General features: G+C 70.2%; 48 protein-coding genes (1 of these 48 running past the window's edge). 16 read left to right on the top strand and 32 right to left on the bottom strand.

What is annotated here, in order from left to right:
* Positions 1 to 311 precede the first annotated feature (311 nt).
* Positions 312 to 2,777 carry a GAF domain-containing protein gene (locus GRS48_RS12010; protein WP_159486852.1) on the bottom strand — a complete coding sequence of 822 codons (2,466 nt, stop codon included), beginning with the start codon at positions 2,775 to 2,777 and terminating at the stop codon, positions 312 to 314.
* Between the two features lie 141 nt (positions 2,778 to 2,918).
* Positions 2,919 to 4,445, bottom strand: coding sequence for a carboxypeptidase M32 (locus GRS48_RS12015; RefSeq protein ID WP_159486854.1), 1,527 nt, complete (start codon positions 4,443 to 4,445; stop codon positions 2,919 to 2,921).
* Between the two features lie 194 nt (positions 4,446 to 4,639).
* Here GRS48_RS12015 and GRS48_RS12020 point away from each other — a divergent pair, with 194 nt between their 5' ends.
* The gene (locus GRS48_RS12020; RefSeq protein WP_159486856.1) at positions 4,640 to 5,683 is read left to right on the top strand and encodes a low specificity L-threonine aldolase; all 1,044 of its coding nucleotides are present in this window, start codon (positions 4,640 to 4,642) and stop codon (positions 5,681 to 5,683) included.
* 241 nt (positions 5,684 to 5,924) lie between these two features.
* Here the strand turns inward: GRS48_RS12020 and GRS48_RS12025 are convergent, their stop codons facing one another.
* Positions 5,925 to 7,832 (bottom strand): ATP-binding protein, encoded by a 1,908-nt coding sequence (locus tag GRS48_RS12025; protein WP_394351208.1) that lies wholly within the window; start codon positions 7,830 to 7,832, stop codon positions 5,925 to 5,927.
* A gap of 409 nt (positions 7,833 to 8,241) precedes the next feature.
* Between GRS48_RS12025 and alaS the strand changes: the two genes are divergently transcribed.
* The 4 genes from alaS to GRS48_RS12045 all read left to right on the top strand — a co-directional run bounded on the left by alaS (position 8,242) and on the right by GRS48_RS12045 (position 14,236).
* Entirely contained in the window at positions 8,242 to 11,019 is a 2,778-nt protein-coding gene (alaS, locus tag GRS48_RS12030) for an alanine--tRNA ligase (protein WP_159486858.1), read from the top strand.
* Positions 11,020 to 11,092: 73 nt separating this feature from the next.
* On the top strand, positions 11,093 to 11,896 hold the full coding sequence (locus GRS48_RS12035; RefSeq protein WP_321168431.1) for an alpha/beta hydrolase: 804 nt from the start codon (positions 11,093 to 11,095) through the stop codon (positions 11,894 to 11,896).
* A 101-nt stretch (positions 11,897 to 11,997) separates the two neighbouring features.
* Complete coding sequence (locus GRS48_RS12040) at positions 11,998 to 12,795, top strand: type 1 glutamine amidotransferase (protein WP_159486860.1); 798 nt, start codon at positions 11,998 to 12,000, stop codon at positions 12,793 to 12,795.
* Between the two features lie 205 nt (positions 12,796 to 13,000).
* Positions 13,001 to 14,236, top strand: coding sequence for an ABC transporter substrate-binding protein (locus tag GRS48_RS12045; RefSeq protein WP_159486862.1), 1,236 nt, complete (start codon positions 13,001 to 13,003; stop codon positions 14,234 to 14,236).
* 16 nt (positions 14,237 to 14,252) lie between these two features.
* On the opposite strand, the gene GRS48_RS12050 is transcribed toward GRS48_RS12045, so the two are convergent.
* Together GRS48_RS12050 and GRS48_RS12055 are read right to left on the bottom strand one after the other, a co-directional pair.
* On the bottom strand, positions 14,253 to 14,948 hold the full coding sequence (locus tag GRS48_RS12050) for an ABC transporter ATP-binding protein (RefSeq protein ID WP_321168432.1): 696 nt from the start codon (positions 14,946 to 14,948) through the stop codon (positions 14,253 to 14,255).
* On the bottom strand, positions 14,945 to 15,787 hold the full coding sequence (locus GRS48_RS12055) for an ABC transporter ATP-binding protein (RefSeq protein ID WP_159486864.1): 843 nt from the start codon (positions 15,785 to 15,787) through the stop codon (positions 14,945 to 14,947). The genes GRS48_RS12050 and GRS48_RS12055 overlap by 4 nt, the downstream gene beginning before the upstream one ends.
* A gap of 135 nt (positions 15,788 to 15,922) precedes the next feature.
* Between GRS48_RS12055 and GRS48_RS12060 the strand changes: the two genes are divergently transcribed.
* The 3 genes from GRS48_RS12060 to GRS48_RS12070 all read left to right on the top strand — a co-directional run bounded on the left by GRS48_RS12060 (position 15,923) and on the right by GRS48_RS12070 (position 19,027).
* Positions 15,923 to 16,780, top strand: a complete 858-nt coding sequence (locus tag GRS48_RS12060) for a branched-chain amino acid ABC transporter permease (RefSeq protein ID WP_159486866.1) — start codon at positions 15,923 to 15,925, stop codon at positions 16,778 to 16,780.
* Positions 16,777 to 17,781, top strand: a complete 1,005-nt coding sequence (locus GRS48_RS12065) for a branched-chain amino acid ABC transporter permease (RefSeq protein WP_159486868.1) — start codon at positions 16,777 to 16,779, stop codon at positions 17,779 to 17,781. The genes GRS48_RS12060 and GRS48_RS12065 overlap by 4 nt, the downstream gene beginning before the upstream one ends.
* An 82-nt stretch (positions 17,782 to 17,863) precedes the next feature.
* The gene (locus GRS48_RS12070) at positions 17,864 to 19,027 is read left to right on the top strand and encodes an acyl-CoA dehydrogenase family protein (protein WP_159486870.1); all 1,164 of its coding nucleotides are present in this window, start codon (positions 17,864 to 17,866) and stop codon (positions 19,025 to 19,027) included.
* 276 nt (positions 19,028 to 19,303) lie between these two features.
* On the opposite strand, the gene citZ is transcribed toward GRS48_RS12070, so the two are convergent.
* The 9 genes from citZ to GRS48_RS12115 all read right to left on the bottom strand — a co-directional run bounded on the left by citZ (position 19,304) and on the right by GRS48_RS12115 (position 29,968).
* The gene (gene citZ, locus GRS48_RS12075) at positions 19,304 to 20,452 is read right to left on the bottom strand and encodes a citrate synthase (protein ID WP_159486872.1); all 1,149 of its coding nucleotides are present in this window, start codon (positions 20,450 to 20,452) and stop codon (positions 19,304 to 19,306) included.
* 256 nt (positions 20,453 to 20,708) lie between these two features.
* Positions 20,709 to 22,607, bottom strand: a complete 1,899-nt coding sequence (locus GRS48_RS12080) for a PINc/VapC family ATPase (protein WP_159486874.1) — start codon at positions 22,605 to 22,607, stop codon at positions 20,709 to 20,711.
* A gap of 205 nt (positions 22,608 to 22,812) precedes the next feature.
* Positions 22,813 to 23,454, bottom strand: coding sequence for a 30S ribosomal protein S3ae (locus GRS48_RS12085; protein ID WP_159486876.1), 642 nt, complete (start codon positions 23,452 to 23,454; stop codon positions 22,813 to 22,815).
* Positions 23,447 to 23,761, bottom strand: coding sequence for a KEOPS complex subunit Pcc1 (locus GRS48_RS12090; RefSeq protein WP_159486878.1), 315 nt, complete (start codon positions 23,759 to 23,761; stop codon positions 23,447 to 23,449). Before GRS48_RS12090 ends, GRS48_RS12085 begins: the two co-directional genes overlap by 8 nt.
* Positions 23,758 to 24,930, bottom strand: coding sequence for an exonuclease RecJ (locus GRS48_RS12095; RefSeq protein ID WP_321168433.1), 1,173 nt, complete (start codon positions 24,928 to 24,930; stop codon positions 23,758 to 23,760). Before GRS48_RS12095 ends, GRS48_RS12090 begins: the two co-directional genes overlap by 4 nt.
* Before the next feature lie 112 nt (positions 24,931 to 25,042).
* Positions 25,043 to 25,510, bottom strand: a complete 468-nt coding sequence (locus GRS48_RS12100) for a 30S ribosomal protein S15 (protein WP_159486880.1) — start codon at positions 25,508 to 25,510, stop codon at positions 25,043 to 25,045.
* Positions 25,511 to 25,772: 262 nt separating this feature from the next.
* Entirely contained in the window at positions 25,773 to 26,915 is a 1,143-nt protein-coding gene (gene meaB, locus GRS48_RS12105; RefSeq protein ID WP_159486882.1) for a methylmalonyl Co-A mutase-associated GTPase MeaB, read from the bottom strand.
* Entirely contained in the window at positions 26,916 to 27,335 is a 420-nt protein-coding gene (locus GRS48_RS12110; RefSeq protein ID WP_159486884.1) for a cobalamin B12-binding domain-containing protein, read from the bottom strand.
* A gap of 725 nt (positions 27,336 to 28,060) precedes the next feature.
* Positions 28,061 to 29,968 (bottom strand): S9 family peptidase, encoded by a 1,908-nt coding sequence (locus GRS48_RS12115; RefSeq protein ID WP_159486886.1) that lies wholly within the window; start codon positions 29,966 to 29,968, stop codon positions 28,061 to 28,063.
* 141 nt (positions 29,969 to 30,109) lie between these two features.
* Here GRS48_RS12115 and GRS48_RS12120 point away from each other — a divergent pair, with 141 nt between their 5' ends.
* Positions 30,110 to 31,159 carry a glycosyltransferase gene (locus GRS48_RS12120; protein ID WP_159486888.1) on the top strand — a complete coding sequence of 350 codons (1,050 nt, stop codon included), beginning with the start codon at positions 30,110 to 30,112 and terminating at the stop codon, positions 31,157 to 31,159.
* Positions 31,160 to 31,251: 92 nt separating this feature from the next.
* On the opposite strand, the gene GRS48_RS12125 is transcribed toward GRS48_RS12120, so the two are convergent.
* From GRS48_RS12125 to GRS48_RS12145, 5 genes are all read right to left on the bottom strand, one after another.
* Positions 31,252 to 31,920 carry a halocyanin domain-containing protein gene (locus tag GRS48_RS12125; RefSeq protein WP_159486890.1) on the bottom strand — a complete coding sequence of 223 codons (669 nt, stop codon included), beginning with the start codon at positions 31,918 to 31,920 and terminating at the stop codon, positions 31,252 to 31,254.
* A gap of 147 nt (positions 31,921 to 32,067) precedes the next feature.
* Positions 32,068 to 34,380, bottom strand: a complete 2,313-nt coding sequence (gene ppsA, locus GRS48_RS12130; RefSeq protein WP_159486892.1) for a phosphoenolpyruvate synthase — start codon at positions 34,378 to 34,380, stop codon at positions 32,068 to 32,070.
* A gap of 332 nt (positions 34,381 to 34,712) precedes the next feature.
* A complete protein-coding gene (locus tag GRS48_RS12135) occupies positions 34,713 to 35,342 on the bottom strand; it encodes a hypothetical protein (protein ID WP_159486894.1) in 630 nt (209 codons plus the stop codon).
* A 118-nt stretch (positions 35,343 to 35,460) separates the two neighbouring features.
* Complete coding sequence (locus GRS48_RS12140) at positions 35,461 to 36,108, bottom strand: hypothetical protein (protein ID WP_321168491.1); 648 nt, start codon at positions 36,106 to 36,108, stop codon at positions 35,461 to 35,463.
* Positions 36,109 to 36,272: 164 nt separating this feature from the next.
* A complete protein-coding gene (locus GRS48_RS12145) occupies positions 36,273 to 37,040 on the bottom strand; it encodes an AAA family ATPase (protein WP_159486896.1) in 768 nt (255 codons plus the stop codon).
* A gap of 173 nt (positions 37,041 to 37,213) precedes the next feature.
* On the opposite strand from GRS48_RS12145, the gene GRS48_RS12150 reads away from it, so the two are divergent.
* Positions 37,214 to 38,488, top strand: coding sequence for a rhodanese-like domain-containing protein (locus GRS48_RS12150; protein ID WP_159486898.1), 1,275 nt, complete (start codon positions 37,214 to 37,216; stop codon positions 38,486 to 38,488).
* A 347-nt stretch (positions 38,489 to 38,835) separates the two neighbouring features.
* A complete protein-coding gene (locus GRS48_RS12155; RefSeq protein WP_159486900.1) occupies positions 38,836 to 39,432 on the top strand; it encodes an NAD(P)/FAD-dependent oxidoreductase in 597 nt (198 codons plus the stop codon).
* A 109-nt stretch (positions 39,433 to 39,541) separates the two neighbouring features.
* Here GRS48_RS12155 and GRS48_RS12160 read toward each other — a convergent pair whose 3' ends face one another.
* The 4 genes from GRS48_RS12160 to GRS48_RS12170 form a co-directional block, all read right to left on the bottom strand.
* Complete coding sequence (locus GRS48_RS12160) at positions 39,542 to 41,284, bottom strand: cobyric acid synthase (protein ID WP_321168434.1); 1,743 nt, start codon at positions 41,282 to 41,284, stop codon at positions 39,542 to 39,544.
* Positions 41,281 to 41,565, bottom strand: a complete 285-nt coding sequence (locus GRS48_RS15130; RefSeq protein ID WP_200840277.1) for a hypothetical protein — start codon at positions 41,563 to 41,565, stop codon at positions 41,281 to 41,283. Before GRS48_RS15130 ends, GRS48_RS12160 begins: the two co-directional genes overlap by 4 nt.
* Positions 41,565 to 42,266 (bottom strand): cob(I)yrinic acid a,c-diamide adenosyltransferase, encoded by a 702-nt coding sequence (locus tag GRS48_RS12165; RefSeq protein ID WP_159486902.1) that lies wholly within the window; start codon positions 42,264 to 42,266, stop codon positions 41,565 to 41,567. Before GRS48_RS12165 ends, GRS48_RS15130 begins: the two co-directional genes overlap by 1 nt.
* A 114-nt stretch (positions 42,267 to 42,380) precedes the next feature.
* Complete coding sequence (locus tag GRS48_RS12170; RefSeq protein WP_159486904.1) at positions 42,381 to 42,653, bottom strand: hypothetical protein; 273 nt, start codon at positions 42,651 to 42,653, stop codon at positions 42,381 to 42,383.
* A 307-nt stretch (positions 42,654 to 42,960) separates the two neighbouring features.
* On the opposite strand from GRS48_RS12170, the gene GRS48_RS12175 reads away from it, so the two are divergent.
* Both GRS48_RS12175 and GRS48_RS12180 read left to right on the top strand, forming a co-directional pair.
* Entirely contained in the window at positions 42,961 to 43,707 is a 747-nt protein-coding gene (locus tag GRS48_RS12175) for an SDR family oxidoreductase (RefSeq protein ID WP_394351206.1), read from the top strand.
* A gap of 107 nt (positions 43,708 to 43,814) precedes the next feature.
* A complete protein-coding gene (locus tag GRS48_RS12180; protein WP_159486908.1) occupies positions 43,815 to 44,780 on the top strand; it encodes a malate dehydrogenase in 966 nt (321 codons plus the stop codon).
* Positions 44,781 to 44,831: 51 nt separating this feature from the next.
* On the opposite strand, the gene GRS48_RS12185 is transcribed toward GRS48_RS12180, so the two are convergent.
* Positions 44,832 to 46,004: an MFS transporter gene (locus GRS48_RS12185; RefSeq protein ID WP_159486910.1), complete on the bottom strand. Its 1,173-nt coding sequence runs from the start codon at positions 46,002 to 46,004 to the stop codon at positions 44,832 to 44,834.
* A 17-nt stretch (positions 46,005 to 46,021) separates the two neighbouring features.
* Positions 46,022 to 46,453, bottom strand: coding sequence for a universal stress protein (locus GRS48_RS12190; protein ID WP_159486912.1), 432 nt, complete (start codon positions 46,451 to 46,453; stop codon positions 46,022 to 46,024).
* Positions 46,454 to 46,731: 278 nt separating this feature from the next.
* Between GRS48_RS12190 and GRS48_RS15445 the strand changes: the two genes are divergently transcribed.
* The gene (locus GRS48_RS15445; RefSeq protein ID WP_159486914.1) at positions 46,732 to 47,541 is read left to right on the top strand and encodes a redoxin domain-containing protein; all 810 of its coding nucleotides are present in this window, start codon (positions 46,732 to 46,734) and stop codon (positions 47,539 to 47,541) included.
* A 52-nt stretch (positions 47,542 to 47,593) separates the two neighbouring features.
* Here GRS48_RS15445 and GRS48_RS12200 read toward each other — a convergent pair whose 3' ends face one another.
* From GRS48_RS12200 to GRS48_RS12210, 3 genes are all read right to left on the bottom strand, one after another.
* A complete protein-coding gene (locus GRS48_RS12200; RefSeq protein WP_159486916.1) occupies positions 47,594 to 48,481 on the bottom strand; it encodes an EamA family transporter in 888 nt (295 codons plus the stop codon).
* A 124-nt stretch (positions 48,482 to 48,605) separates the two neighbouring features.
* On the bottom strand, positions 48,606 to 49,388 hold the full coding sequence (locus tag GRS48_RS12205; protein ID WP_159486918.1) for an HpcH/HpaI aldolase/citrate lyase family protein: 783 nt from the start codon (positions 49,386 to 49,388) through the stop codon (positions 48,606 to 48,608).
* 118 nt (positions 49,389 to 49,506) lie between these two features.
* Entirely contained in the window at positions 49,507 to 49,884 is a 378-nt protein-coding gene (locus tag GRS48_RS12210) for a VOC family protein (RefSeq protein WP_159486920.1), read from the bottom strand.
* Positions 49,885 to 50,073: 189 nt separating this feature from the next.
* Here GRS48_RS12210 and GRS48_RS12215 point away from each other — a divergent pair, with 189 nt between their 5' ends.
* A complete protein-coding gene (locus GRS48_RS12215) occupies positions 50,074 to 51,537 on the top strand; it encodes an aldehyde dehydrogenase family protein (protein ID WP_159486922.1) in 1,464 nt (487 codons plus the stop codon).
* Between the two features lie 191 nt (positions 51,538 to 51,728).
* Positions 51,729 to 52,673: a dihydrodipicolinate synthase family protein gene (locus GRS48_RS12220; protein WP_159486924.1), complete on the top strand. Its 945-nt coding sequence runs from the start codon at positions 51,729 to 51,731 to the stop codon at positions 52,671 to 52,673.
* A gap of 299 nt (positions 52,674 to 52,972) precedes the next feature.
* On the opposite strand, the gene GRS48_RS12225 is transcribed toward GRS48_RS12220, so the two are convergent.
* From GRS48_RS12225 to GRS48_RS12240, 4 genes are all read right to left on the bottom strand, one after another.
* Positions 52,973 to 53,764, bottom strand: coding sequence for an IclR family transcriptional regulator (locus tag GRS48_RS12225; protein ID WP_159486926.1), 792 nt, complete (start codon positions 53,762 to 53,764; stop codon positions 52,973 to 52,975).
* A gap of 122 nt (positions 53,765 to 53,886) precedes the next feature.
* Complete coding sequence (locus GRS48_RS12230) at positions 53,887 to 55,056, bottom strand: enolase C-terminal domain-like protein (RefSeq protein WP_159486928.1); 1,170 nt, start codon at positions 55,054 to 55,056, stop codon at positions 53,887 to 53,889.
* Positions 55,057 to 55,202: 146 nt separating this feature from the next.
* On the bottom strand, positions 55,203 to 55,964 hold the full coding sequence (locus GRS48_RS12235; RefSeq protein ID WP_159486930.1) for an SDR family oxidoreductase: 762 nt from the start codon (positions 55,962 to 55,964) through the stop codon (positions 55,203 to 55,205).
* 103 nt (positions 55,965 to 56,067) lie between these two features.
* Positions 56,068 to 57,671, bottom strand: the 3' portion of a protein-coding gene (locus tag GRS48_RS12240; protein WP_159486932.1) for a thiamine pyrophosphate-binding protein. The gene runs 37 nt beyond the window's last position; 1,604 of the gene's 1,641 nt are visible here — the last part of the coding sequence; the start codon falls outside the window, past its right edge; the stop codon is at positions 56,068 to 56,070.

Here is a 57,671-nt window from a genome sequence, read left to right on the forward strand (position 1 = left end):
ACTCCCCGCCGAACTCGTTTGGTGTAGTCGTGGACATCGGTCTTCTCCCTCTATTTCGAGAGACGACCCGACACCACGTATAAACCCCCCACGTTCCACGACCCGGAGAATCGACCACATCCCCACCTGCATCATTCAGCCCTTTATCAGTAGGACGGCGTGAGAGCGGGTCTACGAGCATCGGACGTCCGGCAAGCCGGAGCGGCGAGTCGGGCGGATCGGGAAGATCTGACGAGTCGATCGGGAAAGGATCTGGCGAGTCGGGCGGGCGGCGCGGGCCGATCAAACCGGTCGGGCGGGCGGTGCGGTGTTCACGATCCGTCGGTACGAAACTCGAACCGTGTACCCCCGTCAACGCTCTCGGTCGCGGTGACGCTCCAGCCGTGTGCCTCGGCGATCCGCATCACGATCGACAGCCCGAAGCCGGTTCCGCCGCGGGTGGTCGTATAACCGAACTCGAACACCTTCGACCGCTCGGCCGAGGGGATCCCGGGTCCGTCGTCGGCGACGTAGAACCCGTCGCCGTCCGAGAGGTCTCCGACCGTGAGCGTGATGCCCTCACCGCCGTGTTCGACGGCGTTGCGGATGAGGTTCTCGAACAGCTGTCGGAGCCGGTTCGGGTCCGCGACGACCGTCCTCTCGGTCCGGATCCGGAGCTCGGCGGCCCCCGTCTCGACGGTGTCCCAACAGCGTTCGAGCAGGGCTCCGAGCGCGACCGACTCCGTCTCGGTGACCTCCTCGCCGTCGCGCGCGAGCGTCAGCAGATCGTCGATCAGCGCGCCCATCCGCCCGTGTGCCCGCGCTATCGCGTCGTGATGCTCTGCGGCCGCGGGGGACGTCTCGCGTGCGAGCTCGAGCCGTCCCTGTGCCACGGTGAGCGGGCTCCGGAGGTCGTGGCTCAACACGTCTGCGAACCGTTCCAGCCGGGCGTTCTGTGCCTCGAGCTCGTCGCGCTGGCGTCTGATCGCCGCCTTCCGGTCGTTCGCCTCGAGGACCGTCTCGACGGTGGTCGCCAGGATCCGTGCCAGCGAGACGTCCGTCTCGTCGAAGGCGTTCGGCTCCAGCTCCCCGACCGAGAGGGTCCCGTACTCGCCGAGCGGGAGGATCATCAGGCTTCGGAGGCCGGTGCCCGCGTCGATCGCGTCGACGCATTCGATGTCATCGAACACCATCACCTCGCCCGCGTCGTACGCCCGCCAGTTGAGGCTCCCGCCGTCGGGGCCGAACGCTTCGCGGTCGGGGAGCCGATCCGAGACCGCGTCGCTGTCGGCGACCGGGACGAGCCCCCCGACGTCGGCGTCGTACAGGCGCACCAGCGTGATCGAGAAGCCGAGGATGTCCTCCGCGGCCGCGACCGCACAGTCTGCGACCTCGGCTTGGGTGTCCGACGCGATCAGCTCCCGCGTCGCCTCGTGAAGTCGGCCGAGACGGCGTTCGCGCTCCTGGCGACGTTTCTCGCGTTCCACCCGGTTCAGCGCGGTCGTGAGGGTCCGGGCCAGGATCTCCGCCAGCGCGTCGTCGGTGTCGGTGAACGCGTTCGGCTCCCGCGCGGAAACGATGAACACGCCGTGATCGCCGAGCGGGTAGACGATCACGCTCCCGGCGGGCGTCGTCTCGCGGATCCGATCGTCGGCGGCGACGTCGGCCAGCCTCCCCGGCTCGCCGCGCTCGAAGACGTCCCAGACGAACCCCGCCCGCGACCCGGGCGGGGCCGATCGCTCGTACGCCGGCGGGGTGCCGAACGCCTCGTGCGCCTGATCGACCAGCAGCACAGGGGCGATCGTCTCCCCGTCATCGTCGAGGAGGTGGACCCCGCTCAGTGGGGCGCGCATGACGTCCTCGGCGGCGTCGACCGCGATCCGGACCGTCTCGGCCACGTTCGTCGTGAACGACAGATCGCGAAGGCGGTTTCGGAGCTCGCTGACCCGTCGTTCGCGCTCGATGCGGTCGGTGACGTCCCTGAACGTCGATACCACCGACTCGATGGAGCCGCCGTCGTCGGTGACGGTCCGGTGGTGCCACTCGCAAGCTATCGTCTCCCCGCCCGCGGTCACGTTGCGCTCGACGCCACACGTCGTTCCGAGACCGTCACGATCGCCGTCAGCGGCGATCGTGGCCCACGGCTCGCCCCGAAGCGCCGACTCCTCGTAGCCGAGGATCGCCTCGGCCTCCCGGTTCGCTCGGGCGACGCCGAGCGAGCCGTCCCACTCGACGGCCCCGATCGGGAGCCGATCGAAGAGCGTCTCCCGGACGTCCTCGATCGCCGTGCGCACGCGCGCGCCGAGGTCGAAGTATTCGTCTCCGAGACGGCCGTCCCCGAGGGATTCGTTTTCGAGGCACGCATCGTCCTCGCCGGTCCGCGGGACGTATTGGGCGGCGTGTCGCGTCGCCTCCCCGGCGAGCCGTTCGGACCCGGTGCGAGGGAACACGAAGAGCGGGACCTCGGGGTCCCGAGCTCGGACCAACTCGAGCAGCCTCAACGCGTCGATCTCTGGCGGGTCGTGATCGGACACGACGCAATCGATCGGCCGGGCGTCGACGATCGATATCGCCTCCTCCGTCGATCCGGCCGCGACGACGTCGACGCCAGGGTCTGAGTCGACGTCAGGATCGGAGCCGCCGTCGACGTCAGGATCGGAGCCACCGTCGGGGCCTCGGTCGACTCCCATCCTCCCCGAAGAGGAGCGACGCACCGTGTGACCTCCGATCCCGCTCGCTACCCGATCCGCGGTCGCCGGGTCGCCGTCGACGCACAGCACCCGGATCGGGCGATTCATGTAACTACCTACCACGTTCGCCCATCAAAACCGTTTGGGTCGACCGGGTAACACGGCCGGCGGCGGATCGAGGTGACACGACCTGGAGACCGTCGAAGAAAAGGGGTGACCGCGGCACCAGCTGTCGGCAACCGTACCGGCTCAGAGGTCGTACAGCTCGCCGTACTTCGCCTCGACGTAGTCGACGAACGCGTCGGCCGAGAAGTCGTCGCCGGTGGCCTGCCGCACGAGTTCGTTCGTCTCGTAGCGGGAGCCGTGCCGGTGGACGTGCTCGGCGAGCCAGTCGTGAAGGGGCTCGAAGTCGCCCTCGGCGATCGAGGACTCGAGGTCATCGATGTCGTCTTCGGCGGCGGCGTACAGCTGGGCGGCCATCACGGACCCGAGCGAGTAGGTCGGGAAGTACCCGAAGTTGCCGTGGCTCCAGTGGATGTCCTGGAGACAGCCCTCGGCGTCGGTCTCGGGGCGGATCCCCAGGTACTCCTCGTACTTGTCGTTCCACGCCTCGGGGACGTCCTCGACCGCGAGGTCGCCGCGGACGAGGTCCCGTTCGATCTCGAACCGGACGACGATGTGGAGGTGGTAGGTGAGTTCGTCGGCCTCGACGCGGATGAGGTTGTCCTCGTACACCTGGCTGGCCGCCTCGTAGGCGTCCTCGACGGTCGCGTCCGCCGTGTCGGGGAAGCGCTCCTGGAACGTCGGGAGGAACCGCTCCCAGAACGCGCGGCTCCGGCCGACGTGGTTCTCCCAGAGCCGCGACTGCGACTCGTGGACGGACAGGTCACGCGACTCCCCGAGCGGGGTGGCCCAGTGCTCCCGTGGGAGCCCGAGGTTGTACTGGGCGTGGCCGAACTCGTGGATCGTCGAGCCGATCGCGCCGAGCGGGTCGGACTCGTCGAAGCGCGTAGTCACCCGGCAGTCGAACTGGTTGCCGGAGGTGAACGGGTGCGAGGAGACGTCGAGGCGACCGCGGGAGAAGTCGTACCCGACCAGCTCGAGCGCGTCGCGCGCGAGGGCCTCCTGGTCGGCCTCCGGGAACGTTCCCTCGAAGGTGTCGACCGCGAGGTCGACGTCGGACTCGCGGATCGCGTCGATCATGGGGACGAGCGTCTCGCGGAGCTCCTCGAGTATCGCCTCGGCGCGTTCGATCGAGAGGCAGGGCTCGTAGTCCTCGAACAGCACCTCGTACGGGTCGCGGTCGGGGTCGATCCGCGCGGCGTACTCCCGTTTGAGCTCGACGTGCCGTTCGAGGTGCGGGGCGAACGACTCGAAGTCGTCGTCGGCCCTCGCCGCCTCCCACGCGGGGAGCGCCTCGGAGCTCGCCTCGGAGATCTCCTCGACGAGGTCGACGGGGACGGCGTCGGCGCGCTCGTAGTCGCGGCGGATCTCCCGAACGACGGCCGCCCGCTCGTCAGCGAGATCGGCGTCGGCGAGCTCGTCGAGCAGGTCACCGGTTTCGTCGGCGGTGAGCAGGTCGTGGCGGATCGACGAGAGCGTCGAGAGCTGTTTCGACCGGGCGGGGGTCCCGCCCTCCGGCATCATCACCTGTTGGTCCCACCCGAGCACGCCCGCGGCGCTGCCGACCGTGTTCCAGCGGCGCGCGCGGTCGAGGAGGGCCGCGTACGCTTCGGGAGCGTCCGACGCGTCGTCTTCCGTGGCTTCCGTTGCCATACGAGGACATCCATCGCCCGACTTAAGAACGGTCCGGACCCGGGCGCGGAACGAACGGGTCCCGTGCGAGGATCTCGTCCGGAGGATCCCGCCCGAGGGTCTCGTCCGGAGGATCCCGCCCGAGGGTCTCGTCCGGAGGATCCCGTACGGAGCGCGAGCTATTTCCGGTCGGACGCGGTACGGGGCCGTAACCGATGGCCGACGCCAGCGACTTCATCGACCTGCGATCCGACACCGTGACCACGCCCTCGGCGGCCATGCGCGACGCCGCCCGCGACGCCGAGGTCGGGGACGACGTGTACCGCGACGACCCGACCGTCAACGAGCTGGAGCGCCGCGCCGCCGAGGCGGTCGGCAAGGAGGCGGCCCTCTACGTCCCCTCGGGGACGATGGGGAACCAGATCGCCGTCACGGTCCACACCGAGCCCGGCGACGAGCTCCTGCTCGAACGCGAGTCCCACATCTACCGCTGGGAGCTGGCCGGCGCGGCCCGGCTCGCCGGGGTCCAGACCCGGACGGTCGACGCGGGCGACCGCTGTGTCCCCACGCCCGAGGCCGTCCGCGAGGGGCTCGTGACCGAGGACCTGCACCGACCCGGAACCGGGCTGCTCGCGCTGGAGAACACCCACAACTACCGTGGCGGCACGGCGATCCCGACCGACCGGCTCGACGCGGCCGCGGCCGCCGCCCGCGACGCCGGCGTCCTGGTCCACCTCGACGGCGCGCGCGTGTTCAACGCGAGCGTCGCGCTCGACGTCCCCGCGCCCGAACTCGTCGCCTCGGTCGACAGCGTGATGTTCTGTCTCTCGAAGGGACTCGGCGCGCCCGTGGGGTCGATGCTTGCCGGCGACGAGGCGTTCATCGAGGCGGCCCGTCGCGTGCGCAAGCTGTTCGGCGGCGGGATGCGGCAGGCCGGGATGATCGCCGCGCCGGGGCTGCTCGCGCTGGAGAACGTCGACCGGCTCGCCGACGACCACGCCAACGCCGAGCGGCTCGCCGACGGCCTCGACGCTCTCTCCGGCTTCGAGGCCCCCGAGCCGGACACGAACATCGTCGTCGTCCACACCGAGGGGGCGTCGATCCCGGCGGCCGACCTCGTGGACGCCTGCGCGGATGCCGGCGTCGGCGCGGTCGAGTTCGACACGTACACGACCCGCTTTACCACCCACCTCGACGTCGACGCCGACGACGTCGACGCCGCGCTCGACCGGATCGCCGGAGCCGTCGAGGAGCTGTAGCCGGGTACCCGAACGCCCGACGATCGTCGATCGTCGCGGCCCTCCTTATAAATCGTCTTCGCAGCATCGCTTATAAGCTACTTTCACAGCAGCACATATAAACGCCTCTCGCGAGAGTACCTTATAAGCACTCTCGCGGCGCTGTTCATGAATCATCACTTCGGCACTGTATATGAATTACTGCCCCGGAATCACTTATAAATTCGTCACCTCGGCGCCGACGACGTGGGGTCTGCCGGGGTCACCCCTCCAGTTTGAACTCGAACCGCGCGCCGCCGGCCGCGCCCGTCATCGCCCGCACGTCCCAGCCGTGGGCCTCCGCGACGTGTTTACAGATGGCGAGTCCCAGCCCGGTGCCGTCGGGGTCGGTGGTATAGCCGCTCTCGAAGAGTCGCTCGGCGTCGTCGTCGGGGAATCCTCGACCGTCATCCTCGACGTAAAACCCCCCTGCCCCGCCCGAACGGAGCTCCATGGCTCCGACCCGGACGGTGAGCCGGTCGTCGGTGCTGTCGGTCGAAGGGTCGCCCGCGGAGCCGCCCGGCGATGGAGCGTCGCCAGTGCCCCCGTGCTCCACGCTGTTCCGGAAGAGGTTCTCGAGCAGCTCGCGGACGCGGTTCGGGTCGATCTCGCACGTCCGATCCCCCTCGACGACGAGCTCCGCGTCCCCGGTGTCGACGCCGTTCCACGCCTCCTCGGCGAGCAGCGCCAGCGACCGCTGCTCGGTGTTGCCGACGACCCGTCCCTCGCGAGCTAACGAGAGCAGGTCGCTCACGAGCTCGTCCATCCGATCGAGCGCGTCGTCCACCCGATCGAGGTGGTCGACGGCGGTGTCGGCGTCGTGGACCGTGTCGGTGTCAGTGGGGGTGTCGGCAGCGGGGTCGGCGTCGGTGGGGGTATCGGCAGCCTCACGGACGAGCTGGAGGTATCCCTTCGCGACGGAGAGCGGGTTCCGGAGGTCGTGGGAGACGATCGCGGTGAACTCGTCGAGCTGTTCGTTCTGCCGCCGGAGCCGCGCCAGCCGCTCCCGTCGATCGGTCACGTCGGTGTAGATCGCGTAGCCGGACGCGTTCTCCGCGTCGAGGTGGATGGGGATGACGTGCAGGATGAAGTGCCGGTCGCCGTCGACGGTCCGCCGGGTCACCTCGCGACGGACGTTCTCCCCGTCACGGAGCTTCGCGTTCAGTTCGATGGCCCCGGCCGACGCGACCGCGTCGGCCGGGACGATGTAGTCGTCGACCGACTCGCCGATCACGGCGTCCGCGTCGTAGCCGAACGTCCCCTCGAACGCGGAGTTCACGCGCCGGACGATCGAGTCGCCGTCGACGAGGTCGCACGCGACGGCGGGGTCCGGAACGTTCTCGAACAGCGCCAGCAGCCGGTCGCGTTCGTCCCGGAGCGCCGCGTTGACCCGAAGCCGGCTGCGCGTTTCCTCGAGGTGTGACGCCAGCAGCTCCGCCAGCTCCAGGTCGCCCTCGTCGAACGCGTCGGTCCCCGTCGACACCGTCTGGAGGACCGCGTCGTCGCCGACGGCGACGGTGAGGGCCGATCCGTAGACGTCGTGGTCGGGGACCGTCTCGATGACCGGGTCGCCGGTGTCGAGCACCGTCCCCGCCACGCCCGACCCGACGCGAACGCGCTCGCGATCCCCCGGGAGCTCGTCGGTCGAGACGGCGACCGGCTCGATCCAGTCGCCCTCGAGCACTCCGACGATACAGTGGTCCACCGAGAACACCTCCTCGGCGATGGCGACGGCGGTCCGGAACGCCTCGGCCGACGACTCCGCCGTCGCGAGCCGGGTCGTCCCCGCGTGGAGCCGCTCGATGCGCGACGGGCCGTCGGCGTCGGCGTCGTGAAGCGTCCGCCGGGCCCGACGCGCGAAGAGCCACTGAAGCCGCGTGCCGACCTCCTCGGGATCGACCGCGGCCGCGTCGACGATCGGATCGACCGCGACGGGATCGGTCGGGTCGTCGACGAGCGCCACCAACGGCGCGTCGGCATGTGACCCCTTTACACGGTCGAGACCCGAGCGTCCGACGATCACGAACGCGTCGGCCGCGGCGAGCACCTCGTCGTCGACGGCCGACGGCGACGTGTGACTGACGGAACCGACCGGGAGCGGGTCCGTAAACGGAACGGGACGGCTCGACAGCACGACCACCGCCCGCTCGTCGACGAACGAATCTACCACGAATTGGTCGACGATTGGTGACAGCCATCATAACGTTACCGGCTGACTAATCAATCTCGATAACTGATCGGATGGTCGATACGATCCGGAGCTCCGGCGGCGGGTCCCGTCGATAGGGGACGACGACGGTCGCGGGGGACCGATGTCGGACGTGACGAGCGATGTCGGTCGCGGGGGGACCGATGTCGGACGTGACGAGCGATGTCGGTCGCGGGGGGACCGATGTCGGACGTGACGAGCGATGTCGGTCGCGGAGGACCCGTGTCGTCAGTTGCGGGCCGCATCCGGCGTAATAGACCGGCTTCGGCCCGCTCCCCGTGCCGAGCCGCCCCCGGAACCCTTTTAGACGAACACGGGCCAGGACATGGTAATGAGCGATCTCGAAGCGGAGTACCGCCTCGATTACTTCGAGGAGGAGGGGTTCGTCCGACGCGAGTGTTCCTCCTGCGGGGCGGCGTTCTGGACGCGCGACGTCGACCGCGAACTGTGCGGCGAGCCGCCGTGTGCGGACTACAGCTTCATCGACGACCCGGGGTTCCCGGAGCCGTACACGCTCGCGGAGATGCGGGAGGCGTTCCTCTCCTTCTTCGAGGACCACGGCCACGAGCGGATCGACCCGTACCCGGTGGCCGCGAACCGGTGGCGCGACGACGTCCTCCTGACGCAGGCGTCGATCTACGACTTCCAGCCGCTCGTCACCTCCGGGGAGACGCCGCCGCCGGCGAACCCGCTGACCATCTCCCAGCCCTGCATCCGGATGCAGGACATCGACAACGTCGGGAAGACCGGCCGGCACACGATGGCGTTCGAGATGATGGCACACCACGCGTTCAACACGCGCGAGGACGCCGAGGCGGAGTACGCCTACGAGGGCGAGGTGTACTGGAAGGACCAGACGGTCGCGTACTGCGACGAGCTGTTCGAGAGCCTCGGCGCGGACCTCGAGGAGATCACCTACATCGAGGACCCGTGGGTGGGCGGCGGCAACGCCGGCCCCGCCATCGAGGTCATCTACAAGGGCGCGGAGCTCGCCACGCTCGTCTTCATGTGCATGGAGCGGGACCCCGACGGCGAGTACGAGATGAAGGACGGGCACACGTACTCGTTCATGGACACGTACATCGTCGACACCGGCTACGGGCTGGAGCGGTGGACCTGGATGAGCCAGGGGACCGCGACGGTGTACGAGGCGATCTACCCCGACGCGATCGACTTCCTCAAGGAGAACGCGGGGATCGAACACACCGACGAGGAGCGGTCGTTGATCCACCGCGCCGCGAAGCTCTCCGGCCGGCTCGACATCGACGACGTCGACGACGTCGAGGACGCCCGCGACGACATCGCCGACAAGCTCGGCGTGGACGTCGACCGGCTCCGGGCGCTCGTCGAGCCGCTGGAGGACATCTACGCCATCGCCGACCACTCGCGGACGCTCGCGTACATGTTCGGCGACGGCATCGTCCCCTCGAACGTGGGGACCGGCTACCTCGCACGGATGGTGCTCCGGCGCACGAAGCGGCTCGTCGACACCGTCGGCGTCGACGCCCCGCTCGACGAGCTCGTCGACATGCAGGCCGAGCGGCTCGGCTACGAGAACCGCGACACGATCCGCGAGATCGTCCGCACCGAGGAGCGGAAGTACCGGAAGACGCTCGAACGCGGCTCCCGGAAGGTGGAGGCGCTCGCGGACGAGTACGCCGGGACGGACGAGCCGATCCCCACCGCGGAGCTGCTGGAGCTGTACGACTCCCACGGCATCCAGCCGGACATGGTCGTCGAGATCGCCGCCGAGCGCGGCGCGGACGTCGACGTCCCGGACGACTTCTACGCGCTCGTCGCCGACAGACACGAGGAGATCGGGGCGTCGGCCGAGGAGGAGGAACGCGACGAGCGACTGCGCGACCTCCCCGAGACGGAGAAGCTGTACTACGACGACCAGGGGCGCACGGAGTTCGAGGCGATCGTGCTCGACGTGTTCGACCGCGAGGAGGGGTACGACGTCGTGTTGGACCAGACGATGTTCTACCCGGAGGGCGGCGGCCAGCCCGCCGACCGCGGACAGATCACCGCGGGCGAAACCACCGTCGACGTGCTCGACGTCCAGGAGGTCGACGGCGTCGTCCTCCACCACGCCGACGACGACCCCGGGAAGGGCGAGTTCGTGCGGGGACAGGTCGACGGCGAGCGCCGCGACCGGCTCCGAGCACACCACACGGCGACGCACCTGATCGGCCACGCCGCCCGCGAGGTGCTCGGCGATCACGTCCGGCAGGCCGGCGCGCAGAAGGGGCTCGACTCCTCGCGGCTCGACCTCCGCCACTTCGAGCGGATCACCCGCGAACAGGTCCGGGAGATCGAACGCGTCGCGAACGAGCTCGTCCGCGACGACGTCCCGGTCAGACAGGAGTGGCCCCACCGCCACGAGGCGGAGGCCGAACACGGGTTCGACCTGTATCAAGGGGGCGTCCCGCCGGGAATGAACGTCCGGCTGATCCACGTCGGCGACGCCGACGTCCAGGCGTGTGCGGGCACTCACGTCGAGCGGACCGGCGAGATCGGCGCGATCAAGGTGTTGAAGACGGAACCGGTCCAGGACGGCGTCGAGCGCGTCGTCTTCGCCGCCGCGGGCGCGGCGATCGAGGCGACGCAACGGACGGAGGACGCCCTCTACGACGCGGCCGCCACGCTCGACGTCGACCCGCTCGACGTTCCCGAGACCGCCGAGCGGTTCTTCGAGGAGTGGAAGGGGCGCGGCAAGGAGATCGAGTCGCTGAAGGAGGCGCTCGCCGAGGCGCGCGCCTCCGGCGGGGCCGACGCCGAGGAGGTCGACCTCGACGGGACGACGGCGGTGATCCAGCGGCTCGACGGCGACGCCGACGAGCTGCGGGCGACCGCCAACGCGCACGTCGAGGACGGCAAGGTCGCGGTGATCGGGAGCGGCGCGGGCGGCTCGGCCAGCTTCGTCGTCGGCGTCCCGGACGGCGTCGAGATCAACGCGGGGGCGGTCGTCGGCGACCTGGCCGGTCGCGTCGGCGGCGGCGGCGGCGGCCCGCCGGACTTCGCACAGGGCGGCGGCCCGGACGTCGACGCGCTCGACGACGCGTTGGCGGCCGCCCCCGACGTGCTCCGGACCCTGCAGGAGGCCTGACGCCGGGGACGCTTGCGGCGATCGGGACGGGACGACCCGAACGCGTATCACGTCGCCGGCCGAACCCGTCGACGTGGCATACGCGACCAACGGCGACGTTGCTATCCGATACGAGGTCGAGGGCGGCAGCGGCGGGGCCGCCGGGGAAGCGATCGTCCTCTGTGGCGACGTCGGGCTGGGCGCGTGGCAGTTCGGCTGGCAACACGGCGCGCTGGCCGGCCCACGACCGGTCATCACTCCCGAGCTCCGAGGGATCGGGCGGTCCGACGCGCCGCCGGGACCGTACACCGTCGAGGAACTCGCGGACGACCTGGACGCCGTCCTCCGGGCGGAAGGCGTCCGGTCGGCCCACGTCGTCGGGTACGGCCTGGGCGGGATGGTCGCGCTCGCGTACGGGGAGCGGTCCGGACGCCCGGACAGCCTCGCGGTCGTCGGGACCCCGGCGAGCGGCGACGACTACGCCGCCGAACGGGTGTGGGCGGACCCGAACGACGCGGACGCGGTCCGGGCGTCGACCGCCGGGCTCCTCTCCCCGGAGTTCGTACGCGAGCGCCCCGACGTCGTCGACCGGATCGTCGACTGGCGGGTCGCGGAGGACGCGACGCCGGCGACGTTCGCGGCCCAGCGGGACGCCGTCTACGGGTTCGATCGCGCCGACCGCCTCTACGAGCTGACCACGCCGACGCTGGTCGTTCACGGCCGGGCGGACGCCGTCTGTCCCGTTACCGCGGGCGAGTCGCTCGCGGCGGGGCTCCCGCGCGGGGAGTTCCACGCCGTCGAGGGGGCCAGCCACCTCGTCGGCGTCGAGGCGTCGGCCGCGATCAACGACGCGCTCGCGGGGTGGCTGGCCGAACACGGCGACGACCCGTTCGCGTGAGCCGCCACCGACGTACGCCGCCGCATCGAGACGCTCCCAGACAGCGGACAGGATCCGCGGGGGCACAACGGTTTTGAACACGCCGCGCGTTGGACGCGGTAATGACACGGCTTCGGTTCGCACTCTTGAACGCCGCCCACGAGGGCGCGGGCACTCGACGGAACTTCCGCCGGGAGCTCGACGCCGACTTGGCGGAGTTCGACGCCACGGACGGACAGCTCCCCGACCACACCGATTTCGACGGAGTCGTGATCACCGGCTCGCGGTCGTCGGTCTACTGGGACGAAGCGTGGATCCCCCCGCTCGTCGACTACGTCGCCGAGGCGGCCGAGGCGGACGTCCCGGTGCTCGGCGTCTGTTACGGTCACCAGGTGCTCGCCGAGGCGCTCGGCGGCCACGTCGCCGGGATGGACGACTTCGAGATCGGGTACAACACGGTTCGACATCGAGGCGACGAGCTGTTCGCCGACGTCGACGAGGAGTTCACGGTGTTTACCACCCACGGCGACGCGGTCGTCGACCTCCCGCCGGGCGCGGAGCTCATCGCCGAGAACGAGTACGGCGTGCACGCGTTCCGGAAGGGCCACTGCTGGGGCGTCCAGTTCCATCCCGAGTACGACATCGACACCGCAAAGCGGGTCGCCGACGGGAAACGCGAGCGGCTCGACGACGCTCGCGTCGACGACGTGCTCGCCGGGATCACCCCCGAGAAGTACGACGCCGCCTGCGAGGCGAAATCGATCTTCGACAACTTCGTCGCGTACGCCAGTGACGTGCGCGCGGACCGACCGGCCGAACCCACCGCCGTGGACGAGCCCGCCGGCTCCGCCGCCGCGGACCGACCAGCCGACCCCACCGCCGCGGACGACGAGGCCGGCTCCGCCGCCGCTGACGACTGATTCGACCGAACGCCGTGCGGCCGGCGGTGGCCAGCGTCGGCGGCGGCAGCGAGCGGAAACGGGTGGCGTCGGCCGACGGTGGTCGTCGATAAGTGCGACGTGCACGACGTGTGCGCCGACGCCGCCGGCCCCGACGAGTGACCACATCTGTACACCAGTGTACCTCTTCGACAGGTACTAACCCGGGGGACACGCATCGGAGTCCATGGCTCACGACTCCGGGACCGGACGGGCGGTCGACCGACGGTCGGTCCTTCGTGCGGGCGGCGCGGCCGCGCTCGGCACCGCGCTGGCCGGCTGTATCGGTGACGACGGCGACGACGACACGCTGACCATCGGCGCGCTACAGCCGCTTTCCGGCGGATTCGCGGCGTGGGGACAGGCACACGAGGCCGGCCTCGAGTTCGCCGTCGAGGAGCTGAACGACGACGGTGGCGTGCTCGGTCGAACGGTCGAGGTCGAGACGACGGACACGGGCAGCGACGCCGGCGAGGCCGACACGGTCTTCCGACGCTTCGTCGAGCGCGACGGAGCGCTCGCGATCACGGGGCCGGTGTCCAGCGACGTCGGGTTGCGGACCCGACAGACCGCGGAGGAGCTCGAAGTCCCGCTCGTCCTCCACATGGCGGGCTCACACACCATCCTGCCGAAGGACGGCCGATACACGTTCCGAATGGGCTCCCAACCCGCGGTCACCGACGTGCTCCCCCAGATCGAGCTGATCGAAGCGCGTGGCTACGACACGGTCGGCGCGGTCATCGGCGACTACGAGTGGGGGAACACGCTGGAGGCGAGCCTCGAGGCGCTCGTTCCGGACGACGTGGAGCTGACGACCACGACCGCGCCGGTCGGGGAGGACGACTTCACGCCGTTCCTCCGCGACCTGCCGGACGACCTCGACCTGTTGGTCGCGACGGGTCATCCGCCCGGCTCCATCGCCATCCACAACCAGGCGATAGAGATCGGCCTCGACCCCGACCTGACGACCGGCGCGGGGCTCCCGCCGGGCGTCCTCAACAGCGGGCTCGGCGAGAACGCGGCGGCGGGCTTCCTCCATCTCCACGTCAGCGACCCGTACGGCGAGGCGTTCACGGACGTCGCCGAACGGTTCGCCGACGCCCGCGACGAGCGGTTCGACACCCACGAGGCGTACGGCTACGTCACCGGGAAGCTGATCGCGGCCGCCGCCGAGGCGGCCGGCGAGGCCGACCCCGTCGCCGTCGCCGACGAGATCCGTGAGATCGAGTTCGACACGGTGTTCGCGAACCCGCTCACGTACACGGAGTGGGGGGAGATCGACGGGCTGAGCCACATGCTCAGCGGCTTCGAGGCGGGCGCGCCCGACTACTACCCGGACGGCGACTGGCGGCTGACCGAGACGTTCCGGTCGTCGCCGCTCGACGGCTTCGACCCCGACGAGTACGACTTCGTCGACGACTGAGCGCTCTCGGACGCCGTTACCCGAGGTACGCGGACCTGACGCGATCGCTCGCGAGCAGCTCCTCGCCGGTTCCGCTCGCCGCGATCCGGCCGTTCTCCAGCACGTAGCCCCGGTCCGCCATCGACAGCGCCTCGTCGACGTGTTGTTCGACGAGCACGACGGTCAGCTCCTCGCTCAGGTCCGCGATCGTGTCGAACGTGCGGCGCGCGAGCTGCGGGGCGAGCCCGACGGAGAGCTCGTCGAGCGCCAGCACGGTCGGGTCGGCCATCAGCGCCCGCCCGATCGCGAGCATCTGCTGTTCCCCGCCCGAGAGCGTCCCCGCGGCCTGTGTGGCCCGCTCCTCGAGCACTGGGAACACGTCGTACACGTCGCGAAGCGTCGCCGTCGGATCGTCGGTACGCGTGTACGCACCCATCCGGAGGTTCTCCCGAACGGTCATCCCGTCGAACAGGTGCCGCTCCTCCGGCACCTGCACGAAGCCGCGGCGGACGATCTCGTCCGGTCGAAGGGCGGCAGCGTCCTCGCCGAACAGCTCGATCCGGCCGTCCGCGACGGGGACGAGCCCGGAGATCGCCCTGAGGAGCGTCGACTTTCCCGCCCCGTTCGGCCCGACGAGGGCGACGACGCCGTCGTCTGCGCGCACCTCGAGCGAGACGTCCCACAGCACCTGTAGGTCGCCGTAGGCGACGTCGACGTCAGTGACCCGTATCACCGCCCGCCTCCGCCTTCCGCCCGGATCTCGCCAGCGGGCGTCCCTTCCGGCGTCGTGGCCGCAGGGTCGGCGTTCTCGGGGAGCGGCGCGTCGGTCCCATCGTCGGCGTCCGACGCGGCGACGGTCTCCTCGCCCAGATAGGCCTCGGCGACGCGGTCGTTCTCCCGAATCTCCGCCGGCGTCCCCTCGGCGATCAGCGAGCCGTTCTCGAGAACGAGCACGCGGTCGGCACCGCGGAACAGCGCGTCGGTGACGTGTTCGATCCAGAGGACGGCGACGCCGCGATCCGCACGGATCCGGCGTATCGTGTCCGTGAGGTCGTCGATCTCGACGGGGGTGAGCCCGCTGCCGATCTCATCGAGCAGCAACACGTCGGGGTCCGTGGCGAGCGCGCGCGCCAGTTCGACCCGCTTCCGGGCCGCGATGGGGAGGTCGCTGGCGTGCCGGTCCGCGTCGCCCGCGAGCCCGACGAGGTCGAGCGCGTCTCGGGTCGCCGCCACGGCCGTCTCGCGATCGCGCCGACCGCCCCCGAACAGCGCGCCCGCGAGGACGTTCTCGTGAACCGTCGACTCGTCGAACGTCCGGACCGACTGGAACGTGCGGGCGACCCCGGCCCGGCACGCCGCGTTGGGACGGGCGCCGGTGAGGTCCACACCGCGGAGGCGAACCGTCCCCGAGTCGGGCGCTTCGACGCCGGTGACCGCGTTGAAAAGCGTCGTCTTCCCGGCCCCGTTCGGGCCGATGACGCCGACGATCTCCCCGGCGTCGACGGAGAACCCGACGTCGTCGACGGCGGTCAGGCCGCCGTACGTCCGCGTGATCCCGTCGACTTCGAGCATACGCGTACTGGCGCGTCCGATGACAAATCCCTTTCGTTGCTGTACACCTTCGCCCGCCAACGATCGAACGTGGGCATCGATGCGGTCGTATCGAAGGAGCCATACCCTTCGACCGGAAGGTCTCAACGAGAACCGATGGTGGTAGCAACCGGCCTGGAGGTCGCGATCGACGGGGTCGCCCGGGGGCTCTCGTTCGCGCTCCTCGGTGCCGCGATCACGCTCGTGTTCGGCCTCGGAAACGTGTTGAACCTCGCGCTCGGCAGCTTCGCGGTGATCGCGGTAGTGGTCGCGGTCGCGGTCGCCGGCGCGGTCGGCAGCGTCGTCGGCGGCGCGGCGGCCGGCATCGCGGCCGTCGCCCTCCTCGGGCTGGCCGTCGACCGAACGCTGCTGTCGAGCGTGTACCGCTCGGAGGGCGAAGAGCGGATCGTCCTCGGGATCTTCGTCACGCTCGGGCTCGCGATCGCGATCGACGGCGTCCTGTTCGTGTACGTCCCGCTCACGTACTCGATCGCACACGGCGTGCCCGCGCTGGAGCTGGCCGGGGTCGCCGTCCGCGGGTCGACGCTGCTCACCGTCGCCGTCGCGGCGCCCGTCCTCGCCGGGCTGTTCGGGTTCCTCGACCGGACCCGCCTCGGAACGGCGACGCGAACCGTCGTCCACGACGAGACGGGCGCGCTGTTGTGCGGGGTGAACCCCCGCCGCATCCGGACGCTCGTCTTCGTCCTGAGCGTCGTGCTCGCGGGGGTCGCGGGGCTGTTGCGGGCCGCCAGCTCCGACGTCACCGTCGCCGCCGGCTTCGAGCTCACCGTCTTCGCGATCATCGTCGCCATCGTCGGCGGCGTCCGCGACCTGCGGGGCACTGTCGTCGCCGGGCTCGGGCTCGGCGTCGTGATCACGTTCGCCAACTTCCTCGTCGGCGCGTACCTCGCGAACGTCCTGCTGTTCGGGGTCGCCGTGGCGGTGCTCGTCGCGCGCCCGGAGGAGATCTCGTGATCCCCGCCGCCGACGCGAGGCGGATCGCCGCGGTCACCGCGGCGCTCGCGCCGGTCCCGCTGTTGGTGACCGCCGGCGGCGCGACCTACCAGCTGCGGATCTTCGTCCTGTTCCTCGTGTTCGCGACGTTCACCGTCGCGCTCAACGTCGCGTTCGCCCACACCGACCAGCTGTTCCTCTTCCTCGGGGCGCTCGCCGGGGTCGGCGCGTACACGACCGCGCTGACGGCCGAGGCGGTCGGGATCACGGCGTGGGCGACGCTCCCGCTCGGGGCGGTCGCGGCCGGCGCGCTCGGGGCCGTCGTCAGCTACGTGGCGGCCAGGCGCGGGATGACGGTGATCGTCCTCGCGATACTCACCCTCTCCGTCCAGCTCGCGGCCATGGAGGCGTTCGTCGGGATGCGCGACGTCACCGGCGGGAGCACGGGGTTCCCGTTCTCGGGGCTCTCGGTCGACTTCGTTGCCGACGCCGTCGGCGTCGACCAGCGCGTCGCCTTCGCGTACGTCCTGCTCGGCCTGCTGGTCGCGTCGCTCGTCGGGTACAGCCGGCTGCGAGCCTCGCGCTGGGGCACCGCGTTCGAGGTGGTGCGACAGGACCCCGTCGCGGCGGAGGCGGCCGGTATCGACGTGGTCCGAACGAAGGTGCTGGCCGGGTTCCTCGCGGCGGCGCTCGTCGGGACGACCGGCGCGCTGTACGTCCAGGCGGACGGGTACGTGTTGCCGTCGGCGTTCGCGTTCCAAGCGATCGACGTGCTCGTGCTCGTCATGCTGGTGTTGGGTGGGTCACGGACCCTGCTGGGTCCCGTCGTCGGTGCGGGAGCGATCGTGCTGCTCGACGAGCTGTTGGGCGAGGTCGGACAGTGGCGAACGGCCGCGCTCGGCGTCCTGCTCATCGTGCTCTTCCTCTCGTTCCGACGGGGGATCGTGCCGAAGGCACGCGAAGCGTACGACTCGTACGTCGGGGATCGGGACGGAAACGACGGGACGAGCGACGCGTCGTAACGATCGCCGGGACGACTCGACGCGTGTCTCCGGTCGGAGACATCCCGAATCGTTTTTGTGACGACGACCCTCACACACGATCATGCTCGACTACGTGGGGCTCGAAGGAGACCTCGACGAAGAGGAGCGACTCATTCGCGACACCGCCCGCCGGTTCGTCGACGAGAAGGTCCGACCCGACATCGGCGACCACTTCGAGGCCGGCACGTTCCCGACGGAGCTCATTTCCGAGATGGGCGAGCTCGGGTTCTACGCGCCCAACCTCGAGGGATACGGCCTTCCCAACGTCTCCGAGACCGCGTACGGCCTGTTGATGCAGGAGTTGGAGGCGTGCGACTCCGGGCTCCGCTCGATGGCCAGCGTGCAGGGCGCGCTGGTGATGTACCCCATCCACGCGTACGGGAGCGACGAACAGAAGGAGCGCTGGCTTCCCGAGATGGGGATGGGCGAGAAGCTGGGCTGTTTCGGCCTCACCGAGCCGGAGCACGGCTCGAACCCGACCGCGATGGAGACGCGCGCGGAGCAGGACGGCGACGAGTACGTCCTCAACGGCTCGAAGACGTGGATCACGAACTCCCCAATCGCTGACGTCGCGCTCGTCTGGGCCCGGGAGACGTCCGCCGAGGGGAGCCCGGTCCGCGGCTTCCTCGTCGAGACCGACCGCGACGGCGTGACGACCAACGAGATCAAAGAGAAGCTGTCGCTTCGCGCGTCGATCACCGGCGAGATCAGTCTCCAGGACGTCCGGATCCCCGAGGAGAACGTCCTCCCCGGCGTGAGCGGCATGAAGGGGCCGCTGTCGTGTCTCACGCAGGCCCGCTACGGGATCGCGTGGGGGGCGATCGGCGCGGCACGCGACTGCTTCGAGGAGGCGCGGGCGTACGCGGGCGACCGCGACCAGTTCGGCGGCCCGATCGCGCGGTTCCAGCTCCAACAGGAGAAGCTCGCCGAGATGGCGACGCAGATCACGACGAGCCAGCTGCTCGCCTACCGGCTCGCGGAGCTGAAAGAGCGCGGCGACCTCCGTCCCCAGCACGTCTCGATGGCGAAACGCAACAACGTCCGGATGGCTCGCGACCAGTCGCGGATCGCCCGCGAGATGCTCGGCGGCAACGGGATCACGACGGACTACTCGCCGATGCGACACATGTCGAACCTCGAGACCGTCTACACCTACGAGGGCACTCACGACATCCACACCCTGATCCTCGGCGAGGACCTGACGGGAATCGCGGCCTACCAGTAAGCAATCGCACCGGGGCGGCACACGCCGACTCGGCTTTCGGATCGCCGGCGGTTTTGTTCTCGAAGCGCCGACAGCGACCCTCCGAGTAACGTCGACAGCGACCCTCCGAGTAGTGCCGACAACGCCCTCGAGTAGGGTCGACGCTGAAAAGGGAGGAGAAGGGAGAGAAACGAGGAGAAGGGAGAGAAACGAGGAGAAGGGAGAGAAACGAGGAGAAGGGAGAGAAAGGAGGGAAAGGAAGGGGCGAGGCGAACCCGCGGTGGCCGACGATGGCCGTTATCGCTCGTCGATCGGGACGAACTCGGCGTCGGTCGCGCCGGTGTAGCGGGCGCGCGGGCGGATGAGGCGGTTGTCCTCCTGGTACTCGAAGACGTGGGCGATCCAGCCGCCGGCGCGGCTCATCGCGAAGATGGGGGTGAACATGTCGAGCGGGATCCCCAAGTGGTCGTAGACGGAGCCGGAGTAGAAGTCGACGTTCGGGGCGATCCCCTTCTCGACGAGCCCCTCTTCGGTGAGGTACTCCTCGATCGCGGTGGTGTAATCGAGCCACTTCGTGTCGCCGGACGACTCCGAGAGGTCACGCAGCTTCGCCTGCAGGAGCTTCGCACGCGGGTCCTTCACCTTGTAGACTCGGTGGCCGAAGCCGGGGATCCGACGGCCCGACTCGCGGACGTCAATCACCCATTCGACGGGGTCCTTCTCGGACTCGTCGATCTCGTAGAGCACCTCCATCACGTCCTGGTTCGCACCGCCGTGGAGCGGACCGGAGAGCGCGCCGATACCGCCGATCACTCCGGAGTAGATGTCGGCCATCGTCGACCCGATCACCATCCCCGTGAACGTCGAGGCGTTGAGCCCGTGGTCGGCGTGGATCGTCAACGCCATGTCGAACGTCTCCTCGCTGACCGCGTCGGGCTCCGTGCCCGTGAGCATGTACAGGAAGTTCCCGGCGTGTGAGAGGCTCGGGTCCGGGTCGACGGGGTCTTCGCCCTGTCGCGCCCGCTCGAACGCGGCGAGGATCGTCGGGATCTTGGCGGTGATCCGGCGACCCTTACGGAGCGCGGCGTCGCGGTCCTCGGCGTCGGCGTCCGCCTCCGGCTCGTACGCCGACAGCATCGACGTCGCCGTTCGGAGCGCCGCCATCGGGCGCTCGTCGGCCTCCGCGAGCGTCGCCACCGTCTCGAGGAGGTCGTCGTCGACCTCGCGCTCGGCGACGAGCTCGTCGGTGAACGCGTCGAGTTCCGCACGCGTCGGGAGCTCGCCGTGCCACAACAGGTAGAGGACCTCCTCGTACTCCGCCTTCAACGCGAGGTCCTCGATGTCGTAGCCGCGGTATACGAGCTTCCCGACCTGCCCGTCGACGTGGCTCAACCCGGACTCCGCGACCACGACGCCTTCCAACCCCCGCTTTAGCTCGTCTGACATGGGTGAATGGTTCCCACCACCGTCCAAAAAGCGTTATCTTTCAGGAGGGACTCGTTACGTCGATCGACGAAGACGAAGGAGTCGAACGGCGTCAGATACGGCCACGAGCGCCCGCTCGTGTCTGTCGATCGCCACGACACGGGCCCGGAACGCGGTGTGAACCCGGACGAGCGGTTCGGACGAATGATCGCCCGCGCGCCCGCGCCTCGATGGAGAACGTACCGTGATGCCGACAATTTCCGGACTGCCGACCGTCTCAGCGCGCCGGGACGACCGTGATCGACTGCTTGCGGTCGATCGCGTCCTCGAGCTCCTCGGCGATCGCGGAGCCGCGTGACACCTGGACCTCGCCGCCGCGCCCGACCGTCGCGGTGAAGAGGTACTCGCCGTTGGCGCGTACTTCGACCGTCTCGCCGACGCCGTCGTCGACGCCGATGACGACGTGTCGCGAGGTGATCTCCGGCGTCACCACGGAGCCGCGGTCCTCGCCGACCTGGCTCCCGCTTCCGGAGCCGTTCGAGCCGCGTCCGCCCGAGCCGCGCCCGCCCGAGCCGCCTCCCGACCCGGGCTTCTCGTCGTGGGTCCGGACGTCGATGTCGATCCCGAGCCGGTTCTCGATGTCGGTGATCCGTCCGCCCCCCTTCCCGATGACGGAGGCGATGTCGCGCTCCTCCACGTAGACGGTCGCGTCGTTCCCGCCCTGGAGGTCGACCTCGACGTGTCCGCGCGCGACCGAACGGATCTCGCGTTCGATCTCCTGTTTGGCGATCCGGCCGACGCCGGTCTCGGCGTCCTCGTCGTCCCCCTCGCTCAACGGGACGGTGACGACCTGCCGGTTGAACGTGTAGATCTCGAACTCGGGCTCGCCCGTCGCAAAGTTCGTCACCTGAATGACCGGGCGCGCGAGGTCCTCGGCCGTGAGCCCGGCCGGGACCTTCACCTCGGTCTTCACGTCGTAGACGGTGTGGACCTCCCCGGCCTCGATGTAGACGACGGTGTCGACGATCTGGGGGATCATCCCCAACTCGACCCGCCCGACGAGCCGCTGGAGCGCGTCGATCGCGCGGGACGCGTGGACGACGCCGACCATCCCGACGCCCGCCATCCGCATGTCCGAGAACACCTCGAAGTCGTTCGTCTTGCGGACCTCGTCGTAGATGGTGTAGTCCGGCCGGACCAGAAGCAGCGCGTCGGCGGTGTTCTCCATCCGCCCGCCGAGCGCGCCGTACTGGGTGATCTCCGGGCCGACCTGCAGGTCGCGCGGCTTCTCCATCGTCTTGACCGCGTAGTCGTTGTCGTTGAGGAACTCCGCGACCGCCTGTGCAAACGTCGACTTCCCGGCCCCGGGCGACCCCGAGATGAGGACGCCGCGCTGGCGCTCGAGGAAGCGCTCGCGGAGCTCGTCGGCGAACTCGTAGTCGTCGAGGGTCGTCTTCGCGATGGGTCGAACTGCCGTGATCTCGATCCCGTCCGCGAACGGCGGACGTGCGATCGCGATCCGGTAGTTGCGGTACTGGACGATGTCCATCCCGTCGTCGGAGAGCTCGATGAACCCCTCGTTCGACTGTCTCGCGAGGTTGACGATGGCGGTCGCCCACTCGTTCATCCGCTCCTCGCTCGTCGGCTCGTCGTCGATGGTCTCGTACCGCATCTCGCCGAGCGAGCCGCGCTTCGCCTTCGGCAGGGTGTTCGACTTGAGGTGGACCGACATCGTCTCCTCGGTGAACAGGTCCACGATCGGGAGCTCGTCGACGACGCCGCGGGCGACGGGTTCGACGTACTCGACGTCCAACCCCTTCGCCCGTCCGACCTCCGCCTGCACGATGTCGCTCGTCAGCAGCGTCGCGCCGTGCTCGTCGGCGACGTCGCGGATCAGCGCGTCGACGTCGCCCTCGTCCGCGCGGTCCTTCGCGCCCGTGTCCGGGCGGACCCCGACGTACTCCAGCTCGATCGTTCCGTCGTCGGCGTACTCGGCGAGCCGCTGGAGCTCGGAGAGACCGTCCCATCCCGACTCGAGCCCCTCGTTGGCCTGCGACTCCAGCTCGCCGACCACCGCTTCGGGGACGAGCACGGTCGCCCCCCGATAGGAGCCGCCGTCGACCCGTTCGGACACGCGGCCGTCGACGACCGCACTGGTGTCCGGTACTACGTTCATACCGGATCCTGCGGGCGGGAACCGTATAAGGGTGTTCGACCGGAACGGGCCGCGGTCGGGCGTCGCGGACGTGTCGCGGGCCTGTCGCGGACGTGCCGCGTGCCTGTCGCGGACGTGTCGCGTGCCTGTCGCGGGGCTGTTACTTACCTGTCGCGGACCTGTCGCTCGGCGGTCGATAAACGAAGGATCGGTGGCGGCGTCGCGGCTACTCGTCGACCGCGACGTCGTCGGTGTCGACGTCGACGGCCGCCTCTTCCTCGGCGGCGACCTCCTCGGGCCGTGCCTCGAGGGTCAGCTTCTGGATCTCGACGCGGCGCAGCGGGTAGATCGTCTTCGCGTCGGCGTAGATGGCCGACGAGAGGTTCCCGTCGACGATCGCGTCGACGAACGCCTCGAAGGTGCGGTCCTCGGCGGCCGCGTGGACCTTGTCGATCATGACGCGGCGGATCGCCTTCTCCTGTGAGCGGTCCGCCTTCTTCGTCGTCAGCGCCACCGGCTGGACGCGGATGCGGTGGTCGTCCGTCGTCAGCACGGTGATCGACGCCTCGACCTTCGACGCGCCGCGGCGGACGAGCGAGCGCAGGTAATCGCGCGTCAGCTCGTACTTGATGAACTCGGTGTACGCCGTGTCGCTGCCGACGTTCGTGATCTTGAAGGTGAGCTTCGTGTTGTTCGCGCCGGAGTCGCCGGTGATATCGCCGAGCGTCGTCGTGATCGTGCGACCGACCACCTGGTCGGGCTCCTCGGCGAGCGTCTCGCCGAGTTCGGCGCGGTCGAACTGTTCGGGCGCTAGCACGGAGTACCAGCGCTTCTGTCCTCTCGTCTTGGATACTGATCGTTCACTCATGTGTCGTGTGTCGTGTCGGTGTCGTGTCGGTGTCTGTGTCTTCGTCGGTGTTCGATGCGTCCGTGTCGCGGTGCGCCCGCGCACGAGCGATGACGCGGTCCGCCACCCGCAGGTTCACCACGTAGTCGTCGACCGTCGACCGGAGCCCGCCCGTCGTCGGCCGCGTGACGGTACACGTGATCGTGTCCCCGTCGACGCGCGCCGCGATGGAGTCGGTGTCGTCCGGCGCGAGCGCGGCGGCCACGAGCGGCGCGTCCGCGTGTGTCGTCCGGAGCGTCGCGACACGGTCGGCCTCGGTCTCGGTCATCGCGGGAGTTCCTCCCGGAGCGCCGCGAGCGCCTCCGTCGGGTCGCCGTCGGTAACGAGCCCGCCGCGGGTCGCGTTCCCCCAGCCGTCCCCGCCGACCGCGGTCGCGGCCGCGCGGCAGGCGTCACCGAGGCCGGTCCCGCCGACGCCGTCGATCGCCGCCGCCGCGATCGCCCCCGAGGCCTCCTCGAGCGCGATCGCGACGGGCTCCGGCGACCGGAAGTCCCGGATCAGCCGGGCGGCCGTCGGGAGCGTCGTCGCAGACGCCTCGACGCGGGCGACGACGCAGCCGTCGTATCGGCCGATCGTCGCCGCGTCGAGCGCGCGGTGTGTCTCGTGTCCGTGGGTCCGCCAGACGTCGAGCGCCGCGGTCCGTGCCGGCGGGTCCGGGTCGGCCGCGAGCGCTAGGGCGACGCCGGTGCCGGGCGATTCGAGCGCGAGCGCGTCGAGGACGTCGGCGTAGCCGCCGACCGTCGCGAACGGGGCGGCGTCGCCGTCCGTCGCGTACGGCCGGAGCGCGCGTTCGACCGCCGAGGCGGCCCGCTCGCTGGCGGACTCCGCGGCGACGACGTCGACGGCCACGAGCGACGCGAGGCGTCGGTGAGCGTCGTCGTCGAGCGTCGCCGGCAGCCCGAGGTCCGCCAGCGCGGCGCGTGTCGACTCCGGGTCGCCGGAGTACGGCGCTCGGATCAGCGTCGACGCGGCGAGGCCGTCCGCGAGGTCCGCGGTCGGCACCGCGACGCCGGGCCGCCGATCGACGAGTCCCGCGCGTTCGGCCGCCTCGAGCGCGTCGCCGGAGCCGTCCGTGCCGGGCACGGATCCGGCCGCGACGACGCCCGCCAACGGGAGCACCGGGTCGGGAGCGACGCCGAGCGCCGCGGCGACCGCGAACGCGGTCGTGCTCGCCGGCCGGCCCGTCGCAGGGATCGCGTGCGGGCCGGCCGCCGACCCGACGGTGACGACGACGTCGTCGTCCGTCGCGTCGGGGACGGGGTCTCGCGAGACGCGGACCTGAAACGGTATCGCACGCTGTCGGAGCGCGCGGGCGAGCGTGCCGGCGGCCGCGAGCGCGTCGCCGTCGTCCGTCGCGACGAGCCGAACGAACGGCGCGTCGGCGAGGACGCTGGCGAGCGCGTCGGGTGCTGGCGCGGCGGCGGTGGTCTCGGTCACGGGTTGTCGTGGGTTGTCGTGGGGTGTCGGTGGGCGGTCGGTCGCGGCGGTCGGTCTCGTTGCGTAACGGTTCGCCGTGGCGATGTGGCGTCGGCGCGTGTCGCGTTACTCGTTACTCCTCGAGGAGCTCGGCCGCGTCCTCGTAGGTGTACGTGAACTCCTCGTCGAGCTGATCGCCGCGGTAGTAGTTGACGACGCGGCGGATCTTCGACTCCGTGTTCTGGAGCGCCCGCTTGTTCTGGTAGTCCTGGCCGTTCTCCTCCATGTGCTCGCGCAGGCGGACCGCGCGAGCCATCAGGTTACGGAGGTCCTCGGGCAGGTCGGTACCGGCGTCGTGCTCCTCGAGGATCTCGGTGAGCTTCTTGCCGGTGGCTAACTTCACGTCCGGGACCGGGACGCCCTTGACGCCCTCGTCGCGCAGCTTGAGGCCGATGACGCTGGGGTCGTGGCCCTGCTCCGCCAGTTCGACGACGCGGGACTCGATGTCCTCGGCGTCGACGTCGCTCCACTCCGGGTTCTCGTCCGTCGCCGGCTTGTCCGAGCCGGACGAACCGCGACGGCGCGTGTGCATTCGTGCCATTGGTTGAAATTGGAACGGCACAACCACAAGACGTGACCGGGCCTCCGCGCCGCGCGGCTGTCGAGACGCCGGTGAACGCCGGCATCGCGAGCGCGTAGCGGGAGACGTCGGCGCACTGCTACAATCCCAAGCCGTGGGCGAAACGTCCCCGGCGGGTCGGATTTGCAGCTGTGCTGTTCCCGTTCGATCGGTCACCGTCGCCCCTCTTAAGGGTGTTCTTGTGTAGCTGACGGCCCCGCCGATCACTCCTCGGCCCCGCCGATCACTCCTCCGCGGCGTCGACACACGCCGCGATCGGCGCGACGACCTCGTCGGCGACGGTGTACGGATCGGTCTCCCGCCGTCGGACGCGATCGGCGAGCGCCTCGATCCCGCCCCGGCGCTCGATCTCCGCGGCCGCGAGCGCGCCGATGTCCGACCGGACGAGCGTCCGTATCTCCTCGGCGTAGCGCCGTCGCTCGGCCTGCGCCAGCTCGCCGGAATCCCGGAGGTGGGCGGCGTGTGCGTCGAACACTGCGATCAGCTCGTCGACGCCCTCGCCGGTCGTGCCGACGGTGCGGAGGACGGGCGGGGTCCATTCGGCGGTGTCCGCGTCGTCCCCACCATCGCCACCGTGGGCCACGTTGCCCTCGTCACCGTGGGCCACGTTGCCGTCGGCGTCGTCCCCGTTCCCGTCGACGTCCGCGTGGCCGACGGCTCCGGCGCCGTGATGGGCCGTGTCGAGCCCCCGCGTCGGGCGGTCGCGGAGGTGGACCATCTCCTCCAGTTCGGCGAGGGTCCGCTCCGCGCCGTCCATGTCGGCCTTGTTGACGACGAACACGTCGCCGATCTCGAGGATCCCGGCCTTCAGCGTCTGGACGTCGTCGCCCGAGCCCGGCTGGACGAGGACGGCGACCGTGTCCGCCGCGCGAACGACGTCGACCTCGTTCTGTCCGGCCCCGACGGTCTCGATCAGCACCACGTCCTTGCCGAACGCGTCGAGCGCCTTCACGGCGTCCGCGGTCGCCGTCGACAGCCCGCCGAGCCGGCCGCGCGCGCTCATCGACCGGAAGAAGACCTCCATGTCGCCGACGTTCGACGCCATCCGGATGCGGTCGCCGAGCACCGAGCCGCCGGTGTACGGCGAGGAGGGGTCGACGGCGACGACCCCGACCGTGTCGCCGCGGTCGCGGTAGGCGGCCGCGAGCTTGTCGACGAGCGTCGACTTGCCCGCGCCGGGCGCGCCCGTCACCCCGATCACGTCGGCGTGGCCGGTGTGTTCGTGCAGCGCGGAGACGAGGTCCCGGTAGCCCGGCGACCGGTTCTCGATCCGGGTGATCGTCCGCGCGAGCGAGCGCTGGTCGCCGTCGAGGATCCCCGCCACGAGGTCGGCGTCGGCGCTGGACTCGCGCCGCTCCCCGGCCATCTACGCCCGGTCCGGGACGTTCGCCCGGACGAACTCGATCGTCTCCGACATCGGCGTGCCGGGGCCGAAAACCTCGGCGACGCCGAGCTCCTTGAGCGCGGCCGTGTCGTCGTCGGGGACGATACCGCCCACGAGGATCAGCGTGTCCTCGAACGCGCCGTACTCTTTGAGCCCCTCGATCACCTTCGGAACGAGCGTGTTGTGCGCGCCCGAGAGGATCGAGATCCCGAGCACGTCGACGTCCTCCTGGACCGCCGCCTGGACGATCTCGTCGGGCGCGCGGTGGAGCCCCGAGTAGACGACCTCGAAGCCCGCGTCACGGAACGCCCGGGCGATCACGTGTGCACCCCGATCGTGGCCGTCCAGCCCGACCTTCGCGACCAGACAGCGGATGGTCCGCCCCTCCTGTTCGGCGCTCATACGGGGACGTGGGTCGGCGCGACGTTTCATTCTACCGGCGGCCCGCGGGGCGGGACGGTGCGGCGAGCGGTGGGAAGGGCGGAATCGGCGCGATTGGTGTGATCGGTGTGGGTGGCGTCGGTGGCGTGGTTGGCGTCGGTGGCGTCGGTGGCGCGGTTAGCGTCGCCGTCGCGGGAGCCGTTTCGAGCTATCCTTATAAACAGCGGGACGGGCCCAGGTGCGCTTATAAACGACGGGACAGTGAGCCGGAGTGCCTTATAAATCCGGACGGGGGGTCGGACACGTCAGGTCGGACACGTCAGGGCGGGAATGGAGCGGCGTCGGCGTGGCGGTCGGCCGAGCGTGGACCTCACTCCTCCCCAGCCTCGGCAGGCGGGCCGCCGCCGGCTCCCGCCCGGCGGCGGCCCGCCTGCCTCCCTCGCGCGCGTTGCTCGCGCGCGCCGACGTGGGACGGCCGTGTCGGGGGAGGAGTGTCGGATGAGCGAGGACTGCGACGAGCGGCGGATGGACGACTGCGACGCTCGGTCGCAAGCATCGGCCCTTATAAACGGACCGTCCGATCCACGGACGGATTACAACCTCGGTTGTGGCGGGAGAGAGCGACTTATAAACTCGGTCGGACGCGCGGGGCGTGGTCCGCACGGCGTGATCCGTGTGACGTGGGCCGTGCGGCGTGATCCGTGCGACGTGATCCGCGCGGTGGGGTCGACCGCCGGTCCCCGTCCTCAGACGTGCTCGGCGAGGAAGTCGACGACCGACCGGTACGCCTCGATGCGGTTCTCGAGCTTCGAGAAGCCGTGGCCCTCGTCGTCGAAGACGAGCTTGCGGACTGGCACGTCCTGCTCGCGGGCCCGCTCGACGATCTGCTCGGCCTCGCTGACGGGCACGCGCGGGTCGTTCGCGCCGTGGAGCACGAACAGCGGCGCGGCGATCCGGTCGATCCGGTTGATCGGCGAGATCGACTCGAGGAACTCCCGGTCGTCCGCCAGGGAACCGTACTCGGCCTCGCGGAGCGACCGCCGCCAGTCGCCGGTGTTCTCGAGGAACGTGACGAAGTTCGCGATCCCGACGATGTCGATCCCGGCGGCGAACAGCTCCGGATACTCCGTCAGCGACGCCAACACCATGAAGCCGCCGTACGAGCCGCCCATCGCGACGAGTCGGTCCGGGTCGACCTCCGGGTGGTCGTGGAGCCACTCCGCGCCGGCGCGGACGTCGGCGACGGAGTCCATCCGCTTCTCGACGTCGTCGAGCGCGGCGTACGCCTTCCCGTACCCCGCGGAGCCGCGGACGTTGGGCTCGAAGACGGCGTAGCCGTGGTTCAACAGGTACTGTTTCACGGGGGAGAACGACGGCCGGCGCTGTGACTCGGGCCCGCCGTGAATGTCCACGATCACGGGGTAGCCGGCCGCCGGCGGCTCCGTCTCCGGCACGGAGAAGTACGCCGGGATCTCCAGGCCGTCGAACGTCGGGTAGTGGACGAGCTCGGGCTCGATGAACGTGTCCGGCGGGATCCCGGCCGTGGACGCCGCGGTCCAGCGCTCCGTCGCGCCGGTCGTCGTCTCGACGACGTGGACGTCGGCGGTCGCCGTGCTGCCCGTCGCCGTGATCGCGAACCGGTCGCCGTCGGGACCGAAGCTCACCCCGCCCGCGATCCCGTCCGGGAGGTCGGGCGCGGGCAGCGCGTCGATCCGGTCGGGCCCGACCAGCTCCCCGACGGTGATCTCCGTGTAGCCGTCGACGTTGCGCGAGTAGACCACGCGCCGGGAGTCCTCGTGAACGGCGACCCCGTCGACGTTCCACGGCCCCTCCCCGTCGGACGCCGCGTCCCGGTCGTCTCGGGCCCCTTCGTCGTCCTCGTCGCTCCCGCCGCCCCCGGGAGCCACGTCGCGTTCGCCCTCATCACCGTGAACCGTCTCGACGACGGAGAACCCGCCCGTCGAGAGGTCGAGCCGTTCGAGCCGGAGGGCGTCGCTGTCGCGGTCGGTGACGAGGTAGATCGACTCGCCGTCGGGGCCCCACTCGGGGCTCCCGTACCGGACGTCGCCGTCGTGGGGCGTGTGGTGTGTCAGCTCGCCGGTCGCCACCGAGAGCGTGTAGAGGTCGTGGTCGAACGAGGAGCCCGCCTCGTGGACGATCAGGCGGTCGTCGCTCGGTGACCACCCGGCGACGGAGAGCCACCCGTCCCCCTCGTACAGCCGCTCGGCGTCGCCGTCGGTTCCGTCGCGGTCCTGTACGTACACGTCGAAGACGGCGTTCTCGCGGCGGTTCGAGGTGAACGCGAAGCGCTCGCCGTCGCCGTCCCAGCCCCCCCACCGGTGTTTGGCGTCGGGGCGGCGCGTGAGGTCCGTGACCCGTCCGCTCCCGAAGTCGAGCCGGTACAGCTGGGCGCGCTCGTTCCCGCCGCGGTCCATCCCGAAGACCGCCTCCGCGCGCTCGGGCGAGGAGTCGACGAAGGTGACCCGCTCCTCGGAGAAGGTGTGCTGTTCGGGCCACTCGACCGGCCCCTCGAGCGACCACACCTGCGGGGTACCGGTCGTGTCCAACAGGAACGAGAGCCGCCCGTCGGGGCCGAGGTCCGCCCCGCCGGCGCTGCGAACGTTGAGGTAGCGCTCGATGTCGTACTGGTGCATACGCATAGATCCCACGCGCGACCGGAAACCGTTTCTGGTGGAATGGGTGGGTGAACGGGCGTGATGGAACCGGAACGGGCGAAACGCGCCCGCCGACCCGATGCCGTGTCTTTTTACCGACCCCACCCATCGGTTCCGCGTATGCGTGTCGCGTTCGCCTCGCTTTTCACGCCCGGCCACGGCTCCACGCCCGCCCGGGACCGAACGCGGCGTCTCGCCGCCGACCTCGCCGACCGCGGACACGACGTGACGTGGCTCTGTGCGCGCTGGTGGGGCGGCGACCACGCGACGTTCGAGGAGGACGGGATCCGCTACCGGTCGGTCGTCGTCGACCCGGTCCCCGCGGCGTTCGCCGCGAAGCTCCCGACCGCGGTCCGTCGGTGTGGCCCGGACGTCGTCCACGCCGTGAACAGCCCGCCGACCGCCGGGATCGCCGCGATAGTCGGCGGGCGGATCGCGCGTGCGCCCGTCGTCGTCGACTGGTGGCGCGACCACCCGGACGACGACCCGCGGCGGTACGGACCGCTCGCGCGGGCCGCGGACGCCGTCACGACGCCGTCGCGGACGACGAAGACGCGGGTCCGCGAACACGGTGCCGACGGCGACGCCGTCCGGGTCGTCCCGGGAAGCATCGACGCCGACCTCGTCGCGTCCGCCGGCGTCGACGACCGGTTCGACGCCGTCTACTCCCGGCGCCTCGACCGTCACGCCAACGTCGAGACGTTCCTCCTGGCGTTGGCGGAGCTCCGCGGCCGCGACTGGACCGCGGCCGTCATCGGCGACGGCCCCGAGCGCGACCGGATCGAGGCGACCGCGAGCGACCTCCGGATCGACGACCGCGTCTCGTTCCTCGGCGACCTGCCGCTCGAGGAGCGCGTCCGGATATTCAAGGGGACCCACGTCGTCGCCGCGACCGCGACGTGGGAGACGTTCGCGACGGAGCTGGCGTGGGCGCTCGCGTGCGGCTGCGTCGGGCTCGTGGAGTACCAGGCCGACTCCAGCGCCCACGAGCTGCTCGAGGGGCGCGAGCGCGGACGGCTCGTCACCAGCCCGGCGGAGCTCGCGGACGCGATCGTCGCCGTCGGCGACCTCGAGCGCCGAACGGTCGACCACGACTTCGACGCGTACGACCACGCGGCCGTGCTGGACCGGCAGCTCGACTGTTATCGCGTGGTCCGCGGCGACGAGTAGCGCTCGGGGCAGCGACCCCGACGAGTCGCCGTCGTGCGACGAGAAAACGAACGCGCCAGTGGCGCGTGCCGACCTTCAGGCCGGGGCGGACGTCACTCTTGGGTGATCGTGCCGCCGTACTTCATGAAGAGGAACGCGAGCCCGAGCGTGCTCACCATCGCGATGAACGTCGCGATCCCGAGCGCGCGAGCGCCCTGCGGGACGAACACCGCACCTGCGCCGCCGCCGCCGCCGACGTCGACCGTGGGGACGTCGTCGCCGACCGCGAGCCCGGCGTGCATCCCGACGCCGTCGTGGGGCGCACAGTGGTAGTGGGTGATCCCCTCGTCGTCCTCGCTCGTCTCGTAGACGTAGGTGAACCCCTCCTCGTCGACGACTTCGCTGTCGAGGTCGGCCGGCCCGTCGACCGTCTCGACGTTGTGGCCGCCGCCGTTCCCGGTCCACTCCCACGTGATCGTCGTGCCGGGGTCGACCCACAGCAGGGTCGGATCGTACGCGAGGCCGTCGTCGTCCGCGCCGACCATGACCGTCACCTCGTCCTGTCCACGTGCGTCCTCGTACGTCCCGAGGTTCCCTTCGGCCGCGCTCGGCCAGTCCGGGGCGACGTCCCCGCCGCCGTTTCCGTCGTCCTCCCCGTTCTCGTCGTCCTCGTCGTCCTGACCCGCCACCGTTCCCGATGCGGCCGTCGCCGCGCCCGCGGCCGCCGCAGCGCCGCCGGCGGTCCGCATGAACGTGCGCCGAGAGACGTCGTCCGTGCTCATACACGCGGGTTGGTGACCGCCTGTAGTGAATATGTTGGTTCCGCCCGCGGATCGGCCGGCGTCCGGCCGGCCGGTTCGCGGGAAAATCGGACCGCCGTGCGTTCATCGCTTACCGTTTGCCGACCCCGCGTCGATTCGAGTGGGGCGTTACCGAACTGAGTCGAGCAGCAGCCGCTGTTCGACGCGTTTGACCTCGTGTTGGACGTCCCGGACGGCGTCGATGTTCGCGGAGATCGACGACACCCCCTCCTCGACGAGGAACTCGGCCATCTCCGGCTTCGAGCCCGCCTGCCCGCAGATGCTGGTGTCGACGCCGAGCTCGCGACAGGTCGCGATCGTGTCGCCGATGAGCGTCAACACGGCGGGGTGGAGCTCGTCGAACCGGTCGGCGACGTGCTCGTTGTTCCGGTCGACCGCCAGCGTGTACTGGGTGAGGTCGTTGGTGCCGAAGGAGGCGAAGTCGATGCCGGCGGCCGCGAGCTCCTCGATCTGCAGCGCGCTCGCCGGCGTCTCGATCATGACGCCCCACGTGTGTTGCTCCGGGTCGATGCCGGCCTCGTTCATGTGCCGTTTCGCCCCCTCGACGTCGGCGGCGTCGTTGACCAGCGGGAACATCAGCTCGATGTTGTCGTAGCCCATGTCGAACAGCCGCGCGAACGCCGCGAGCTCCTGTTGGAACGCGTCCGGTTTGTCGAGGCTCCGACGGATCCCGCGCCAGCCGAGCATCGGGTTGTGCTCGACGGGCTCGTCGTCGCCGCCCTCGAGCTCGCGGAACTCGTCGGTCGGCGCGTCGATGGTCCGGACCCTGACCGGTCGGGGGTAGAACTCGTCGGCGACCCCGCGAACGCCCTCGACGAGCTCGTCCTGGTACGCGCGCGCACCGTGGTCGCGGATGTACTGCTCCGGGGTCTTCCCGAGCGTCAACACCATGTGTTCGATCCGTAACAGGCCGACGCCGTCCGCGCCCGTCGCCGCCGCGCGCTCGGCCGCCTCCGGGATCGAGACGTTCACCTTCACCTCCGTCGCCGTCATCGGCTTGACGGGGGTCTGCGGGCGCGCCGCCTCGACCGGCTCGAACTCCTCGGCCGGTTGGGCGTCCTCGTCGGCCCCGGCGCGGATCGTGCCCTTGTCGCCGTCGATGGTGATCGGCTGCCCGTTCTGGAGGTCCCGCGTCCCCGTGCCCGTCCCGACGACCGCGGGGACGCCGAGCTCGCGGGAGACGATCGCCGCGTGGCTCGTCATCCCGCCCTCGTCGGTGACGATGCCGGCGGCGCGTTTCATCGCGGGGACCATGTCGGGCATCGTCATCTCGGTGACGAGGATGTCGCCCTCCTGCACCTGGTCGAGGTGGTCGAGCTTCGTCACGATCCGGACCGCTCCGGAGACGATCCCGGGGCTCGCGCCGAGCCCGTGGACGAGGACGTCCGCCGTGGCGTCGGCGGTATCTGCGGCGTTGGCGTCGCCGTTCCCGGCGGCCCCGGCGGCCCCGGCGGCGACCCCCCCGGACGACTCCTGAATGGTGGTGATCGGCCGCGACTGGAGCATGTAGATGTCGCCCTCGTACATCGCCCACTCGACGTCCTGCGGGACCCCGTAGTGCTCCTCGACCCGCTCGCCGAGCGCGACCAACGCCTCGATCTGCTCGTCGGAGAGGACGCGCTCGGTCCGGCGGTCGTCGTCGACGTCGACCTCCACGGTCTCGCCGGTCTCCGGGTCCTTGATCATCATCACCTTCTTGTCGGCGACGGTGACGTCGTCGACGGCGCCGCGGCTCCGGTCGTACACGTAGTTGTCCGGGGAGACGGTGCCGGAGACGACCGCCTCGCCGAGCCCCCACGCGGCCTCGATGATGAGTCGCGGCTCGCCCGTCGACGGGTGGCTGGTGAACATGACACCGGAGGTGTCGGCGTCGACCATGCGCTGGACGACGACGGCGATGTCGACCTCGTCGTGGGGGAACCCCTTGCGCTGGCGGTAGTAGATGGCGCGCTGGGTGAAAAGCGAGGCCCAACACTCCTTGACCCGGCGGAGCAGGTCCGCCTCGCGGACGTTGAGGTACGTGTCCTGTTGGCCGGCGAAGGAGGCGTCGGGGAGGTCCTCGGCGGTCGCGGACGAACGGACCGCCACGAACGCCTCCGTGCCGTCCTCGCCCATCGACCGGTAGCTCTCGAGGACCTCCTCGCGGACCGACTCCGGGAAGTCGGTCCCCATGATCAGCTCCGAGGCGGCCTCCGCTCCCGCGCGGAGCGCCGCGGAGTCCTCGGGGTCGACGTCGACGACCTCGAACAGCTCGTCGTCGATCCCCGCCTCCTCGATGAACGCTCGATACGTGCCTGCGGTGACGACGAACCCGGGGGGCACCGGGAGGCCCGCGCCGATGAGCTCGCCCAGCGAGGCCGCTTTGCCGCCGACGGTGTCGATGTCGTCGGCGTCGACTTCGTCCAGCCAGAGTACTGCCATCGTGTATCCGGAAAATCCGCGAGCCAACGTATGAAGCTTCCGACCGGAACGGTGGCGAATAAAAGATAACTCGGCTTCGAGTGGTCGATCCGAACACCGCTGAAACGGCCGACCGTTCCTCGGTTGCGTGTCGAAAGAGAGGGCCGATGTCGTCGCAGGGCGACGAACCGAACGGAAAGGTTCGCAGCCGTTCGGAGGCGTCGGTGGCACCTATACTTATTCGCCGTTCGAGGTTCGGGTGTCGTAACGTGTTACAGAAGCCGTAACAGATCCGGCTATCGTCGGTGAGCACCGACGACCGAACCGCCGGCGCTGCCGGCGCTCACCGACCGTTACAGCCCTTCGAGCCGTCGACGTTCGTCCCGGAGCAGCCGCTCCCAGAGGCCGAACAGCCGGCTGTCGAGGCCGTACGCCTCGTCGACGTCCCGGGCCCACGCGTCGTCGGCGAACAGCAGCCGCTGGAACCGCGCGACCGTCGGGGAGAGCCGGTCGGCGTCGCCGGCGTAGTACGCGAGCGACTCCCGTCGCGTCCGGTCGACGAGGGCGGACGGGACCTCGATCCCGTCGGCGACCGCGGCGTGAACGAACCACTCCAGGTGAAGCAGCGCCGCCGCGGCCAGGAACCGGTCCACGAATCCGGACAGCCGTTCGAGCGCGGGTCGCCCGTCGACGACCACGTCGCGGGGGCGCGAGAACCGCGGCGCGGACACCGTGACGCCGGCGGCCCCGGCGACCGTGCGGGCCACGCGTCGCAGCCGCCACTCGCCGTACCGGACCGGTGCGAGCAGCGCGAGCTCGTACCAGAGGGGCATCCACTCGCAGTACGGCTCCGAGAACGCCCCGTCGGCGAGCAGCGTCGCCCCGACGGACCGTGCGGCCGGACGCGACAGCGACGTCGGGTCCGCGCGGAGCCGCGCCGCGATCGCCTCGCCGTCGAGGGCGTCCGCCCCGCGGAACCCCATTCCGTCCGCGACCTGCCGGGTATACCCCCGGCTCGCGGCGTACCACTCGGCGAAGTCCGCGGGGGCCGTCAGCCGGAGGAGACGAAGGACCGTGATGGGTCCGTTACGGGCTCCGTCGTCAAAACCGATCCGCTGGTTGGTCGCGCTCGCTGCCGTCCTCGAGCACGCCGTCGCCCCCGCTGTCGTTAGCGAGCACGCCGTCGCCCCCGCTGTCGTCGACGACTGCATCGTCGGCGAGCGCGTCGTCGAAGCCCCACTCGGCCGCGCGGGTGCGTGCCTCCTCGCGGGCCTGCTCGCGGATCGCCGCGATACGGTCGTCGTCCTCGAGGAACGCCGCCACCGCGTCGGCGTCGTCGCCGTCGTCCGCCGTCGCCCGGTCGTCGGGCGCGGCCTCGCGGGTCCGGTCGGCGAGCGCCGGGTCGTCCGCGAGCTCGGTGGCGACGCTGCCCGGGGTGACCCGCAGGGCGTCGGCCTCGTGGGCGGCGTCGAGCGCCGCCGCGTCGACGGCGTACAGCTCGACGCGGTGGGGGCCCGGCACCGCCAGCTCGGCGAGGGCGTCCGCGCCCCCGTTGTCGGTGACGGTGTTGTACGCCAACACGGGGACGCCGTCCGCGAACGTGATGACGCCGCGGGCCTCCGCCGAGAGCAGCAGCGTCGCCTGCGGCACGATCGTCGCGTAGCCGGTGAGCTCCCTGTCGAGCGCCGTCGACAGCGGCGTCGACGCGTCGGAGACGACCCGCGACCTGAGGAGGTCACCCCGGGGGATGTGGAGGGCCGCCTCGTCGCCATCGTTCGTGTCGTCGCCACCGCCCCACCCGTCGCCGCTCCTCGTCCCGTCACCACCGCCCCGCCCGTCGCCGCCCCTTCTCCCGTCGCCACTGGCTCTCCCGCCGTCCTCGCTCGGTCCGACGTCACTGCCCGGCCCCCGCCTCATGGCGTGTCGGGGACGACGGCGCTGGAGAACCGATCCGCGACCCGGTCGCCGTCCCCGTCGCGGACGTCCAGCCGGTCCGCGGCGCGTCGGTACGCCACGGCGGCGGGGCTCTCCGGGGCGTGTGCGAGCAGGGGCTCGCCGGCGCGCCGTGCCGCGCGGGCCGCGTCGCTGTCGGGGACCTGCGCGAGCGTCGGTCCGCCGAAGTGTCGCCCGGCCCGGTCGGCGACGTCGGCGACGTCGCCGCGGACCTTGTTGAAGAGGACGCCCGCCGTCTCGGTGCCGTACGAGCGGGCGTACTCCTGGACCTTCAGCCCGTCCGAGAGCGCGGGGATCGTCGGCTCGACGACGATCACCGTCCGGTCGGCCAACACCACCGGGAGCACCGCCGACTTCGAGCCGAGCGCGGCCGGCGAGTCCAACAGGAGCACGTCCGTGTCGCCCGCGAGGTCGGCGACGACGCCGCGGAGCCGCGCCGGGTCCGCCGCCTCGAACGCCGCCAGCGACGTGCCACAGGGAACGACCGACATCCCGAACCGCTCGTACGTCGCCTCCGCCACGTCGGTCGCGGTGCCCTCGACGAGGAGGTCGTGGAGCGTGACCGCCGCGTCGTCGAGCCCGGCGTGGAACAGCAGGTTCGCCATCCCCGTGTCGGCGTCGACGACGGTGACGTCGTGCTCGGCGGACAGCGCCATCCCGAGCGCTAGCGTGCTCGTCGTCTTGCCCGTGCCGCCCTTGCCGCTGGCGACGGCGAACGCCTCAACCATGCCCGGGAGTCGCCGCGTCGGCGACTTAAAAACTGTCCATCCGATCGCCGTGGTTGGGGTCGCGGTCGACGACGACGACCTTGTGGTCGTGGTGACCGGAGCGATCGAGGCGTGGTGCGGTGTCGTCGTCCCGGCGGGGGCACCGTTTTGTTCGGTGCCGCCGATCGATCCGTATGGTCACCGTCGTCAGCGCAGAGACGTTCCGCGACATGGTCGACGAGCGCCGCCGCGGCGAGCGGTCGTTCACCGTCGTCGACACGCGGGAGGCGGAGAGCTACGAGGGCTGGCGGGTCGCCGATGCCCTCCACTACTTCTACAAACCGTTCCACGAGTTCGACGTCGAGGCGTTCGAGCGCGAGACCGGGCTCGGCCCAGACGACGCCGTCGTCACGATGTGTGCGGTCGGGAAGGCCTCAACCGACCTCGCCGACGCGCTCGCGACCGCGGGCTACGACGACGTGACGGTCGTCGAGGACGGGATGCACGGCTGGTCCGGGGTGTACGACCGCGTCGCGGTGCCGCTCCCGGACGTCGAGGAGGGGCCGCTCGACGTCATCCAGGTCCAGCGCCGCGCGAAGGGCTGTCTCGGCTACCTGATCGTCGGCGGCGTGTCCGAGCGGGCGGGCGAGGACGGGAACGCGGACCGCCGCGCCGCCGTCGCCGTCGACGTCTCCAGACACGGCGCGGAGTGGCGGCGGGCCGCCGAGGACCTCGACGCGGCGATCGTCGGCGTCCTGGACACGCACGTCCACGCGGACCACCTCTCCGGCGGGCGGGCGCTCGCCGACGACCTCGGCGTCCCGTACTACCTCCCGGCGGCCGCGGCGGCGCGCGACGTCGCCGACGGGTTCGAGCCGATCGCGCGCAACGAGGCGCTGGACGTCGGCGGCGTCGACGTGAAGGCGCTCGCGACCCCCGGCCACACCGACGACATGGCGAGCTACCTCGTCGGCCGCTCCGCGGTCCTCACCGGCGACACCCTCTTCACCGAGGGGGTCGGCCGGACCGAACTCCAGTTCGCGGCGGACGACGCCGACACGGAGGCGGCCGACGCCGACGCGGAGGCGGCGGCAGCGGCCGCCGGAGCCGGGAAGCTGTACGACTCGCTGCACGCCACGCTGCTGGCGGAGCCCGACGACGTCGTCGTGCTGCCCGGCCACTTCACCGTCGAAAGCGACGGGACGACCGGCGGGGCCGTCCCCGGGGAGCCGGTGGTGACGACCGTCGGCGACGCGCGGGTCGGGATCGACGTGCTCGGGCTCGACCGCGAGGCGTTCGTCGACCGGATCACCGCGACGCTGCCGGAGAAGCCGCCGAACTACGCCGCGATCATCGCCGCGAACCGCGGCGTCGACGCCCCCGAGGACGAGACGGCCGCGATCGAACTCGAGCTCGGCCCGAACCGCTGTGCCGCCGAGGCCCCGCCGGAATCGAACGCCGACGACTGACGCGGGGGGACTCATACGGACGGTCGGGTACCTTTAAACCAAAAACGGGTTTTAAACGGCGTTCGGTCGTCCGGCGCGCGCGAGGAACGCGCGCGAGGGAGACCGGGGAGCCGCCGAGCCGTTTCCGGCGGCTCCCCGGTCGAGGCTGGGGAGGTCCGAGGCTGTGGTGCCGTATGCGGCTCCGACTCCGTCCGTGACGGTTCTCGCGCGCCCGCCGTCGCACGGCGGCGGCCGCCGTCGGCCCGGCACCGATCGGCGCGTGCGGCCCCGTGTCAAACCACGATCGTCACGGGGTGACGTGCCCGTTACTCGGGGATACTTATCGCTGGCGACCGATCGATCGAACGATGAGTGACACTCACGCGGACGTGATCGTCGTCGGCGGTGGCCCCGCCGGCCTGAGCGCTGCCCTCTTCGCACGAAAGAACGGCCTCGACACCCTCCTCTTCGATACGGATTCGACGTGGATGCACAAGGCCCACCTGTTCAACTACCTGGGCATCGGCTCCGTCGACGGCTCGGCGTTCATGGAGACGGCGCGAGCGCAGGTCGACAGCTTCGGCGTCGAACGCCGACAGGGCGAGGCGGTCGAGGACGTCTCGACGGCCGACGACGGCTTCGTCGTCGAGACGGCCGAGGACGAGTACACCGGGTCGTACGTCGTGCTCGCGACCGGCGCGAAGCGCGACCTCGCGGAGTCGCTCGGCTGTGCGTTCGACGACGACGTCGTCGACGTCGGCGTCACGATGGAGACGAGCGTTCCGAACGCGTACGCCACGGGCGCGATGGTCCGCGTCGAGGAGTGGCAGGCGGTCATCGCGGCCGGCGACGGCGCGGCCGCCGCGCTGAACGTGCTGTCGAAAGAGAAGGGCGACCGCTACCACGACTTCGACGTCCCCGCCGACGCGACCGCCGTCTTCGGCGGGATGGCCGACGAGGAGTAGCGTCACCCCCAACGGTCGGACGGCCGGACGACCGACCGGTCCGCCACCGACTGACCCGTCGGCCGGTCGACGCCGTTCCGCCTTTTAAGAACTGGCCCCGTTCCACCTTTTAAGAACTAGCCCCGTCCCGATCGGAGAGGCCCTCCGCATCGTCGCCGATCGGGAGCTCTAACGCCGCGAGGTCGACGTGGTCGCGGAGGAGGTCCGCGGCGCGGTCGTACGGCGTGGTGCCGTCGCCGCCGGTCCGCTCGGGCGGCCGCTCGATCCCCGTTCGCTCCCGCAGGTGGCTGATAAAGGCCGAGCGAACGGGATCGTTCTCGAACAGGCCGTGGAGGTAGGTTCCCATCACCCGGTCTGTCGCCGCGCCGAGCGCGACGCCCGAGCGCCCCTCGGTCCCGCGCCCAGCCCCGTCCCTGGCCTTAAAAGGCATCGAGAGCGCGTCGCCCGAGCGGTCGGCTTCCGCCCCACTCGACGAGCCGGCGTCTCCGGCGGGTCGCGTCTCCCCCATGTGGATCTCGTAGCCGGAGACCGGGACGTCCCCGGAGCGTTCCCCGTCGAGTCCGCTCAACGGGCCGCCGGCGTCCGAGTCGAACAGCAGCTCGGTCGCGACGACCCGCTTGTCGGCGTCGAACGTCGTCTCGACCGGCAGCAGGCCGATCCCCTCGACGACGGGGTCGGGGGCGTCGCCGTCGGCGACCGCGCTCTCGACGCCGGCGTTCCGGATCCGCTCGCCGAGCAGCTGATAGCCGCCACAGAGCCCGACGATCGGGCCGTCGAACCCGCGGAGCGCGTCGTCGAACCCGGCCTCGCGGCAGGCGAGCAGGTCGTCGACGGTGTTCTTCGTCCCCGGCAGGACGACCGCGTCCGCCCCCCGAAGATCGTCCTCGAGCGGGACGTACGCGACCCGGACGCCGGGCTCGGCCGCGAGCGGTTCGAGGTCCGTCGCGTTCGAGATCCGGGGCAGCCGCGGGACCGCCACGGTGACCGCTCGCCCGTCCGGGACGCCGTCGTCCGCGCCGTGGACCGCCCGCTCGCCCGCGGCCGGGAGCGCCACGCTGTCCTCCTCGGGGAGCCCGGGGTCGTCGTACGGGATCACGCCGAGGACCGGCACCCCCGTCCGCGCCTCGAACGCATCGAGCCCGGGCTCCAACAGGGCGACGTCGCCGCGGAACTTGGTGATGACCGCGCCGACGACGCGGTCGCGGAGGTCCTCGGGGAGGAGCTCGAGCGTCCCGACGAGCGAGGCGAAGACGCCCCCACGCTCGATGTCGGCGACGAGCAGCACGTCCGCGTCCGCGAACCGGGCGGTCTCGACGTTGGCGAGGTCGCGGTCGTGGAGGTTGATCTCCGCGATCGACCCCGCGCCCTCCGCGACGACGACGTCGGCGTCCGCGGCGAGCCGACGGTGTGCGGCCACGGCGGCGTCGCGCGCGTCGTGCCAGTGGGCGTCGTAGTAGCCGCCCGCGGCGTAGTGGGCGACCGCCCTCCCGTCGACCACCAGTTGGCTCTCCCCCTCGCCGCGGGGCTTCAGGAGGACGGGGTTGTGGTCCGTCTCCGCCGGCACGCGCGCGGCACGGGCCTGTACGTACTGGGAGACGCCGATCTCGCCGAAGCCGTCACCCGAACCGTCTTCCGCGGCGTCCCGCGAGCCGTCCTCCGGGACGACGCCCGACGTCGGCACGGCCCGCGCGTTGTTCGACATGTTCTGTGCCTTGAACGGGGCGACGGCGACGCCCGCGTCCGAGAGGAGCCGACAGAGCCCGGCGACGACCGTCGACTTGCCGACGTGCGAGGCGGTGCCGGCGACGAGGAGCGTGCGAGCGTCGCCGGGGGCGAGGGTCGGAGCGGTCACCGCGCGAGCCGCGACGCCAGCTCGCGGGCCGCGTCGACGTGGTCGTCGGCCGTTCCGTCCCCGGTCGTCTCGAAGCCGTCGAGCAGCTCGCGAACGCTCCCGGCCCGTTCGCGGACCGTTTCGGGGTCCAGACCGTCGTCGGTCGCGATCTCGGCCGCGAGCGCCTGTGCCTCCCCGAGGTGCCAGCCCGCCTCCCGCTCGACCGGTCGCTCCTCGGTCGCTCGGAGGTGCCGGTAGAGCTCGGCCGCGGCGTCGAAGTCGTCCGCGTCCCGACCCGACATCAGTACTCCGTCCCCTTGCGGGCGCGCTGTCCCGCGTCGATCGGGTGTTTCACCTTGCCGACCTCGGTGATCAGGTCGGCCGCGTCGGCGAGGTAGGCGGGCTCCTCGTGGCTCCCCGTCAGGACGAGTTCGAGGCCCGGCGGCTTGCGGTCGATCAGGTCGAGGACGTCGGCCGGGTCGATGAGCCCGCGGTCGGCCGCGTAGAGGGCCTCGTCGAGGATCAGCATGTGGATCCCGTCGTCGGGGTCGCCCTCGAGCGGCAGCGCCGCGTCGAGATCGGCGTCCCCCGCGGCGTCGATCAGTTCCTGGGCGCGCTCGAGCCCGGCCCGTGCGTTCCGTTCGTGGTCGTCGTCCGCGGAGCCGTCCGCCATCCCGTGCCACCCGTAGTGGCCCGTGTTCTCGTAGGAGAAGCCGGGAAGCGCCGCGATCGCGTTGTACTCGCCGCGGACCGACTCGACGGAGTCCGCGCCACCCTTCATGAACTGCAGCATGTGGACGCGGTGGCCGTGGCCGACCGCCCGCGCGCCCATCCCGAGCGCGGCCGTCGTCTTCCCCTTGCCGTCGCCCCACCAGACCTGCACGAGGCCGAACTCGGCGGGAGCGCTCGCCTCGATGGCGTCGTCCGCCGGCGTGACCCCGCCGCCGGGCGTGTCGCGATCGCGGGCCCGCTCTCGTCGCTCGTCGTGTGTCCCGTCGCTCATGCGTGTTCCTTGGTGTGAGGGCCCTTGAATCGGGAGGTCTCCGGTCGCCTACGCGGAGGCGGCGGGGGTGTGAGGCGGTGAGGGTACGAGGCGGTGAGGGTACGAGCGTCGGGGCTATTCGTCGTGGATGAACACGAGCCGCTTCGAGTCCGTGTTACACAGACAGAGGTTGATCCCGTCGCGCGTCGCCCCGATCCGCTGCCAGCCGTGGTCGCTGACGAACAGGGTCTGGAAGGTGCCGTCGTCACAGTCCGGGTTCGGACAGCCGACGCCGGCCGCGTTCTTATAAACGGTCGTTCCCCCGCCGGAACTCTGTCGCACCAACCCGTCGGTCAACGAGCCGAACTCATCGGCCGACATCGGCCCGTCCGTGCCATCGTCTGCCATAGCAGCCCATTATCCGCCGGTGTATAAAAACCGTCGGACACGTTCGTCGGGATTGGTCCGCCCTATATCAAAGATATATACTATATCAAAAACTGTCTTTCAAATAGTCCTATGCGATTCTAGTTGATCGGGCTGAAATCAGTCTTTTAGACTCATTAAGCGGATCTAAATGCATAGATCGGCGTCAACGCTACGTATCATAATTGTTCAATACTGATAATTTTTCTGATTTATTTCCTTATCGACACCGATCAGATAGTTCGCGTCGAGAGGAACCACCCGAAACGATTTGTCTTCACTCCGCGACATGGGAGCCATGCGCACTATCGAGGGTTTCACGGCGGTCGTTACCGGCGCAAGCGCGGGGATCGGCGAGGCGACGGCACACACGCTGGCGTCGGCGGGGGTCGACCTCGTCCTCGGCGCGCGACGCGAGGAACGGCTCGAGTCGATCGCCGCGACGCTCCGGGACGACCACGGCGTCGCGGTGACGCCGGTTCGAACCGACGTCACCGAGCGTGAGGACGTCGATCGGCTCGTGGAAACGGCGGTCGCGGAGCACGGATCGCTGGACGTGTTGGTCAACAACGCCGGGATGGCTCACGCCGGCGACGTCGAGTCGATGGCCGACGAGGAGTACCGACGGATGATGGCGGTGAACACCGACGGGATGTTCTACGCGACGCGGGCCGCGCTCCCGCACCTCCGAGAGACGCGGGGCGTGGTCGTGTTCGTCGGAAGCTTCGCGGGCCAGTATCCCCGGGCGGCGAACCCAGTGTACGCGGCGACGAAGTGGTGGACGCGGGGGTTCGCACACAGCCTCCAGGGACAGGTCGGCGAGGACGGCGTTGCGGTGTCCGTTATCAACCCTTCCGAGGTCCGGACGGAGTTCGGGTCACAGCGCGGCGCGCCGGCCACCGAACGCTTCGAGGAGGGCGAGGTGACCGATCCGACGGCGATCGCCGAGGCGATCCGGTTCGCGGTCCAGCAGGACCGCGTTGACACGGTGAGCGAGCTGAACCTGTACCGGCGCGACAAGTTCACCGGGTTCTGAGCGGGGCGGGCGGTTGGCGCTCGACGGGCGACAGATGGACGGGCGGCGGATGCAACCGTTTCTTCCATCCGTATCCTTAAGCGAACCCCTCACATCGTGGGTGACACATGGAAGTCGCCATCATCGGCGGTGCCGGAACCGTCGGCAGTACGACGGCGTACACCCTCGCGGTCGAACGACCGGACCTCGATCTCACGCTCGTCGACGTCGACGAGGACGCGGCGACGGGCCACGCCATCGACGTCCGGCACGGCCGGGCGCTCACCCAGCTCCCGCAGTTCGGTCGGGACGGGCCGACGGGGTCCGTCGGGTCCGGACCGTCCGCGGCCGACGCGATCGCGGACGCGGACCTCGCGGTCGTGGCCGCGAGCGTCCCCCGGCCGGACGACTCCGCGAAGCGCGGCGGTCGGGCCGCGTTCCTGGACCGGAACCTCGAACTCGCCGGCGAGGTCGCGGCGCTGCTGCGCGAGCACGACCCGATCCCGGTCGTCGTGGTCAGCAACCCGGTCGATCGGATCGCGTACCGTATCTGGCGCGAGACGGGGTGGGACCGGTCGTACGTGATCGGCTACTCGCTGTCCGAGACCGCGCGGACGGCCGACCGGATCGCCCGCCTCCGGGACGTCCCACCGAGTTCGGTGTACTGCCCGGTCGCGGGCGAACACGGGGAACACGTTCTCCCGCTGTTCTCGCGGCTGACGATCGACGACGAGCCGGCGACGCTGACGGCGAGCGAACGCGAAACCGTCGTGGACTACATCAGGGACGTCCCCTACGACGTGATCGCGTTACGCGGGGCCGAGGAGACCTCGCGATGGGTCACCGGACAGGGCGTCGCCCGGCTCGTCCGCGCGGTCCTCGACGGCGGGATCGAGGGCGACGGAACCCTCTGCGTGTCGACCCCGCTCGAGGGCGAGTACGGCCTCGAGGACGTCTGTCTCAGCGTCCCGGTCGAGATCGGACGCGACGGGATCGACCGCGTCGTGGAGTGGGACCTCCCGGACACGGAGCGGGAGGGGCTCCGCGCGGCCGCCGAGGCGATCCGCGCCGACGTGGCGGGCGGCGCGGACTGATCGACGTGCGGATCAACCGAGAGAGATCTCAGATGGCCGCCGATCGCCGGTTTAGTACCCGAGATCGAAGGCGGCGTTGACGACCAGCGCACAGAGGACGGCGACCAACAGCGCGACGAGGACCCAGAACGCCGCGGCCCAGCCGGCGGCGTCGGCGAGGAGCCCGACGACGACCGACCCGAGCGAGCTGATCACGAGGTACACCGTCCTGACGACGCCGAAGCCGACCCCCTGTTCCCGCTCGGAGAGCTCGTCCATGAACCGCGGCTCGACGGTCACCGCCATGCCGAGCCCGATCCCGATCGAGACGACCGCCACGCCGATGCCGACGATCCCCGGGGCGACGACGAAAAGCGCCATCCCGAGGGCGCTCGTTCCGAGGCTGACCGCGATCGCGAGGTCCCGACCGTACCCGTCGGAGAGCCAGCCGAGGGCGGGCTTGACGACCGCCTGCACCACGAAGTACGACGAGAAGAGGACCCCGGCCGTCGTCGACGACAGCCCGTGGTGTTCGATGAGGAACGTCGGGAGGAACGACGCGGTCCCCTGCCAGACGAACGCGCCGACCGACGCGATCACGGCCGTGAACAGGATCGGCGGGCGCGAGAGCAGCTCGACGACGGGGCCGGCCTGGAACCGCTCCCGCATCGGCTGATCGGGGCGTTGGGGCTCCGTGGAGCGGACGGCGAGGGCGAACAGAACGAACGCCGGGACGGCGACCGCGGTACCGATCGCGACCGCCGGCCGCCAGCCGTACCGGACGCCGATCCACGCCGCGGCGATCGGCGCGAGCAGCCCGCCCGCCGGTGCGCCGATCGTGTGGACGCCGATCGCGGTCCCGATGTTGTCGTACGTGCGCGACAGCAGCGCGGTGGCCGTACTGTAGTGGAAGCCGGCGAACGCGCCGAGGAGGACCACGCAGACGACGAAGACGGCGTATCCGGGCGAGATCGCGACGAGGAAGCTCATCACGCCGGTCCCGCCCACCGCGAGGAGGACGATCGCGCGTTCCCCGTACCGGTCGCCGAGGACACCGCTGGGGAACTGTGCGAGCGCGTACGACAGCCACATTCCGGTCAACGCGACCCCGATCACCGTGTTGGAGATGGCGAAGTCCGCCCGGATCTGCGGGACGACCGGGCTCACGGCCAATCGACCGACCATCGTGGCGAAGAACGCGAACGTACAGAGCGCGAGGACGGTGTGTCTGTAACGCCAGTGCATTCGGTCCGGGCGACGTCTCACTCGGTCCGCGCGACCATCACGGGACGATCGGCCTCGAGGAGCACCGTCTGGGCGACGCTGCCGAACAACGCCTTCCCGACGGGGCTCCGCTTCCGACCGCCGAGCACCACGAGGTCGGCGTCGAACTCGTCGGCCGCCGCGAGGATCTCCTCCGCGACGTCGCCGTGCCGTCGAACGGCCGACGTGTCGATCCCGGCGGCGTGAAGCGCGTCGCGCACGGCGACGACCGTGTCCGGGAACGCCTCGGGGTCGAAGACGTCGTCGGAGTCGACCGTTCCGCTCTCGGCCCCGGTGACCTCGAACGACTCGAAGACGTTGATGACCGTCGCTTCGACGTCCGCTCCGGCGTCGTGGATCTCGGTGACCGTCGCGGCGAGCTTCTCCGGCTCCTCCATCTCCGTGTCGGCGGCGACTAACACGTGATACATACCCGGTGATCCTCCGCATGCCTACTTTAATCTGTGTGTCCGATGGGCGGCCCTTCGGCGACCGTCCGACGAGCGCCCCTTCGGCGACCGCCCAACGAGCGCCCCTTCGGCGACCGCCCAACGAGCGCCCCTTCGGCGACCGCCCAACGAGCGCCCCTTCGGCGACCGTTCAACGGAAGCCCGACGACCGGACACGGGAGATCAACACCTCCGCAAGGCCGAACCGCCGGTCGCCGCCACGGGGAGGCTTTTGGTGACGGGAGTTCAACGGACACGCGATGACGGACCAACCAGCAGCCGAGGGCGACGGGTCGGAACCGCTGACGCTGTACAGGCTCCACGGCTGTCCGTTCTGTGAGCGGGTCGTCGGCTGGCTCGACGACCACGACGTGTCGTACCGCTCCCGGTTCGTCGCGGGCGAACACAGCAGACGGAACGAGGTCGCCCGGCTGGCGGGGACGCGGTCGGTCCCGGTGTTGATCGACCCGAACACCGGCGTGACGATGCCTGAAAGCGCCGCGATCCTCGAATACCTCGCGAAGACGTACGGCGACGGCGATTCGGTACCCGACCTCACGACGCTCGAGGTCGTCGAGTTTCCCGCGTCGACACACCCGACCGTCGGGGAGCCCGCCCCCGACTTCACGCGTCCGCTCGTGACCGCCGAGTCGTGGGGGGACGCCTCGCTCTCGTCGATCGCGTCCGCGGCCGGCGGGGCGCTGCTCGTGTTCTACCCGCTGAACTGGGGCGGGAAGTCGATGTACTGGTGGAAGGAGATCGCCGGGCGCGGGTGGGGCGACGACGCCGACGTCGACGTCGTCGGGATCGGGGTGTCACAGCCGTTCGATCACCAGCGGTTCATCGAGGCCCGCGACCTGCCGTATCCGCTGTTCTCCGACCCGTCGAACGGGGTCGCGGCCGCCTACGACGTCGTCCACGACCTGGACGGAATGGCGGGGGTCGCGGAGCCGCGGCCCGCGGTGTTCCTCGTCGACGCGGACCTGACGGTCGAGTACGCGTGGGTCGCCGACGAGTGGCCGGAGACGCCGCCGTACGACGATATCGAGGGGGCGATCCGGGACCGCTGAGGCCGTACCCGAACCATGGAGACCCGCCACGGAGCCGCTCGATCGATCGGGATCAGCCGCCGAGCGTGACCGTGACCGCGCCGAGAACGACGACGAGGACCGCGAAGAGGAGCCGACCCGTGACCCGTTCCGACTCGCGGAGGAACACCGCCGAGACGGCGAGCACGATCAGGGGGCTCGTCTGCATGATCGGCACGACGATACCGACGCGGGACACCGAGAGCCCGGCGTAGTACGTGAGCAGGAACCCCGTGCTCATGACGCCGGCGAGGACGTACCACCGGAGCTCCGACGACGGGATCGAGCCCGGTTCCGGGAGCGACCGCGTGACCGCGAGGTAGCCGGTGAAGACCGCCATCGCGGCCCCGGTCTTGATCGCGAGCCCGAGGAACACGCTCGTCCCCTCCCGCAGGCCGATCGTCGCGAATATCGGTTCGAGCGCGAACAGCACCGCCGCGACGAGCGGCAGCGCGAGACCGATCCACGGCGTGTCCTCGCCACCGACCCCCGAGCGGCTCCCGTCCCACGTGATCAGCGCGATCCCCGCGACGATGAGGAAGACCCCCGCGAACTGCTCGGCGGTGACGACTTCGCCGAGGAAGACGACCGCGAGGACCGTCGCGTGAAGCGGCATCGAGGCCTTGATCGGCTCCGCGCGGCTCGCCCCGATGCGTTTGATGCCGCTATAAAACAGGATCCGACCAAGCATGGTCCCGACGATCCCGGCCGCCGCGAACGCCGCGACCGCCCGGGGCGTGATCGTCGGGTCCGGATCGAACACGAGCGCGAGCGGGGCGAGAACGGCGAGGTTGACCCCCATCACGACCAGCAGGACGTCGGCCGAGCTCCCGCGGCGCGTGGCGACGCGGATCGTCAGTGCCTGTCCTGCGAGGAACACCGCCGCCCCGACCGCGAACGCGACGCCGAGCCATGAGACCATGCGTTCTCGTTCCGTCCGCCGCGGACCCGCTTAGCTGTTTTGGCACGCGGCAGTTCGGTCGCTGTGGAGACGCGGCCGTCCGGCGAGGACGGCCCGTTCGGCAAGGACGGCCCGTTCGGGCTGGCTAGCCGTCGAACCGGTCGATCGCCTCGTGATACTCGTCGAGCGCGTGATCGTGCCGCTCCATCAGGTAGGAGGTGTCCTTGCCGATGATCTGCCAGTCGAACCCCTGTTCGACGCGCGGGGGTGCGTCCGCCGGCTGGACGGTCAACGTGCCGACCGGGATCCCCGCGTCGTGGGCGGCGTCGATCACGCGGTCCATCGCGGCGACGAACTCGGGGTGATCCCACTCGCCGAACACCCCGAGCGCGCCGGAGAGGTCGGCGGGGCCGGCGAACAGCGCGTCGATCCCGTCGACGTCGGCGATGGCCTCGACGTTCGAGAGCCCCTCCAGCGTCTCGATCTGGGCGATCGTGACGAACGTCTCGTCGGCGTTCGCCACGTACGACCGGAACTCCGAGCCGTATCCGGCGGCCCGTCCCGACGCGATCCCCCGCGATCCCTCGGGCGGGTAGCGGAGCGAGTCGACGAGCGACTCGGCCTCCGCGACCGTGTCGATCATCGGCACCATCACGCCGGAGACCCCGACGTCGAGCACGCGCTTGAGGTACACCGGGTCGTTCCACGGGACCCGGATGACGGTCCCCGTGTCGCCGGGCGTCGCCTCGACCGCGCGGTGCATGTTCTCGACCGTCTCGAGCGACGTCGTCGTGTGTTCGGTGTCGATGAGAACGAAGTCGAACGGCCGCGTCGCGCTCACCTCCGCGACGGTCGGGTTCCCCACCGACACCCACGTCGCGGAGAGGTGTCGTTTCCGCTCGAACGCCGCCTTCAGGTCCTCGCTCATCGCTCCCTCACGTCGCCCGGGCGTCCGCCGGAGCGTCCGTCCCCGTTCGTGTGTGTCACGGTCATTCGTCGGAACCGTCGGGGATGACGTATAAAGGTCTTTGCGTGACGACGACGCGCTACTCGCTCACCTCCTCGATGAGCTCGACCACGTACCCCTCGGGGTCGGTGACGAACGCGATGCGAACGCCCTTCTCCTCGAGCAGCTTCGGGCCCCGGACCAGCTCGCTGCCGAACTCCGCGCCGAGGGTGTCGATCGTCGCCTCGATGTCCGCCACCGCGATCGCGACGTGGTCGAAGCCCGTCGGGTCGTCGTCCTCCTCGCCTTCGACGAACTTGAGCTGGATCTCGGCGTCGCTCTCCCCGGCGAAAAAGCGGTTCGTCGCGCCGTCGCCGCCGACGAACTCCCGCGTGCGTTCGAGCCCCAGCCCCTCGGTGTAGAACTCGTCCATCGCTTCGACGTCGTCGACCCACATCGCGGAGTGTAACACGTCCATACCCGTCGGTGAGCGGCGACCGATAAATACGTTGTCCAATCGTCGATCCCCCTCCCGCGTCGTCGTCGGCTCGGTTCACGGGTGATCGGGGTGACGCCCCGTGCGTCGGTCGCGTCGACCGTCGCCTCCCCCGTGACGACCACCACCTGAAGCCGTGACCATCAGAACCTTCGTATACTCCGTCCGTGTATGTCTACCAAGCCGATGGATGCACACAGCAACTACGTCGACGGCGACTGGACGCAGTCGGAGAGCGGCGAGACGTTCGAGGTTCGAAACCCGGCGGACGAAACGGAAGTGGTCGGGACCTACCAGGCGTCGACGCGCTCCGACGCCGAGCGCGCAGTCGAGGCGGCGGTCGGGACGCAGGACGCGTGGGCGGGGACCCCCGCTCCGGAGCGTGGGGGGTTCCTCAGGGCCACCGCCGAACGGCTGGATGAGCGGAAGGAGGAGGTAACCGAACTGCTCGTCCGCGAGGAGGGAAAGACCCTGAGCGAGGCCGGCGGCGAGGTGGGCCGGGCGATCGACGTCTTCCACTACTACGCCGAAAAGGCGCGCGACCTTGGCGGGACGGCGAAGGCGTCGAGCGCCCCGGACCGGACCCTGGGAACGCGGCGGGAGCCGCTCGGGACGGTCGGGCTCATCACCCCTTGGAACTACCCGATCGCGATCCCGGCGTGGAAGCTGGCTCCCGCGATCGCGGCCGGCAATACCGCCGTGATCAAGCCGGCCTCGGCCGCGCCCGGGATGACGCGGGTCCTCTTCGAGTGCTTCGACGAGGCAGGGCTTCCGGCCGGCGTGGCGAACTACGTGACCGGCTCGGGGAGTACCATCGGGTCGGTCGTCGGCGAGCATCCCGACATCGACGCCGTCTCCTTCACGGGAAGCACCGCCGTGGGAACGTCGGTCGCCCAGGCCGCCTCCGAGGACCTCAAACGCGTCCAGTGTGAGATGGGCGGCAAGAACCCCACGGTCGTAACCGAGAGCGCCGACGTCGACGAGGCCGTCGAGATCGTGGGCGTCGGCGCGTTCGGCACCACCGGTCAATCCTGTACCGCCTGTTCCCGCGCGATCGTCCACGAGGACGTTCACGACGAGTTCGTCGACGCGATGGTCGACTACGCCGAATCGCTCGACGTCGGTCCCGGCCTCGAGGACCCCGATATGGGACCGCAGGTCAGTCGGAGCGAGCTCGACTCGACGCTGGAGTACGTCGACGTCGCACACGAGGACGGCGGCACCTTAGAGACCGGTGGGAACCGGCTGACCGGGGAGTCGTACGAGGATGGCTTCTTCGTGGAACCGACCGTTCTTTCGGGCATCGAGAGCGACATGCGGATCGCCCAGGAAGAGGTGTTCGGACCGCTCCTCTCCGTAATTCGGGTCGACTCGTTCGACGAGGCGATGGCCGTGGCGAACGACGTCGAGTTCGGCCTCTCCGCGAGCATCGTCACCCGAGACCTGGGCGAGGCGAACCGGTTCATCGACGGCATCGAGGCGGGCGTCGTGAAGGTCAACGAGAAGACCACCGGCGTCGAGTTACACGCCCCCTTCGGCGGGTACAAGAACTCCTCGACGAACACGTATCGCGAACAGGGCGACGCCGGGATCGATTTCTTCACGTCCACGAAGACCGTGTACACGAACTACTGATCGACGACCGAGGGGCCGAGGTTTCCCCTGCCGCCCGTTCCACGTCGCCGTTTTGACTCGTCAGCGCCCGTGCCGTTCACCGCTCGTGCCACTCACCGCCCGTCCCACTCACCGCCCGTCCCGGGTTTCGGGAGCCTTCCGACCGATCGGACCCGCGGGATTTATGGTCGCTGCCGGGCCTTGCTTCCGTAATGACGCTAACTGACGAGGCCATCAGGGACCGGCTCCGTGGCGTGGCCGTCGGCCTGCTGACGCCGTTCGACGACGACCTCGGGATCGTCCACGACGACCTCGCGGAGAACGCGACCGCGCTGTACGAACGAGGGGCTCGAACGTACCTCGCCACCGCCAACATCAGCGAGTACCACTCGCTGTCCCAGCAGGAGCGCGTCGACGTCGCCCGGACGGCGGTCGAAGCGCTCCCCGCGGACGCGTGCGTCCTCGCCGGAGTCGGCGGGAGCACGGCCGACGCTCGGGACCTCGTGCGGGAGTACGCCGCGATCGGCGTCGACGCGATGATGGTGATGCCGCCGGACCACACGTACCTCCACGAACGAGGCCTGCTGGAGTACTACCGAAAGCTCGGCGACGCCAGCGACCGGCCGCTCGTCCCGTACGTCCGTGGCTTCGATCCCTCGGTGTCGTACCTCGAGGCGCTCACGGAGCTCGACGACGTCGTCGGCGTCAAGTACGCCCTGACGGACACCGTCAAACTCGGGCAGGGAGTCGCGGCCGGGGCCGACGACGTCGTCTGGGTCAACGGCCTCGCCGAACCGTACGCGCCCGCCTACTGGGCCGAGGGCGCGGAAGGGTTCTCCGCGGGGGTCAGCAACTTCCGCCCGGAGGTCGGGCTCGCGCTGTTCGACGCGCTGTCCGAGGGGGAGTGGGAGCGCGCGCGAGCGCTTCGAGAGGCCTGCATGCCGTTCCAGACCCTCCGCGGGGGGACCGGCCACGGGAACGAGCTGCCGGGCGCGGTCAGCGTGCCGGTCGTGAAGGCGGGGTTGGAGTTCGCCGGGCTCAACGGCGGCTCCGTCCGCGAGCCGATCCGACCGCTACCGGCGGAGATCCGACAGGAAGCGCGGCGACGCTACGAACGCCTCGACGAGGAGATCGGGCGATTGGTCGACGACGCGTGACCACCTGCGGCGGGTAGCACAGGGAGCAGGCGGGTGATGGGTGGTGAGCGATGGATCGGTCGAGCACGGGTCCGCGGGATACGGGACACAATAGGTGGACGGCGGAGGGACTAACGGTCGATGAGCGACGACGCGTTCCGCTCTGCCGAACGGCCGCCCACGAATATACTTACGTTCGTATGAATGTAACGTAGCTCCGATGATACCGGTGCGGCCGCGACGAAACGGGCGGATGGGCGAACAGTTACTTACGATCGTTCACGAAGATACGGCAAGTCCGTTCCGCACTGCGGAACGGGTTACCAGTACTTCGCGTTGATCTCGACGACTCGCGCGGTGTCCTGGACCAGCTCGGCGATGTCCTGGACGTACGCGTCGTCGCCGAAGCGTTTCGTCGGACCGGAGACGCTGATCGCCCCGAGGAGGTCCCCGTTCCGGATCACCGGGGCGGCGACGCAGCGCAACCCGCGAATGCGCTCCTCGTGGTCGATCGCGGTGCCCCGCTCGCGGACCCGTTCCAGCTCCTCGTAGAGGGCGTCCTCGTCCGTGATCGTGTACTTCGTCCACTCGGGGAGGCCGTACTCCTCGACTATCGCCTCGATCCGCTCCTCGGGGAGGTGCGCGAGGATCGCCTTCCCGACGCCGCAGGAGTGGAGGTACACTCGGGTCCCGAGGTGGGAGTCGGTGCGGATCGCGTTGTCGCCGAGCGACTGGTAGAGGTAGACCCCACGTCCGTACTCCTCGACCGCGACCTTCGCGGACTCCCCGGTCTCCGCCGCGAGATCGTCGATCTCGGGTTTCGCGATCTCGTAGAGCTCCTGCTGTTTCCGTGCGTACCCGCCCAGGCTCAGGAACCGGAGCCCGACCTCGTACTCGTCGCCGTTCCGAGTGAGGTACTTCGTTTCGACGAGCGTCGTGAGGTGGTCGTGAACGGTGCTCTTGGAGAACCCGAAGTGATCCGCCAGCTCGGTGACCCCCGCTCCGTCCCGCTTCCGGATCTCCTCGACGATCGCCATCGACCGCGTCGTCGCCTTGATGGGGGCATCGAACTCGGGCGGTTGGGCATCGAACGCGGGCGGTTGGGTAGTCATGTTCGAGCGTATGGGCCTCTGGCTAATAACCGTTCCCCATAGCCAAACGCACGGTGAATATTGCCGGTTCGAATCGTCGGAGGCGGCGGAGTCGCGGTCGCGATCGCGATCCCGGGCGACCTCTACTCGTAGACGTGGACGCTCCCCGTCTTGTTCGCCTCGATGAAGTCCCAGTCGTAGTCGACGCCGAGCCCCGGGCCGTTCGGAACGGTGACCATCCCCTCGTCGTCGACCGTGTCGAGGAAGTCGGAGTAGTCACAGTCGTAGACGGGCGGTTGGGTGTTCCGGCAGTCGGGGTGGACCAACGCGATCTCGTAGTAGTTCGTGTTGCGGACCGCCGCGATACAGTGTCTGTGTGCCGGCCCCGGCGCGTGGAACTCGACGTCGAGCCCGAACCCTTCCGCCATCTTGGCTATCTTGAGCGCGCCGGTGATCCCGCCGTCGTACTCGGGGTCCGCCCGAACGAAGTCCGTCGCCTCGTTGGCGACGAAGTCGGTGTGCGCCTCGAACCCCCGGACGTGCTCGGTCTGCAACAGCGGGGTGTCGATGATCTGCCGGAGCTTGCGGTGGCTGTGCTGGGAGGTGCCGCCGTCGCGGTACGGGTCCTCGTACCAGAAGAACTCCGCCTCGTCGCAGGCGCGACCCATCTTCACCGCGTCCGCGAACGTCGGCGGCTCACAGGCTGGGTCGATCATGAGGTCCATGTCGTCGCCGACTCGGCGACCGACCTCGAGGATCGTCTCGACCGTCTTGTCGACGTCCGTCCAGTCGCCGCCCCAGTCGTGGATCTTGTACGCCTGATACCCCATATCGAGGCACTGCTCGGCGAAGTCGGCGAACGCGTCCGGTGAGTCGAGCCCGCCGTTCTCGTCGCCCTGGTACGTCGACGCGTACGCCGGGAACCGCTCGCGGTAGGTCCCCAGCAGCTCGTGGATCGGCGCGTCGTAGTACTTCCCGGCGAAGTCCCACAGCGCGATGTCGATCGGGCCGATCCCCATGCGGTCGTACTTCCGCAGTGCACGGTTGATGTTGCTCCAGTGTTTCTCGCGCGCCAGCGGGTTCTTGCCGATCAGGTAGTCGGCGAACATGTTGATCTGGGCGGCCCCCGGCGAGTTCCCGCCGACGTACTCGCCGGTGATCCCGGTGTCCGTGTGGATCTTGAACCCGAACAGTTTCCGGGAGTTCGTTGCGCCGGGTTCGTAGACGACGCTGAACCCGTTCGGGCTGTACCCCACGTCCTCGATGTCGTAGGCGAACTCGGTGGACTCGATCCTCGTTATCTCTGGTGACATGTCCGTACCCACCCACACCCGAGTAAAGTACGTTGTGATCACGGTAACCGCTCACAGGACGCCGCGAGACGGGGGGCTGCGCGACCTCACAGCGTCGAACTCACCGTCACAGCGTCGAACTCATCGTCACAGCGTCGAACTCATCGTCACAGCGTCGAACTCATCGCGCCGCCGTCGTGCGGGAGCGCGACGCCGTTCACGAAGCTCGACCGGGGCGAACAGAGGAACGCGACCACTTCACCGAACTCCTCGGGGCGGCCGATCCGCCCCATCGGGAGACCGGCCCGCCGCGCCTCGAGGTCGAGCCCCTGTGACACCAGCTGGTCGATCCGCGGCGTGTCGTGCAGGTGCGGGAGCAGCGCGTTGACGCGGACGTCGGGCGCGAGCTCTGTCGACAGCGACTTCTCGAGGCCGAGGACGCTCATCCGGACCGCACTGGAGAGCACGTTCGACGGATTCGCCTCCTTGGCGACACACGACGTGACGGTGACGACCGTGCCGCCGCCGTCCGCCCTGAGGTGTGGGCCGGCCTCGCGGACCAGCCGGACCACGCTCATCACGAGCAGGTCGAACGCGTCGTACCACTCCCGATCGGTCGTCTCGAAGAACCGCCGCCCCGGCGGTCCGCCCGCCGACGTCACGAGGTGGTCGAGCCCGCCGAACCGCTCGACCGTCGCCTCGACGAGGCCGGTGACCGCGTCCGGGTCGGTGATGTCCGCGGCGACCGTCTCGACCGCCCCGGTCGCCTCCGCACGCACCTCCGCGGCGGCGGCCGCGAGCCGCTCCTCGTCGCGCCCGTTTATCACGACGTTCACCCCTTCCCGCGCCAGCGCCGCCGCGGACGCCTTGCCGAGGCCGCTGCTCGATGCCGTGACCAGTGCCGTGTTGCCGTCGATGTCAAGCCCCATGGACGCGACTCGCGACGATGAAGATAAAGCGTGTCGGTCGTTCGAGTCGAACGGGTCCGGACGGTTCGGAAGGGCCACCGAGAGCCGAGAACCGAGAATCCGTTCAGCGGGACATGAACTCGCCGCCCTGCGGCTCGTCCGGGTCGGTCGGGATCTCGACGAGCGTCGGTCCGTTGTCGACGGCGTCGGCGGCCGCGGCGGCGATCTCCTCGGGCGTCTCCGCCCGCACCGCCCGCATCCCCATCCCCTCGGCGATCGTCGAACAGTTCAGCGGGGCGTCCGACCAGCCGTACGCCCCGTCCCCGAGGTCGTACGAGCGGGACGCCTCCTCGCTGATGATCGCGTAGTCGTCGTTGTTGAAGACGAAGACGGTGACGTCGAGTCCCTCCGCGACGATCGTGTGGAGCTCCTCGAGACACATCAGCAGGCCGCCCTCGCCGATGACGACGGCGACCGGCTGGTCAGGGTTGGCGACCTTCGCGCCGATCCCGGCCGGGACGCCCAGCCCCATCGACGCCCACGACCCGGGGTTCACGTAGTCGCGGGAGTCGTACACCGGGAACGTCATCAGCGTCCAGATCCGCGAGCCGCCGGCGTCCGCGGCCACGATCGCGTCCCGGGGGAGCCCCTCCCTGATCGCCGACACCGCGCTCACCGTCGTCAACGGGGCCTCCGAGACGTCCCTGAGCGGTCGCATCCGCTCGGCCTCCGCCTCCCGGACCGCCGCCGCCCGGGACTCGCCGTCCGACCCGTCGACCGATCGGTCCGCCAGCTCGGCGTCGATCGCCGAGAGCGTCTCCCGGGCGTCCGCCGCGATCGCGACGCTCGGCTCGTAGCCGCGGCCGATGTCCGACGTGCCGAGGGTCACGTGGATCAGCTCCTCGGGGAGGTCGTACGACCAGCGTTTGGTCCAGACGGCGTCGAAGTCGGTCCCGACGCCGAGGACCGCGTCGGCGTCCTCGAGACACCGTTTCAGCTCCGTGCTCGTCGCGCCACAGAGGACGCCCGCGAAGAGCGGGTGGTCCTCGGGGAACGTGCCCTTCCCCTTATACGTCGTCGCAACCGGTGCCTGGACCGCCTCGGCGACCGCCCGCAGCTCGGCGCTGGCGTCCGCCGCCCGGACCCCGCCGCCGGCGATGACGACCGGCGACGTTGCGTCGGCGAGCGCGTCGCTCGCGCGGACGACCTTCTCGCGGGGGACCTCGACCGTGTCGTCGTGTTCGATTGCGGCGGGCTCCGCGAGCTCGATGTCCATCGGGACGAAGTTCTTCGGGATCCCGACCCGAACGGGCCCCTTCGGTGCGGTCCGTGCGATGTCGATCGCCCGCTCCAGCTCGGCGACCGTGCTCTCGGGCGTTTCGACCGTGATGTTCTCCTTGACGACGTTGTCGTAGGTGTCCGGCGGGGTCTCGTGGATCCCGTCGCCGCCCCGCACTTCCGGTTCGGTCTCGACGGCGATGTGGAGGATCGGCGTGCAGTCGTTCAACGCGTTCTTCAGCCCGTTCATGGCGTTCAAGTCGCCGGGGCCGGGGATCACGACCGTCGCGGCCATCCCGCCGCTCGTCTCGGCGAAGCCCCACGCCTGGTGGGAGACGTTCGTCTCGTGACGGGCCATGACGAACCGGATGTCCTCGCGCTCGCTGATGCTCTCGTTCAGCGGGAGCGTCTGTTTGCCCGGGATGCCGAACACGGTGTCGATCCCGTTCG

The sequence above is a fragment of the Halorubrum sp. JWXQ-INN 858 genome (assembly GCF_009806985.1).
Classification (GTDB): Archaea; Halobacteriota; Halobacteria; order Halobacteriales; family Haloferacaceae; genus Halorubrum.

Coding starts and splice junctions, on each gene's coding strand:
- GRS48_RS12100 (WP_159486880.1), bottom strand. CDS start 25,510: ATGGCACGAATGCACACGCGCCGTCGCGGTTCGTCCGGCTCGGACAAG.
- GRS48_RS12165 (WP_159486902.1), bottom strand. CDS start 42,266: ATGAGCGACGGGACACACGACGAGCGACGAGAGCGGGCCCGCGATCGC.
- ppsA (WP_159486892.1), bottom strand. CDS start 34,380: ATGGCAGTACTCTGGCTGGACGAAGTCGACGCCGACGACATCGACACC.
- GRS48_RS12215 (WP_159486922.1), top strand. CDS start 50,074: ATGTCTACCAAGCCGATGGATGCACACAGCAACTACGTCGACGGCGAC.
- GRS48_RS12020 (WP_159486856.1), top strand. CDS start 4,640: ATGGCCGACGCCAGCGACTTCATCGACCTGCGATCCGACACCGTGACC.
- GRS48_RS12120 (WP_159486888.1), top strand. CDS start 30,110: ATGCGTGTCGCGTTCGCCTCGCTTTTCACGCCCGGCCACGGCTCCACG.
- GRS48_RS12090 (WP_159486878.1), bottom strand. CDS start 23,761: ATGACCGAGACCGAGGCCGACCGTGTCGCGACGCTCCGGACGACACAC.
- alaS (WP_159486858.1), top strand. CDS start 8,242: ATGAGCGATCTCGAAGCGGAGTACCGCCTCGATTACTTCGAGGAGGAG.
- GRS48_RS12045 (WP_159486862.1), top strand. CDS start 13,001: ATGGCTCACGACTCCGGGACCGGACGGGCGGTCGACCGACGGTCGGTC.
- GRS48_RS12235 (WP_159486930.1), bottom strand. CDS start 55,964: ATGGGGCTTGACATCGACGGCAACACGGCACTGGTCACGGCATCGAGC.
- GRS48_RS12185 (WP_159486910.1), bottom strand. CDS start 46,004: ATGCACTGGCGTTACAGACACACCGTCCTCGCGCTCTGTACGTTCGCG.
- GRS48_RS12180 (WP_159486908.1), top strand. CDS start 43,815: ATGGAAGTCGCCATCATCGGCGGTGCCGGAACCGTCGGCAGTACGACG.
- GRS48_RS15445 (WP_159486914.1), top strand. CDS start 46,732: ATGACGGACCAACCAGCAGCCGAGGGCGACGGGTCGGAACCGCTGACG.
- GRS48_RS12220 (WP_159486924.1), top strand. CDS start 51,729: ATGACGCTAACTGACGAGGCCATCAGGGACCGGCTCCGTGGCGTGGCC.
- GRS48_RS12150 (WP_159486898.1), top strand. CDS start 37,214: ATGGTCACCGTCGTCAGCGCAGAGACGTTCCGCGACATGGTCGACGAG.
- GRS48_RS15130 (WP_200840277.1), bottom strand. CDS start 41,565: ATGTCGGGTCGGGACGCGGACGACTTCGACGCCGCGGCCGAGCTCTAC.
- GRS48_RS12110 (WP_159486884.1), bottom strand. CDS start 27,335: ATGAGCGCCGAACAGGAGGGGCGGACCATCCGCTGTCTGGTCGCGAAG.
- meaB (WP_159486882.1), bottom strand. CDS start 26,915: ATGGCCGGGGAGCGGCGCGAGTCCAGCGCCGACGCCGACCTCGTGGCG.
- GRS48_RS12135 (WP_159486894.1), bottom strand. CDS start 35,342: ATGGGGTTCCGCGGGGCGGACGCCCTCGACGGCGAGGCGATCGCGGCG.
- citZ (WP_159486872.1), bottom strand. CDS start 20,452: ATGTCAGACGAGCTAAAGCGGGGGTTGGAAGGCGTCGTGGTCGCGGAG.
- GRS48_RS12060 (WP_159486866.1), top strand. CDS start 15,923: ATGGTGGTAGCAACCGGCCTGGAGGTCGCGATCGACGGGGTCGCCCGG.
- GRS48_RS12010 (WP_159486852.1), bottom strand. CDS start 2,777: ATGAATCGCCCGATCCGGGTGCTGTGCGTCGACGGCGACCCGGCGACC.
- GRS48_RS12205 (WP_159486918.1), bottom strand. CDS start 49,388: ATGAGCGAGGACCTGAAGGCGGCGTTCGAGCGGAAACGACACCTCTCC.
- GRS48_RS12070 (WP_159486870.1), top strand. CDS start 17,864: ATGCTCGACTACGTGGGGCTCGAAGGAGACCTCGACGAAGAGGAGCGA.
- GRS48_RS12225 (WP_159486926.1), bottom strand. CDS start 53,764: ATGACTACCCAACCGCCCGCGTTCGATGCCCAACCGCCCGAGTTCGAT.
- GRS48_RS12080 (WP_159486874.1), bottom strand. CDS start 22,607: ATGAACGTAGTACCGGACACCAGTGCGGTCGTCGACGGCCGCGTGTCC.
- GRS48_RS12055 (WP_159486864.1), bottom strand. CDS start 15,787: ATGCTCGAAGTCGACGGGATCACGCGGACGTACGGCGGCCTGACCGCC.
- GRS48_RS12085 (WP_159486876.1), bottom strand. CDS start 23,454: ATGAGTGAACGATCAGTATCCAAGACGAGAGGACAGAAGCGCTGGTAC.
- GRS48_RS12230 (WP_159486928.1), bottom strand. CDS start 55,056: ATGTCACCAGAGATAACGAGGATCGAGTCCACCGAGTTCGCCTACGAC.
- GRS48_RS12125 (WP_159486890.1), bottom strand. CDS start 31,920: ATGAGCACGGACGACGTCTCTCGGCGCACGTTCATGCGGACCGCCGGC.
- GRS48_RS12175 (WP_394351206.1), top strand. CDS start 42,961: ATGGGAGCCATGCGCACTATCGAGGGTTTCACGGCGGTCGTTACCGGC.
- GRS48_RS12040 (WP_159486860.1), top strand. CDS start 11,998: ATGACACGGCTTCGGTTCGCACTCTTGAACGCCGCCCACGAGGGCGCG.
- GRS48_RS12200 (WP_159486916.1), bottom strand. CDS start 48,481: ATGGTCTCATGGCTCGGCGTCGCGTTCGCGGTCGGGGCGGCGGTGTTC.
- GRS48_RS12190 (WP_159486912.1), bottom strand. CDS start 46,453: ATGTATCACGTGTTAGTCGCCGCCGACACGGAGATGGAGGAGCCGGAG.
- GRS48_RS12155 (WP_159486900.1), top strand. CDS start 38,836: ATGAGTGACACTCACGCGGACGTGATCGTCGTCGGCGGTGGCCCCGCC.
- GRS48_RS12115 (WP_159486886.1), bottom strand. CDS start 29,968: ATGCACCAGTACGACATCGAGCGCTACCTCAACGTTCGCAGCGCCGGC.
- GRS48_RS12145 (WP_159486896.1), bottom strand. CDS start 37,040: ATGGTTGAGGCGTTCGCCGTCGCCAGCGGCAAGGGCGGCACGGGCAAG.
- GRS48_RS12170 (WP_159486904.1), bottom strand. CDS start 42,653: ATGGCAGACGATGGCACGGACGGGCCGATGTCGGCCGATGAGTTCGGC.
- GRS48_RS12210 (WP_159486920.1), bottom strand. CDS start 49,884: ATGGACGTGTTACACTCCGCGATGTGGGTCGACGACGTCGAAGCGATG.
- GRS48_RS12015 (WP_159486854.1), bottom strand. CDS start 4,445: ATGGCAACGGAAGCCACGGAAGACGACGCGTCGGACGCTCCCGAAGCG.